The sequence below is a fragment of the Rhizobium sp. BK112 genome (genome assembly GCF_014193215.1).
GTDB classification, from domain to species: Bacteria; Pseudomonadota; Alphaproteobacteria; order Rhizobiales; family Rhizobiaceae; genus Rhizobium; species Rhizobium anhuiense.
In genome coordinates this window covers 147,728-205,398 of record NZ_JACHYZ010000012.1, presented here as the reverse complement: position 1 = coordinate 205,398, position 57,671 = coordinate 147,728, and the positions used below count along the sequence as shown (strand labels likewise).

At 60.9% G+C, this 57,671-nt stretch carries 50 protein-coding genes (2 of these 50 running past the window's edge); 31 read left to right on the top strand and 19 right to left on the bottom strand.

What is annotated here, in order from left to right; translation table 11 throughout:
- On the top strand, window positions 1–305 hold the final stretch of the coding sequence (locus FHT75_RS28365) for a GMC family oxidoreductase (protein ID WP_063473751.1). 1,321 nt of this gene lie to the left of the window's left edge; the window shows 305 of its 1,626 coding nt (coding positions 1,322–1,626); its start codon lies off the left edge, out of view; it ends in the stop codon at window positions 303–305.
- Between the two features lie 82 nt (window positions 306–387).
- Here FHT75_RS28365 and FHT75_RS28360 read toward each other — a convergent pair whose 3' ends face one another.
- Window positions 388–1,311: a LysR family transcriptional regulator gene (locus FHT75_RS28360; RefSeq protein WP_063473750.1), complete on the bottom strand. Its 924-nt coding sequence runs from the start codon at window positions 1,309–1,311 to the stop codon at window positions 388–390.
- A 100-nt stretch (window positions 1,312–1,411) separates the two neighbouring features.
- On the opposite strand from FHT75_RS28360, the gene FHT75_RS28355 reads away from it, so the two are divergent.
- The 14 genes from FHT75_RS28355 (at window position 1,412) to FHT75_RS28290 (ending at window position 15,208) form a co-directional block, all read left to right on the top strand.
- Window positions 1,412–2,437 (top strand): YeiH family protein, encoded by a 1,026-nt coding sequence (locus FHT75_RS28355; RefSeq protein ID WP_063473749.1) that lies wholly within the window; start codon window positions 1,412–1,414, stop codon window positions 2,435–2,437.
- Between the two features lie 99 nt (window positions 2,438–2,536).
- Window positions 2,537–4,087, top strand: a complete 1,551-nt coding sequence (locus FHT75_RS28350) for an acyl CoA:acetate/3-ketoacid CoA transferase (RefSeq protein WP_063473748.1) — start codon at window positions 2,537–2,539, stop codon at window positions 4,085–4,087.
- Complete coding sequence (locus FHT75_RS28345) at window positions 4,084–4,890, top strand: SDR family NAD(P)-dependent oxidoreductase (RefSeq protein ID WP_063473747.1); 807 nt, start codon at window positions 4,084–4,086, stop codon at window positions 4,888–4,890. The genes FHT75_RS28350 and FHT75_RS28345 overlap by 4 nt, the downstream gene beginning before the upstream one ends.
- The gene (locus tag FHT75_RS28340; RefSeq protein ID WP_047619153.1) at window positions 4,887–5,738 is read left to right on the top strand and encodes a MaoC family dehydratase; all 852 of its coding nucleotides are present in this window, start codon (window positions 4,887–4,889) and stop codon (window positions 5,736–5,738) included. Before FHT75_RS28345 ends, FHT75_RS28340 begins: the two co-directional genes overlap by 4 nt.
- On the top strand, window positions 5,735–6,502 hold the full coding sequence (hutC, locus tag FHT75_RS28335) for a histidine utilization repressor (protein WP_063473746.1): 768 nt from the start codon (window positions 5,735–5,737) through the stop codon (window positions 6,500–6,502). Before FHT75_RS28340 ends, hutC begins: the two co-directional genes overlap by 4 nt.
- Complete coding sequence (gene hutH, locus FHT75_RS28330; protein ID WP_063473745.1) at window positions 6,499–8,004, top strand: histidine ammonia-lyase; 1,506 nt, start codon at window positions 6,499–6,501, stop codon at window positions 8,002–8,004. Before hutC ends, hutH begins: the two co-directional genes overlap by 4 nt.
- 115 nt (window positions 8,005–8,119) lie before the next feature.
- Window positions 8,120–9,007 carry a glycine betaine ABC transporter substrate-binding protein gene (locus FHT75_RS28325; protein ID WP_063473744.1) on the top strand — a complete coding sequence of 296 codons (888 nt, stop codon included), beginning with the start codon at window positions 8,120–8,122 and terminating at the stop codon, window positions 9,005–9,007.
- 121 nt (window positions 9,008–9,128) lie between these two features.
- The gene (locus tag FHT75_RS28320) at window positions 9,129–10,133 is read left to right on the top strand and encodes an ornithine cyclodeaminase family protein (RefSeq protein ID WP_063473743.1); all 1,005 of its coding nucleotides are present in this window, start codon (window positions 9,129–9,131) and stop codon (window positions 10,131–10,133) included.
- A gap of 5 nt (window positions 10,134–10,138) precedes the next feature.
- Window positions 10,139–10,957, top strand: a complete 819-nt coding sequence (locus FHT75_RS28315; protein WP_063473742.1) for a phosphate/phosphite/phosphonate ABC transporter substrate-binding protein — start codon at window positions 10,139–10,141, stop codon at window positions 10,955–10,957.
- A gap of 37 nt (window positions 10,958–10,994) precedes the next feature.
- A complete protein-coding gene (locus FHT75_RS28310; RefSeq protein WP_063473741.1) occupies window positions 10,995–11,627 on the top strand; it encodes an ABC transporter permease in 633 nt (210 codons plus the stop codon).
- Entirely contained in the window at window positions 11,624–12,259 is a 636-nt protein-coding gene (locus FHT75_RS28305) for an ABC transporter permease (RefSeq protein ID WP_047619135.1), read from the top strand. The genes FHT75_RS28310 and FHT75_RS28305 overlap by 4 nt, the downstream gene beginning before the upstream one ends.
- A 22-nt stretch (window positions 12,260–12,281) precedes the next feature.
- Window positions 12,282–13,223, top strand: a complete 942-nt coding sequence (locus FHT75_RS28300) for an ABC transporter ATP-binding protein (protein WP_063473740.1) — start codon at window positions 12,282–12,284, stop codon at window positions 13,221–13,223.
- A 281-nt stretch (window positions 13,224–13,504) separates the two neighbouring features.
- Window positions 13,505–14,599 (top strand): hypothetical protein, encoded by a 1,095-nt coding sequence (locus FHT75_RS28295; protein ID WP_063473739.1) that lies wholly within the window; start codon window positions 13,505–13,507, stop codon window positions 14,597–14,599.
- A 162-nt stretch (window positions 14,600–14,761) separates the two neighbouring features.
- The gene (locus FHT75_RS28290) at window positions 14,762–15,208 is read left to right on the top strand and encodes a GNAT family N-acetyltransferase (protein ID WP_063473738.1); all 447 of its coding nucleotides are present in this window, start codon (window positions 14,762–14,764) and stop codon (window positions 15,206–15,208) included.
- 90 nt (window positions 15,209–15,298) lie between these two features.
- Here FHT75_RS28290 and FHT75_RS28285 read toward each other — a convergent pair whose 3' ends face one another.
- The 9 genes from FHT75_RS28285 to FHT75_RS28245 form a co-directional block, all read right to left on the bottom strand.
- On the bottom strand, window positions 15,299–16,042 hold the full coding sequence (locus FHT75_RS28285; RefSeq protein WP_063473737.1) for an ABC transporter ATP-binding protein: 744 nt from the start codon (window positions 16,040–16,042) through the stop codon (window positions 15,299–15,301).
- Window positions 16,039–16,896, bottom strand: a complete 858-nt coding sequence (locus FHT75_RS28280) for an ABC transporter ATP-binding protein (RefSeq protein WP_063473736.1) — start codon at window positions 16,894–16,896, stop codon at window positions 16,039–16,041. Before FHT75_RS28280 ends, FHT75_RS28285 begins: the two co-directional genes overlap by 4 nt.
- Window positions 16,893–17,828 carry an ABC transporter permease gene (locus tag FHT75_RS28275; RefSeq protein WP_063473735.1) on the bottom strand — a complete coding sequence of 312 codons (936 nt, stop codon included), beginning with the start codon at window positions 17,826–17,828 and terminating at the stop codon, window positions 16,893–16,895. Before FHT75_RS28275 ends, FHT75_RS28280 begins: the two co-directional genes overlap by 4 nt.
- A gap of 4 nt (window positions 17,829–17,832) precedes the next feature.
- Entirely contained in the window at window positions 17,833–18,930 is a 1,098-nt protein-coding gene (locus tag FHT75_RS28270) for an ABC transporter permease (RefSeq protein WP_063473734.1), read from the bottom strand.
- A 5-nt stretch (window positions 18,931–18,935) separates the two neighbouring features.
- Complete coding sequence (locus FHT75_RS28265) at window positions 18,936–20,522, bottom strand: ABC transporter substrate-binding protein (RefSeq protein WP_047619113.1); 1,587 nt, start codon at window positions 20,520–20,522, stop codon at window positions 18,936–18,938.
- Window positions 20,523–20,589: 67 nt separating this feature from the next.
- Complete coding sequence (locus tag FHT75_RS28260) at window positions 20,590–21,543, bottom strand: dihydrodipicolinate synthase family protein (RefSeq protein WP_047619110.1); 954 nt, start codon at window positions 21,541–21,543, stop codon at window positions 20,590–20,592.
- Between the two features lie 60 nt (window positions 21,544–21,603).
- Window positions 21,604–22,479, bottom strand: a complete 876-nt coding sequence (locus FHT75_RS28255; protein ID WP_063473733.1) for an SMP-30/gluconolactonase/LRE family protein — start codon at window positions 22,477–22,479, stop codon at window positions 21,604–21,606.
- Window positions 22,476–23,306 (bottom strand): NAD-dependent epimerase/dehydratase family protein, encoded by an 831-nt coding sequence (locus FHT75_RS28250; RefSeq protein WP_063473732.1) that lies wholly within the window; start codon window positions 23,304–23,306, stop codon window positions 22,476–22,478. Before FHT75_RS28250 ends, FHT75_RS28255 begins: the two co-directional genes overlap by 4 nt.
- 21 nt (window positions 23,307–23,327) lie before the next feature.
- Window positions 23,328–24,041: a FadR/GntR family transcriptional regulator gene (locus tag FHT75_RS28245; protein ID WP_047619104.1), complete on the bottom strand. Its 714-nt coding sequence runs from the start codon at window positions 24,039–24,041 to the stop codon at window positions 23,328–23,330.
- A gap of 314 nt (window positions 24,042–24,355) precedes the next feature.
- Between FHT75_RS28245 and FHT75_RS28240 the strand changes: the two genes are divergently transcribed.
- The 6 genes from FHT75_RS28240 (at window position 24,356) to FHT75_RS28215 (ending at window position 32,674) form a co-directional block, all read left to right on the top strand.
- Window positions 24,356–26,293 (top strand): ABC transporter substrate-binding protein, encoded by a 1,938-nt coding sequence (locus FHT75_RS28240; RefSeq protein ID WP_063473731.1) that lies wholly within the window; start codon window positions 24,356–24,358, stop codon window positions 26,291–26,293.
- A 120-nt stretch (window positions 26,294–26,413) separates the two neighbouring features.
- Window positions 26,414–27,400 (top strand): ABC transporter permease, encoded by a 987-nt coding sequence (locus FHT75_RS28235; RefSeq protein WP_063473730.1) that lies wholly within the window; start codon window positions 26,414–26,416, stop codon window positions 27,398–27,400.
- A 9-nt stretch (window positions 27,401–27,409) separates the two neighbouring features.
- Entirely contained in the window at window positions 27,410–28,531 is a 1,122-nt protein-coding gene (locus FHT75_RS28230) for an ABC transporter permease (RefSeq protein ID WP_063473729.1), read from the top strand.
- Between the two features lie 7 nt (window positions 28,532–28,538).
- Window positions 28,539–30,260 (top strand): ABC transporter ATP-binding protein, encoded by a 1,722-nt coding sequence (locus tag FHT75_RS28225; protein ID WP_063473728.1) that lies wholly within the window; start codon window positions 28,539–28,541, stop codon window positions 30,258–30,260.
- Window positions 30,257–31,474, top strand: a complete 1,218-nt coding sequence (locus tag FHT75_RS28220; protein ID WP_063473727.1) for a mandelate racemase/muconate lactonizing enzyme family protein — start codon at window positions 30,257–30,259, stop codon at window positions 31,472–31,474. The genes FHT75_RS28225 and FHT75_RS28220 overlap by 4 nt, the downstream gene beginning before the upstream one ends.
- 12 nt (window positions 31,475–31,486) lie before the next feature.
- On the top strand, window positions 31,487–32,674 hold the full coding sequence (locus FHT75_RS28215) for a galactarate dehydratase (RefSeq protein WP_047619090.1): 1,188 nt from the start codon (window positions 31,487–31,489) through the stop codon (window positions 32,672–32,674).
- A 95-nt stretch (window positions 32,675–32,769) separates the two neighbouring features.
- On the opposite strand, the gene FHT75_RS28210 is transcribed toward FHT75_RS28215, so the two are convergent.
- The 7 genes from FHT75_RS28210 to FHT75_RS28180 form a co-directional block, all read right to left on the bottom strand.
- Window positions 32,770–33,342, bottom strand: coding sequence for an NADPH-dependent FMN reductase (locus FHT75_RS28210; RefSeq protein ID WP_047619086.1), 573 nt, complete (start codon window positions 33,340–33,342; stop codon window positions 32,770–32,772).
- Between the two features lie 34 nt (window positions 33,343–33,376).
- Window positions 33,377–34,042: a nitroreductase gene (locus tag FHT75_RS28205; protein ID WP_063473766.1), complete on the bottom strand. Its 666-nt coding sequence runs from the start codon at window positions 34,040–34,042 to the stop codon at window positions 33,377–33,379.
- Window positions 34,043–34,436: 394 nt separating this feature from the next.
- The gene (locus FHT75_RS28200; RefSeq protein ID WP_047619082.1) at window positions 34,437–34,790 is read right to left on the bottom strand and encodes an ArsR/SmtB family transcription factor; all 354 of its coding nucleotides are present in this window, start codon (window positions 34,788–34,790) and stop codon (window positions 34,437–34,439) included.
- Between the two features lie 263 nt (window positions 34,791–35,053).
- Window positions 35,054–35,746, bottom strand: a complete 693-nt coding sequence (locus FHT75_RS28195; protein WP_063473726.1) for a response regulator transcription factor — start codon at window positions 35,744–35,746, stop codon at window positions 35,054–35,056.
- 1 nt (window position 35,747) lies between these two features.
- A complete protein-coding gene (locus FHT75_RS28190) occupies window positions 35,748–36,125 on the bottom strand; it encodes a response regulator (protein WP_063473725.1) in 378 nt (125 codons plus the stop codon).
- Between the two features lie 2 nt (window positions 36,126–36,127).
- Window positions 36,128–36,769, bottom strand: coding sequence for a response regulator transcription factor (locus tag FHT75_RS28185; RefSeq protein ID WP_063473724.1), 642 nt, complete (start codon window positions 36,767–36,769; stop codon window positions 36,128–36,130).
- The gene (locus FHT75_RS28180) at window positions 36,766–40,401 is read right to left on the bottom strand and encodes a PAS domain-containing protein (protein ID WP_183845299.1); all 3,636 of its coding nucleotides are present in this window, start codon (window positions 40,399–40,401) and stop codon (window positions 36,766–36,768) included. The genes FHT75_RS28185 and FHT75_RS28180 overlap by 4 nt, the downstream gene beginning before the upstream one ends.
- 405 nt (window positions 40,402–40,806) lie before the next feature.
- Here FHT75_RS28180 and FHT75_RS28175 point away from each other — a divergent pair, with 405 nt between their 5' ends.
- From FHT75_RS28175 to repC, 6 genes are all read left to right on the top strand, one after another.
- Window positions 40,807–41,559 carry an SDR family oxidoreductase gene (locus FHT75_RS28175; RefSeq protein ID WP_063473723.1) on the top strand — a complete coding sequence of 251 codons (753 nt, stop codon included), beginning with the start codon at window positions 40,807–40,809 and terminating at the stop codon, window positions 41,557–41,559.
- Between the two features lie 813 nt (window positions 41,560–42,372).
- The gene (locus tag FHT75_RS28170) at window positions 42,373–43,362 is read left to right on the top strand and encodes a potassium channel beta subunit family protein (protein WP_063473722.1); all 990 of its coding nucleotides are present in this window, start codon (window positions 42,373–42,375) and stop codon (window positions 43,360–43,362) included.
- Window positions 43,363–43,693: 331 nt separating this feature from the next.
- On the top strand, window positions 43,694–45,007 hold the full coding sequence (locus FHT75_RS28165; protein ID WP_183845291.1) for a hypothetical protein: 1,314 nt from the start codon (window positions 43,694–43,696) through the stop codon (window positions 45,005–45,007).
- Window positions 45,008–45,280: 273 nt separating this feature from the next.
- The gene (gene repA, locus FHT75_RS28160) at window positions 45,281–46,474 is read left to right on the top strand and encodes a plasmid partitioning protein RepA (RefSeq protein ID WP_047619065.1); all 1,194 of its coding nucleotides are present in this window, start codon (window positions 45,281–45,283) and stop codon (window positions 46,472–46,474) included.
- Window positions 46,475–46,477: 3 nt separating this feature from the next.
- On the top strand, window positions 46,478–47,479 hold the full coding sequence (gene repB / locus FHT75_RS28155) for a plasmid partitioning protein RepB (protein ID WP_063473720.1): 1,002 nt from the start codon (window positions 46,478–46,480) through the stop codon (window positions 47,477–47,479).
- Window positions 47,480–47,633: 154 nt separating this feature from the next.
- Window positions 47,634–48,938, top strand: a complete 1,305-nt coding sequence (gene repC / locus FHT75_RS28150; protein WP_063473719.1) for a plasmid replication protein RepC — start codon at window positions 47,634–47,636, stop codon at window positions 48,936–48,938.
- A gap of 177 nt (window positions 48,939–49,115) precedes the next feature.
- On the opposite strand, the gene FHT75_RS28145 is transcribed toward repC, so the two are convergent.
- Together FHT75_RS28145 and FHT75_RS28140 are read right to left on the bottom strand one after the other, a co-directional pair.
- The gene (locus FHT75_RS28145; RefSeq protein ID WP_047619057.1) at window positions 49,116–51,110 is read right to left on the bottom strand and encodes a glycosyltransferase; all 1,995 of its coding nucleotides are present in this window, start codon (window positions 51,108–51,110) and stop codon (window positions 49,116–49,118) included.
- On the bottom strand, window positions 51,092–52,324 hold the full coding sequence (locus FHT75_RS28140) for an HlyD family secretion protein (protein ID WP_183845292.1): 1,233 nt from the start codon (window positions 52,322–52,324) through the stop codon (window positions 51,092–51,094). Before FHT75_RS28140 ends, FHT75_RS28145 begins: the two co-directional genes overlap by 19 nt.
- A 297-nt stretch (window positions 52,325–52,621) precedes the next feature.
- On the opposite strand from FHT75_RS28140, the gene FHT75_RS28135 reads away from it, so the two are divergent.
- The 4 genes from FHT75_RS28135 to FHT75_RS28120 all read left to right on the top strand — a co-directional run.
- Complete coding sequence (locus FHT75_RS28135; protein WP_063473718.1) at window positions 52,622–54,919, top strand: PBP1A family penicillin-binding protein; 2,298 nt, start codon at window positions 52,622–52,624, stop codon at window positions 54,917–54,919.
- 93 nt (window positions 54,920–55,012) lie between these two features.
- The gene (locus FHT75_RS28130) at window positions 55,013–55,897 is read left to right on the top strand and encodes a dihydrodipicolinate synthase family protein (protein WP_063473717.1); all 885 of its coding nucleotides are present in this window, start codon (window positions 55,013–55,015) and stop codon (window positions 55,895–55,897) included.
- 7 nt (window positions 55,898–55,904) lie between these two features.
- Complete coding sequence (locus tag FHT75_RS28125; protein ID WP_174824481.1) at window positions 55,905–56,582, top strand: GntR family transcriptional regulator; 678 nt, start codon at window positions 55,905–55,907, stop codon at window positions 56,580–56,582.
- Between the two features lie 56 nt (window positions 56,583–56,638).
- Window positions 56,639–57,671, top strand: partial view of an ABC transporter substrate-binding protein gene (locus FHT75_RS28120; protein ID WP_063473716.1) — the 5' portion only. The gene runs 296 nt beyond the window's last position; the window shows 1,033 of its 1,329 coding nt (coding positions 1–1,033); its start codon is at window positions 56,639–56,641; its stop codon lies beyond the right edge, outside the window.

Here is a 57,671-nt window from a genome sequence, read left to right as displayed (position 1 = left end):
TGGAGGCCGATGCCATTCGCAATTACCGGCCGCAGGAGATGCTGCCGGGCACGGAATATCAGAGTGACGAGGACCTGATCCGTCGGGTCGGCGATATCGCCACAACGATTTTCCATCCGGTCGGCACCTGCAAGATGGGCAGCGACACCATGGCGGTTGTCGATCCGCAATTGCGGGTGCATGGGCTTGCGAGACTGCGGGTGGTCGATGCCTCGATCATGCCGACGATCGTCTCGGGCAATACCAACTCGCCAGTAATCATGATTGCCGAAAAGGCCGCGGAAAGCATTCTATCAGAGGCTTAACGCGGTTTTCCCAGGCGAAGCGCGAAGCGGTTTTGCCGGGAATCGGCGTCATAACAGGGGGTTCGGCCGAACCGCTTTCGATCTAAAGCGCCCAGTCATCCCGATTTTGGACCTCGGCAGCTTTGTCCTCGCTGCAAATCGTTTCCAGCGCCAACGAGGCACGACTGGAGTGTCTCTGTTTGTGCCGCAGGATTGCAAATTGGCGGGACGGCAAAGGGAAGCGCGCCTTAACCAGCAGACCCTGCGTCAAGAGCGGCGCGGCCACGGCGCCGGAAACGACCGTTGCGCAGAGGCCTTCTCTTGCTGCCGATATGACTGCTTCATTCGACGGCAGCTCAAGCGCGACTGTCAGATCTGCGGGGCCGATGCCGAGATTGGAAATCGCCGCCTCGAAAGCCGACCGGGTTCCGGACCCTTTTTCCCGCATGACCCATTTCGTGCCCGAAACCAGCTCCGCCGGGGCGATCGGTTTGCCACGCGCCCAGGGATGGCGCGGACCGACGACGATAAGGAGTTCGTCCTCGGCGAGCGGCCGAATATTCAGCGCCGGTTCGTCAACGCTGCCCTCGACGAAACCGACTTCCGCCAATCCATCGAGAACCGCTTTCGCCGCCGTGGTCGTGTTGCCGATCATCAGCTTGAGGTCGATGCCCGGGTAGCGGACCTTGAAACGCATCAGCATCGCCGGCAGCCAATAGCTTGCGATCGTCTGGCTGGCAAAAACAACGAGCTCACCCTTTTGCAAGCCGCCGAGATCGGACAAGACGAGTGCTGCGGCTTTTGCGCGCGCGAGTGTGGCTCGTGCCTCCCCCAGAAACACCCGCCCTTCATATGTCAGCTCTATGCGGCGTCCGACACGGTGAAAAAGCTCGACGCCATAGGAGGCCTCGAGATTGCGGATGGCCGAACTGACGGCCGACGGCGTGAGGCCGATCGCCGCGGCGGCATTGGTCAGGTGCTCGCGTTCCGCAACCGCAACGAAAATGGAGAGCTGTTCGAAAGTCATGATGCAATCGTTCGATTTTACCGAATGAACTATATTAAACTATTCAATGGAAGTCGACAATTGAGTATGGGACAGTGAAGCATTCCGCAAGGTCTTGCCGATGCTCGTTTCCGCCTCCCGTTCCCCGTCGCTTCCTGCCGTCCTGCCGGGACTTGTCCTTTGTGTGGCGGTCACGCTCATTGCGCAGTTGGTTGAGCAGTTGCAGCTGATGATTTTCGGCGCGCACTGGATCGAGAGCCTCGTGCTGGCCATTCTGATCGGCATTGCCATGCGCTCCTCGGTCCGCCTGCCGCAGACCTTCACTCCCGGCATTCACTTCGCCGCCAAGACGCTTCTCGAGATTGCCGTCGTGTTGCTGGGCGCCTCGCTCAGCACGGCCGCCATCCGGCAGGCCGGACTGCCGCTTGTCGGTGGAATTGCCGTCCTGGTTGCGCTGTCCTTGGCCGGCAGCTTTCTGCTTGGCCGGCTCTTCGGGCTGTCGACCAGCCTGGCGACCTTGGTTGCTTGCGGCAACTCGATCTGCGGCAATTCTGCGATCGCCGCGGCAGCACCTGTGATCGGCGCCAAACCGGACGATATCGCCGCCTCGATAGCCTTTACCGCGCTGCTCGGCGTTGGTGCGGTGCTGACTTTGCCGCTTCTGCATCTGTTCCTGGGTCTCAGCGCCGTACAATATGGCGTTTTCGCAGGGCTGACAGCCTATGCCGTGCCGCAGGTATTGGCGGCGACGGCCTCCGCCGGCGCCGTCAGCACCCAGGTGGGCACGCTCGTCAAGTTGATCCGCGTGATGATGCTCGGCCCCGTCATTCTTGTGCTCGGCGCAGTTCATGGTCGCCGTCCCGGCGGCGCCGCAATCAATCTCCGCCATGTTCTGCCATGGTTCATCCTCGGTTTTGCGGCCATGGCGACGCTTCGTTCGCTCGACGCGATCCCGGCGCCGCTGCTGCCCGCGATGTCGGCTGTATCAGCCGCCTTCACCGTTACTGCCATGGCCGCGTTGGGCCTCTCCGTCGATGTCAGATCCATCGCCCATACCGGCGGTCGGGTCCTCGTCGCGGCGGCGCTGTCGCTGCTGGCTCTGGCGGTGCTTGGGCTTTGCTTGATCGGCCTGCTGAATATCGTCTGAGACGGGGTGGTGTGCCCAAAATACTTGCAAAAATTCCCGTTGCCTTCCAAACGATCAGCGGCTAGCCTGTATATACAGGGCGGAGAAGCAAAGATCGTCATGCGGGTCATCTCTTCACAGCAAGCTGCGGATCTCCTCGAAGACGGGATGACGGTCGCTGCCTCGGGTTTTGGAGGATGCTGCCATCCCGAGGCCATCACGGCCGCGGTGGAGGAGCGTTTCCTCGCCACTGGAAAACCGCGCAAGCTGACACTTCTGTTTGCTGCCAGCACGGGCGATCGTCAGACGCGCGGCATGGGGCATTTCGGCTATGAGGGCCTCGTCGCCCGCGTGATCGCCGGGGGATGGCGGGGAACGCCGCGCCTTGGCAGGCTGGCGATCGAGGAAAAGATCGAAGCGCATTGTTGGCCGCAAGGCGTCATCGCCCAGCTCTATCGGGCGATTGCCGCCGGTCAGCCTGGGGTGATCACCCATATCGGGCTCGGTTCTTTCATGGACCCGCTGCATGGCGGCGGCCGCATGAATGCGACGACGCCGCGAGCGCTTGTCGAGCGCGTGTCGTTGCGCGGCAAGGAATGGCTGCTTTATCCCTCGATGCCGCTCGACTGCGTGCTTTTGCGCGGTACGACGGCCGACGAAGACGGCAACGTCACCCTCGAGGACGAAGCCTTTCCGCTCGACGTGCTCGCCATGGCGCAGGCAGGCCGAAATTCCGGCGGTGTCGTCATCGTGCAGGTCAAGCGGATTGCCGAGCGCGGCTCGCTGCCGCCGGGCGATGTTCGCATCCCGGCGGCGCTGGTCGATTATGTCGTCGTCTGCGAAAATCCGGCCCAGCACGGCGTCAGTTTCGCCGAGACAGACAATATCGCCTATACCGGGCGCGTCCGGATGGCGGTGAGCCGCCTGCACCCGGCGCCGCTGTCGGCCGATAAGATAATTCAGCGCCGTGCCTTCCTGGAGTTGGCGCCGCTCCATCGCCCGACGATCAACCTCGGCATCGGCATTGCCGCCGGGATCGGTCGGATCGCCAGCGAAGAGGGATTCGACGATTATACGGTGACGATCGAATCCGGCGTGATCGGCGGCGTGCCGGCCGAGGAACTGTCCTTCGGCGCTGCCGTCAATCCGACCGCCATCGTCCCACAGGCTTCGCAGTTCGACTTTTACGACGGCGGCGGCCTCGATATCGCCTTTCTCGGCATGGCCGAGGTGGATAGGCACGGTGCGGTCAATGTCAGCCGCTTCAACAATTCCATCGTTGGGGTCGGCGGCTTCACCAATATTTCGCAGACGGCGGGGCGTGTTGTCTATCTCGGCGCATTTTCGGCCGGCGGCGCGGAAATTGCGGTTGCCGACGGCAGCCTCGACATCATCCGGGACGGCAGAGTTTGCAAGATCGTCGACCATGTCGACCAGATCAGTTCGAGCCCGGCCTTTGCGCCGGAAGGGCAGTCGCAGCTCGTCGTCACCGAGCGGGCGGTCTTTCGAGTGATCGACGGATGCCTGATGCTGACGGAGTTTGCCCCCGGCATCGATCTCGCCTCCCATGTTCTCGACCGCCTGCCGAAGGGCGTCGCGGTGTCGGGCCAGCTGAAACAGATGGACGCGCGCCTGTTTGCCACCCACGCCATGAAGGACTTTGCCCCATGAAAATCGATGGAGCCGTCATCATCGTCACGGGCTCGGCAACAGGCGTCGGGGCCGCATGCGTGAAGCAGTTCGCCGAGAGCGGTGCCCGGGTGGTCGTCAATTACAACAGCAGCAACAAAGAGGCCGATGAAACGGCCGATATCTGCCGCAGCCTGGGCGCGGAGGTCGAGATCGTCCAGGCCGACGTTGCCGACGATGCGGCCTGCCGCCGGATGGTCGCGACGGCCGTCAACCGGTGGGGGCGGCTCGACGCCCTGGTGAACAATGCCGCAACGACGGTCAAATCGGATCCTTTCGATCTGGAGACATTGTCGGCCGAAGATTTTCAGAGTGTTTTCGGCGTCAATGTCATCGGCGCCTATCAGATGTGCCGGGCGGCGGTGCCTGTGATGCGTGACAGCGGCGGCGGTGCGATCGTCAATGTCTCATCCAACGTTGCCTTTACCGGCGGCGGCAGTTCGCTTGCCTATACGGCCTCCAAGGGTGCGCTCAATGCGTTGACCCTGGCGCTAGCGCGCACCTGCGGTCCCGATATCCGGGTGAACGCGGTTTGCCCCGGCATCATCGATACGCGCTGGATGCGCGACACGCTCGGGCCGGATGCCTATGGCGCCATTGCCAAGCGATTTTCGGAAACCGCGCCGCTCGGCCGGGTCGCGACACCGGAAGACGTTGCCGGCGCCATTGTCTGGCTTGTTCAGGGGGCAGAGTTCGTCACTGGCGAATTGCTTTCCGTCGACGGCGGCATCCGCCTGTCGGGTGGTGTTCGCAAGCCCGTGGCATCCGGCGGAGCCGCATCGTGACGTTGTCGGCCCAATCCATTCTCGATTTCCCGGTGCCGCAAGCGACGCATGTGGTTACTGCAAGAGATGCCATCCTCTACGCCCTGTCTGTCGGCTACGGCACCAACCCGCTCGACGAAAACCTATTGAACTATGTCTATGAACGCGATCTCGTGACCGCGCCGACCCTTGCCAATGTCGTGGCGCATCCAGGCCCGTGGATGCAGCAGACGGGTGTCGACTGGGCGCGTCTCGTGCATTCCGAGCATCGCCTGACCATCCACCGGCCAGTCCCTCTCGATGTGCCGCTGATCTCCCGGTCGCGCGTCTTGTCGGTGGTCGATCGCGGCCTTGAGAAAGGCATGTTCGTCAGCTTCGAGCGCATGATCGCAACCGTGGACGGTGATGAGCCGATCGCGACGATCGTCCAGACGAACGCCTGCCGCGGTGACGGTGGATGCGGTTCGGCGGGATCGGCGCCTGAACCTCTGTCCAAAGTCCCGGACCGAGAGCCGGACTTCGAATTCAATGTCGACCTCCCTGACAACGCCGCGCTGCTTTATCGCCTGAACGGCGATCTCAATCCGCTGCATGCGGATCCACAGGCAGCCGGCCGAAGCGGCTTCGATCGGCCGATCCTGCATGGGCTGTGCAGCTTCGGTTATGCGGGCTACGCCATCATCGCCGCCATCGATCCAGGCATGAAGATCGGCTTGCGGGCGATCGCGGCGCGGTTCAGCGCGCCGATCTTTCCCGGAGAAACGATCACCCTGCAGATGTGGCGCAACGACGCCGAGATTCGCTTCAGGGGGATCGTTGCGTCACGGGGTGTGACCATCCTCGACAATGGCATGGCGAGGCTGTCATGACGAAAGCGGTCAAACCAGCCGCCCGCGAGGCGCGCCATTATATCAGGATCAAGGAGCAGATCCTGGCCGACATCGCCGAAGGCAAGCTGCAGCCGGGAGACCGGGTATCCTCTGAAAGCGAACTGGTGGCGGCATTCGGCGTCAGCCGCATGACGGCGAACCGCGCGCTGCGGGAATTGATGTTCGAGGGTGTCCTCAAGCGATCCGCCGGGATCGGAACCTTCGTGTCGCCAAAGCACCTCGACGTCGATCTGCTTCAAATCCGCAACATAGCCGACGAAATACTGGAGCGGGGTCACACGCATAAGGCGGCGGTCGTTCAGGCCGGCTCGATGAAGGCGGATGCCAACGTTGCCGACGCGCTCGAACTGACGCTCGGCGCTGAGGTGATGCACTCGCTGATCGTGCACCTGGAAAACGACCAGCCCATTCAGGTCGAGGAGCGCTACGTCAATCCGCTGGTCGCGCCCGACTATCTGTCGACCGATTTCAGCAGCATGACGCCGAACGAATATCTGACGAAGGTGGCGCCGATAACGGCGTTCGAACATATCGTCCAGGCCGTCAAACCGGACACGACGATCCGCAAATATCTTGGCCTGAAGAATGATCACCCTTGCCTGCGCGTCTTTCGAAGGACCTGGTCGGGCGAGGCCGTCGTGACCTGTGCGCTGTTATACTATCCGGGCGCGCAATATCGGCTGGAAGCACGGTCCACCAAGGGTCCCTCGAAGCCCGTCGCCATTCTCGGAGAGAAACAGTGAGCGCCACCCATTCTCCATCGATCACCTTCAGCGCGTCGCCGCCGACGATCGAGGACATCGCAGCAATTGCCCGTCGTCACGCCAGGATCGAAATCTCCGCCGAGGTCGAGGCTCGGATTACGGCGGCGCGCGCCGTCGTCGATCGCTATACGGAAAAGGAGCTGCCGGTTTATGGCCTGACGACAGGACTGGGAGCGGGGGTCGATACACGACTTGCAACGGAAGATCTGGTGGCGTTTCAGATGCGTGTGCCGCAAGCCCGCGCGGTCGGCGTCGGAAAGCCGCTTGCCCAGGAATCCGTGCGGGCGATGATGGCCGTTAGGGCTGCAGGCATGGCGGCGGGCGGCTCCGGCATTTCGCTGAACGTGTTCCGTGGTCTGATCGCCGCCATCAATGCAGATATCCATCCGGTCGTCCCGTCATTGGGCTCGATCGGTGCGGCGGATTTGGCTCCGCTTGCCCATATGAGCCGGGCGCTTCTCGGCTTCGGCGAGATCGAGCTTGGCGGCGAAGTGCTGCCGGCCGCCATCGCCCTGGAAAGGGCCGGCCTGAAACAACTCGAATTGGCGCCGAAGGACGGGCATGCGCTTGTCGTGGCCAACAGTCTCTCCATCGGCCTTGCCTGCCTGGCGCTTGAGGATATCGAGCGGCTCTTCGATTGGTCCCTGAAGGCGATTGCCGTTAATTTCGAAGCGTTCCGGGCCAATGTCAGCGTCTTCGACGATCGCGCTCTCGCTGCCAGACCGGCCTTTGGGCAGCGCCGTGTCGCCGCTCAACTGATGGAACTGCTTTCGGGAAGCTCCTTGCTTGCGGCCGATGCCGCAAGACGTCTCCAGGATCCTTTGAGCTACCGCTGCACGCCGCAGGTCTGGGGCGCGATGAGGCATGCGATCGACGAGGCAAGGCAGGCGACGGAGATAGATCTCGTCAGCTCCAGCGACAATCCTGTCGTCATCGCCTCCGAAGGCGTCATTCTTGCACACGGCAATTTCGACATGACCGCTTTTGTGCTCGCCTGGGAAAGGCTGGGGCAGGCGATGGCGCATTGTGCGGCAGGCACCGCCTATCGGATCATGAAGATCATGTCGCCCGGCATGTCAGACCTCCCGCGCTTCCTGACCCCGATGGGCCAGAGCCGGACCGGTTTTGCGACCGTGCAAAAGACCGTCTCGGCCATGGAAGCCGAAATCCGCCATCTCGCCATGCCGGTTTCGCTTTCGCCCTTTCCCGTCGCCGATGGCGTGGAAGACCAAGCGTCGATGGCGCCGAGCGTTTTGGCAAAGACGCAGGCGATCGTCGAGCGCCTGCGTTATCTCGTTGCCATCGAACTGATTGCCTCGGCCCAGGCCGTCGAGCTGCGCGGCGTCTCAGGCGAATTGGGCAAGGGATCGGCTGAGGCCTATGCTTTCGTCCGCAATCACGTCCCGGCGCTTGATGAGGATCGCGCGCAAGGGCCGGATTTTGCGGCGATCGCCGCATTGATCGGGCTTGGCCCGCTGTAAGCCCGGTTCGCCACTGCCCCACCAAGAAGGGCAGGGCGCCGACCGGTCATGCCGACGGCTATTCTGGGGAACGCCGCCGGTTCGTTCATTGAAAAGTCAACAAGAGGGAATGACTATGAAAAATTGGACAAAGGGCATCCTTGCAGCCGGCATCATGGCAACCGCCATGTTCCAGTCTGCATCCGCAGAGACCATCAAGGTCGGCAGCAAGAATTTCACTGAGCAGTTCATCCTCGCTGAAATGTATTCAGCCGTTCTGGAAAATGCCGGCTTCACCGTCGAGCGCAAGATCAACCTCGGCGGCACGCTGATTGCGCACCAGGCATTGGTGGCCGGCGAGATCGATCTTTATCCGGAATATACCGGCACGGCGCTCGCATCCGTCGTCAAGGGCGAGATGTCGACCGACGCCGACAAGGTCTATACGCAGGTCAAGGACTTCTACGCCAAGCAGTTCAATCTCACATGGCTGAAGCCGAGCGGGATCAATAACGGCTATGTCATCGTCGTCCGGCAAGAAACGGCGCAGGCCAACAATCTGAAGAGGCTGTCGGATCTCGCCAAGGTCTCCAAGACACTGGTCTTCGGCGGCGGCGCCGAATTTCCGGATCGCGCCGACGGCCTGCCCGGCCTGAAGCGCGTCTACGACGCCGAGTTCAAGGAGTTCAAGCAGTTCGCCAAGCTTGGTCTTCGTTACGACGCGCTGGAACAAAAGGATATCGACGTTGCCAATGGTGCGGCGACCGACTGGCAGATCGGCTCGAAGAATCTCGTGCCGCTGGCAGACGACAAGGGTCTGTTTCCGCCCTACTACGTGGCGCCTGTTGTCCGCCAGGACGTGCTGAAGGCCAACCCGAAGGTTGCCGAACTGCTCGAAGCGGTCGGCTCCCATCTCGACAACGAAAAGATGCGGGTCCTCAATGCCAAGGTCGAAACCGATCACGAGGAAGCCAAGGACGTGGCGGTCGATTTCCTCAAGGAAAACGGCCTCCTGCCGAAATGATTGTCATGCCTCCGCGGCCGGATATCAATCCGGCTGCGGTCTGGCGCGGCGATCCATTTAAGGGTTTTTGTTCGAAAATCCGTCCGGTCAGCAGCCGGGCAGGAATATGGAGAAGCGGGAAATGCAGGAAATCTGGATCGATTATCTCAACGCCCTCGATGCCAAGGCGCTGGCGCTGACGAATGACGAGATTCTCGATGCGGTGTCGAAGGCGCTGGATGCGCAGGGCAGGGGTGAAACCGTCATCGAGCCGCGTGTTCATCTTGTGCCGGAGAGCTCCGACAAAGGCCATTTCAACGTGCTTCGCGGCTACGTCAAAGCGCTGAATTATGCCGGCGTCAAAGTCGTCGGCGACTTCGTCGACAACTACAAGGTCGATCTGCCTTCGGAGCTTGCGGTCCTCAACCTGTTCGACCCGAACACCGGCGTGCCGAAGGCCATCATCGACGCAACTGATATCACCGACATGCGCACCGGGGCCGTCACCGCTCTTGGCGCAAAATATCTCGCCCGCAAGGACAGCAAGATTCTCGGCCATATCGGTGCGCGCGGAACCTCTTACTGGAATGTCCGGCTTCTCGACCATCTCTTCGACTTCGAGGAAATCCGCGTGCATTCGCGCCGGCCGGAAAGTCGGGATGCCTTCGCCAAGCGTCTTGAGGCGGATCTCGGCAAGAAGATCATCGTCACCGACAATTGGGAGGATTGCCTCAAGGGCGCCGACATCATGGTCGAGGCGAGCCGCCTGCCGGAACCGGCGCCGCTGTTCAAGACGGAATGGGTGAAGAAGGGCGCCTTCGTCGTGCCCTATGGCACGATGAGCGCGCTTGAATTCGATCTCACCGACATCATGGACAAGGTCGTCGTCGACGATTGGGGACAATGCGGCCCCGGCAAGCCGTTCGGAGCGCTTCGCCGTCACGTCGACGAGCGCAAGGTGACGGCCGAGAACCTGCATGCCGAAATCGGCCAGATCGTCTGCGGCATGAAGCCCGGCCGCGAAAGTGACGAGGAGACGATCCTGTTCTGGCACCGCGGCCTCAGCACCACCGACGTGGCGCTCGGCGCCGCCATGGTCGACAAGGCAAGAGAGATGAACATCGGCCAGCGGCTGCGGTTCGCATAGTTGCCATGGTGATGTCCAAGCCGATCGCCTGTTCGAGAATGTATAATCTCAGTCCGCGCATTCGCGGCCTGTGGGATGCGTTGTTTGCGCTGGTCAGCGTGCAGTCCGGCATTGAGCTCGAGATCATCGCTCATGCAGCACCGGCGCCGCTGTCGGAGCTATGGGCGAGGCCGGACATGGGGCTGGTCTTTATGTGCGGCTATCCGTTTTCGCGTATGCCCGAGGGCGCCAGGCCGACTGCCCTTGCTGCACCCGTTTCGAGCGAGGCATGGTCTTTGGACCAGCCGCTCTATGCCAGCCACATTCTCGTCGCCTCCACCGGGGCGGTGAACGAGGTAGCGGATCTCGCTGTGGCCCGCTGGGGCTGGACCGTGCGCGATTCCCAATCGGGCTACCACGCGGCGCGTTCTTTTCTTGCCGACCGGTTTGCCGGGAAAGTGAAGCAGAGCATGACGGTCGGGCCGCTGCTCAACCCGTCAGGCATCGTCGCCGCCCTCAAGGACGGCAGGATCGATGCGGGTGCGATCGATGCTTACGCCTTCCAATTGTTGTCGATGCACGAAACCGATGCGATCGATGGTCTTCGTATTCTGGCGACGACCGATCCGCTTCCCGCGCCGCTATTGGTTGCCGCGCAAACCTTGCCTGCGGACATCGCCACAGCATTACAGCAAAGCCTCGTGACGTTGCATGAAACGCGTGAGGGAGCGGCGGTTTTGGAACGGCTCGGCCTCCGGCGATTTTCGACGGTCGTTCCCCCGGCCTACGATAGTCTGCCGCTAAGAGCCGACGACGCCGATCGCAGATTGGGGATCACATGGTAGACAGCCGAACGAGCGCTCGGATGCGGAGGTTTCGACGATGAAATGGGTCCCCAAACATCTCGACCGGCTCTTCGACGCGCTGTTGGAGCACCTCTATCTCGTTTTTTCCTCGGTCGGCATTGCCCTGGTGATCTCGCTGATCGTCGGGATATGGGCGGCGAGGCGGCCGCGGAGTTTTGCGGCCATCGTCATCTTCACCGGCATCCTGTTCGCCGTGCCGAGCCTGGCGCTGTTTGCGCTTCTGATCCCCATCATGGGCATCGGGGCGGCACCCGCCATAACCGGTCTTGCCGCCTACTCGCTGATGATCCTGATCCGCAATATCGGCATGGGATTTCAGGCTATTCCGCGTGACATATTGGAAGCTGCTGATGGCATGGGCTACGGCACGGCACGGCGGATCTGGGAAGTAGAACTGCCGCTGGCCATGCCCTATATCGTCGGCGGCATCCGCATCGCCATGGTGACGGTCATCGGCATCGCCACCGTTGCCGCCTATATCAATGCCGGCGGGCTCGGCGTCATCATTTTCGAAGGCATCGACCAGCGCTTTCCCGAAAAGATCATCGCCGGCGGGCTGCTGACGTCATGTCTGGCGCTCTTTGCCGACTGCTGTTTTGCCTCCTTCGAAAGGCTGCTGCGCCGGCGCAGCGGGGGGAAGCCGGCATGATCGTGATCGATGCATTCAGCTGGATCTTCAACAATTCCGGCACCTTCTTCAACGCGTTCAATCGCCATCTTCTGATGTGCGCCCTCTCGCTCGGCATCGCCTTCGTCATCGCCGTGCCGCTCGGATTTGTCGTCGCACGGGCACCACGCGCCGCCTTTGCGGTGGTCAATATAGCCGGCGCCTTGCGCTCCATCCCGAGCCTGGCGATCCTGTCGGCGACGATGCCTTTTCTCGGCATCGGATTGCTGCCGTCGGTGATCGCCCTCATCGTCCTGGCCGTGCCGCCGCTATTGTTGAACACGATCATTGGCATCCGCGAGATCGACGCCTCGGTGATCGATGCGGCGGATGGAATGGGCATGAGCGCCGGACAGATGCTGTGGGAGATCGAACTTCCCCTGGCCGTTCCCGCGATTCTGTCGGGCGTCAGGACGAGCGCCATCCAGGTCATCGGCGGGGCGGCGCTGGCCTCTTTCATCGGCGGCGGCGGGCTTGGCGATTTCATCAATGCCGGCATTGCGATCATGAACATGCCGCGCCTTCTTGTCGGAGCGGTGCCGATTGCCCTGCTCGCAATCTTTGCGGAATTGGCCTTCGGCGCCCTGGAGCGCCTCTTCACTCAACGGCGCTGAGCGGCCGAAAGCGGATATCAGGATGATTCATCTCGATCATGTTACCAAGAACTACGACGGAAGCGGCCAGCATGCGGTCGACAACCTCGATCTCCTGATCGAGACTGGTACGACGGTTGCCCTGATCGGTCCTTCGGGCTGCGGCAAAACCACGACCATGCGGATGATCAATCAGTTGGAGACCCCGACGACGGGACGTGTGCTGGTCGACGGCAGGGATATCGCCCGGGTCGACCAGAAGGAGCTGCGCCGCAGCATCGGCTATGTCATCCAGCAGGTCGGTCTGTTTCCGCATATGTCGATCGCACGCAATGTCGCGACCGTCCCGCGGCTTCTCGGCTGGGAAAAGGCGCGCAGCAATCGCCGCGTCGACGAACTCCTGGATCTCGTCGGTCTTGATCCGGCCATCATGCGGCAGCGTCTGCCGCATGAATTGTCAGGCGGGCAGCGCCAGCGCGTCGGTTTCGCGCGTGCACTCGCAGCCGACCCCGCAATCATGCTGATGGACGAACCGTTCGGCGCGATCGATCCGATCACCCGCGTCCGGCTTCAGGACGAATTCCGCGATATTTTGAGGAAGGTGAAGAAAACCGTCGTCATCGTCACGCATGACCTCGATGAGGCTATCAAGATGGGCGATCGCATTGCGATCATGCGGGATGGCCGCCTCCTTCAATATGATAGCCCGCAGGAAATCCTTGCGCGTCCCGTCAACGAATTCGTCGAGAGTTTCCTCGGCCCCGACCGAGCCATAAAGAGGCTCAGCTTGATTGCCGTATCGACGATCATGACCGCGCCGGAACCGTCCAACGGCGATGCCGAGATCGCCGCTGACGCCACGGTTCACGATGCCTTGGCGCTCATCCTCTCCGGTGAGATGCCGGGCCTGCATGTCAGGTCAGCCGATGGGACGCTTGCGGGATATCTGTCGCGAGACACCTTGTTGCGCGCCAATCGGCTGTAGAGCTCACCTGCTAAGCAGATGCGAGCGCAGCGCCGAGGACACGAACCATCGATATTGGAGCGCAACTCACCGACTCGCTCGCGGTGCGCGAAGGGATCAACATGCCAATGCTACCCACGCGCGCTGAAAGGGATTGCCGATCGCCCGCCTCAGGCTGTAGATCGGTATCACACAATGGGATTGTGTGAAGCCGGTCGCAATGGCGTCAACGCCGCTCATTCATCATCGGCTGTCTGAAGCTTTACCAGCGCGCTGCGCTGTCACATAAGGGGTCGACGCCATTGTCTTCGCTTGTTCTTCCTAGTCGCCCGCTTTCGTTGGCGCGCAACGTCATCTCCACGCCAAATGCTTACTTCTGGTCAACGCCTATCATCCTGGCACTGGCTATCTTTCTCTTCGTTTCGGCAGCGCCAGGCGTGATCCGCGATTTCCAGATCAGCCAGAACCCCTTGGTGCTCGAAAACGGCGATGTGCAAAACGGGCGATGCACGACGCGCAAAGCCATCTTCACGGATTGCGAAGCACGCCTTGTCTACAATTACGGCGGACGGGACTACGACACCGAGGTCGAGGTCATGTTCGTCGATTTCCATACCGGCGACTATGAAACTGGCCTTGTGATCTCAGCCGATCATCCGGAACTCGCGACGATGAGCCTCGGTCTGGATATGCTCTGGAACCGGATCATCACGCTGACTGTGTTTGTCATCCTGCTTGGCGGCATGAGCCTGGGTATGATTTTTCTCGGTATCCGCATTTGGCGGGTCAAGGGCCAACTGCGCCGGCCTGCCATGCTGACCCCTGTCCCGGTCGAGGTGACCGCATTCGACCGCAAACGCGGCGTCCTTTCCATCACCTATAATGACAAGATCGCCGCCGACAAAACGGGGCGATCGGCTTACACGCGCATGAAGAATGGAGAAGAGCCGCTCATCGTCGGTGAAGCCAAGGGCAAAGCGATCGGACTGGCTGTCAGGCACGGCAATACTGCTCTTCCGGTGCTTCTGGACGATCGTCTGCAGCGCGTCGAGCTTACGAATGATGAGCGTGCCGCCGCTCTTGCATCTCTTGCGTCTCAGCAAGAAGGCGATCGGAATGCGACGGTCTTGGTCGAAGAGCCCAAAAAGGCGGTATCGATCTGGAAGCGGCTGCAGATTTTCTTCGGTGTGTTGCTCCTGATCGTCGTCGGTGTGGTCGGCTTCTGGCTTTGGTACGTCACGAGCTCCACGACACAATTTCAATCGCCTGGCATGGATATCAACAATCTCATGCCGGCGCCGTTGAACGAGTGGGGATGCCAGCAGCTCAAGAAGCGGTTCGATCAGGATCGTGCGCCGTTTGGTTGCGTCGCTGACGATTACACAAGTTGGAAATAGGGACTTTCAATGGCGGGCTCAGCCGGGAGGACTGGCTCGGCCTGCCTGGCGCCTAGCCATTTTGGGGATAAGCTCGGAAAAAATCTGCGGATGCAGGCAACACACCATTGCGAAACCAACCGCGCTCGGCAAATGTCACCTCACGTAGCGTGAGACAAGTTCATGTCATTTCGGATCGAACGTCTGGTTGAAAAACACGTCAGCGGCGCGGCCGACGTATTGGTAAGAGCCTATGCCCTGCCGCCGTGGAACGAGAGCTGGTCCCTTGAGGCGGCTGCGGAAAATGTGACCTATGTGCTTGAAACCCCTAGATCGGTTGCGCTGGCGGCGGTTGATGAAGGCAAGGTGCTCGGGATTGCGCTGGGCGTACGACAGCGGCGCCACACCGGCCCGGTGATTTACTTGGACGAGCTTTCAGTGCAACCCGACGCACAGGGTAAGGGAATAGGCACTGCTCTGCTTTCTGCAATGTTTGAAACAGCCAAAGCTGAAGGGTGTAATAGCGTCTGGCTGATCTCGCAGCGAGGTGGGGCGCTGTCGGAGTTCTATCAGCGTTGCGGATTTGCTATGAGAGACGAGCTTGGCCTGTACTCCAGATCGAGCGGATAGTGCTGGATTGGGAGTCTCTGATCCGCCATTGACGATCCTGAGGATGGCGGGCCTGCGACGACGTCGAGCCGCCGCGCATCGATCGAGAATTTACGCCTTTCCATACATCTGGCTCGCCCGCAGCAGGCGTTGCGAATAGGGATGCTCGACCGCGCCTCTGCGCAGGGCTGCGATATCGACCTGTTCGACGATCTCGCCGGCTTCCATAATGGCGACGCGGCTGCACATATGGGAGACGACGGCGAGATCATGGCTGACGAGCAGATAGGTGAGGCCGCGTTCCCGACGCAAATCCTGAAGGAGATTGAGGATTTCGGCCTGAACCGACACGTCGAGCGCAGATGTCGGTTCGTCGAGAAGCAGAACATCCGGGTCCAGCATCAGGGCGCGGGCGATCGCCACACGCTGCCGCTGTCCGCCGGACAGCTGGTGCGGAAATCGGTAGCTCAGCGCCGGATCGAGGCCGACCGATCTCAGGACGGCATTCACGTCGACGGAATTCGTATCCAGTCCCTGGTTGCGCAGCGGCTCTTTCAGCTGCGAGCGGATGGTTTTGCGCGGGTGGAGCGACCCGTAGGGGTCCTGGAACACCATCTGCACCCGGCGGAAGAACGGCCGGCTGCGCTGCCGGTCCAGCGTCTCGCCCTGGAGCGAGATCCGGCCGTCATAATTGGCGTTGAGGCCGGAAAGCGCCCTGAGCACGGTGGATTTTCCGCAGCCGGACTCGCCGACCAGGCCGAAGGCCGTGCCGCTCTCGATGGCGAGGCTGATGTCTCTGACGACGGGTCGCTGGCCATGCCCGAAACGGATCGTGAGATTGTCGATCTTGATCACCGCGGCGCCTCCAATACGGGTTCGTCGAGCCAGGCCGGATCGCGTTTGAGGATCGGCAGCCGGGCAGGGGGATTGTCGATCGTCGGCAGGGATGCGAGCAGCCCTTGCGTATAGGGGTGTCTGGCCTTGTCGAGATCGCGCGCCTCGAGCACTTCGACGACCCGCCCCGCATACATGATGAGGACGCGATCGCAGAAATTCCTGATCAGATTGAGGTCGTGACTGATGAAGATCAGGCCGAGATTGCGGCGTAGCACGAGCTCGTCGAGCAGCGCCAGGATTTCGAGCCTTACCGTCACGTCGAGTGCCGACGTCGGCTCGTCGGCGATCAGCACTTCGGGTTCGGCGATCAGCATCATGGCGATCATCGCGCGCTGGCCCATCCCGCCGGAGATTTCGTGCGGATAAAGGCGGGCCACGCGCTCGGGATCGCGAATCTGGACGGCTTCGAGCATATCGAGCGCTTGGCGGGAGGTCTGCTTGGTGCTCGCCTTGGGATGATGGAAACGATAGGTTTCGGCGATCTGTTCGCCGATCCGCATGACAGGATTGAGCGAATATTTCGGGTCCTGCAGGATGAGCCCGATCCGCCGCCCCCTGATCGTCATCATCGTTTTCTCGTTTGCCTTGAGCAGATCCACGTCGCGAAAGCGCATCCGCTCGGCATTGACGATCGCGGTCGGCGGTAAGAGCTTCATGATCGCCCGCCCGACAGTGGATTTTCCCGATCCGGATTCACCGACGATCCCGAGTTTTTCCTGTCCGAGCGCGAAGCTGACGCCGCGCACGGCCCGCACCTGTCCACCGCCGAAGGCGATTTCGAGGTTTCGAATATCGATCAAGGGCTCGGTCATTCTGAACCTCGGGGATCAAGCACATCGCGGAGCGCATCGCCGACGAGGTTGAAGGCGAGGCTGACTAGCGCAATGGCAATGCCGGGTGCGGCGATGACCCAGGGGCTGTCGAGCATGAACTCACGGCCGCTCGCGGCCATCGAGCCCCATTCCGGCCATGGCGGCTGCGCACCGAGGCCGAGGAAGCCGAGACCAGCGGCGGTGATGATGATGCCGGCCATATTGAGGGTGACGCGGACGATCACCGAGGGAATGCACATCGGCAGGATGTGGCGGGTGATGATTGCGATTGAGCTCGCGCCCTGCAGGCGCACGGCGGCGATATAGTCCGCCTTGCGAAGGCTGAGCGTTTCGGCCCGCGCGAGGCGCGCGATCGGCGGCCAGGCCGTCAGCGAAATTGCGATGATTGCGTTGGTGATGCCCGGTCCGAGCGCTGCGGCAAAACCGAGCGCCAGCACCAGCCCGGGGAAAGACAGGAAAATGTCGGTGACGCGCATCAGGATTTCATCGATGATGCCGCCGAAATAACCTGAGACGGTGCCGATCAGCAGGCCGAGCGGGGCGACGATGATCGTGACGAGCATGATGATGTAGAGCGTCGTGCGGGCGCCATAGATCACCCGGGAGAACACATCGCGGCCGAAATTGTCGGTGCCGAGCCAATGGCTTGCCGATGGCGCGGCAAGCCGCCCGGCCATGTCCTGGACGATCGGATCGTAGCTCGTCAGCAAGGGGGCGGCCGTCGCTACCACGATCAGCAGCACGATGATGGCGAGTCCGGCGAGGCCAAGCGGGTGCAGGCTGAATTTCAGCCAGCCCTGATGGATTTGCTGCGCGGACGATTGAAACCAGCCTCGCGGCTCCGGCGCGAGCAGCCATTTGCGAAAGCCGCCGGTGTCAACGCTGTCTGCGTGCTCAGAGGAAATCGTCATGGCGTCACCGTGTCCTCGGATCAAGAATGCGATAGAGGAAGTCCGACAGGATATTGATCGTCAGGAAGACGGCGCCGATCGTCAGCACCGAGCCCATGACGACATTCATGTCATTCATCTGCAGCCCTCGGGTCAGGTACTGGCCGAGCCCCGGCCATCCGAAAACCGTTTCGATCAGCACCGCTCCTTCGAGCAGCCCACCGAAGGTCAGCGCCATGATCGTCAAAAGCTGCACGCGGATGTTCTTGAAGGCATGGCGCCAGACGACCTTGCGGGTGCCGAGCCCCTTTGCCCGCGCAGTGATGATGTATTCCTGGCTGAGCTGCTCCAGCATGAAGCTGCGCGACATGCGGCTGATATAGGCGACGGAATAATAGCCGAGGATCGCCGCCGGCAGGATGATGTGGCCGAGAGCGTTGTGAAACACGTCCCATTGCTGCTGCAGCGCTGCGTCGATCAGGAGAAAGCCGGTCATGGGTGTGACGAGACCTTCGTAGAAGACGTCGATGCGGCCGGATGCGCCGACGAGCTTGAGCTTGGCATAGAAGATGAAGAGCGCCATCAGCCCGGTCCAGAAGATCGGAATGGAATGGCCGGCAAGGGCGACGATGCGGGCGACGTGGTCGATGACAGTTCCGCGTCTGACGGCAGCCGTGATCCCCAGGGGAACGCCGATGATGGCGCCGATGATCATGGCGATGACCGCAAGCTCGATGGTGGCGGGAAAGATCGTCATGAGGTCGGTGAGGATTGGTTGGCCGGTCGTCGCCGAGGTGCCGAGATCGCCTGTCGCGATCTTCCCGACATAGGCGAGGAACTGCATCCAGACGGGTTGCCCGAGCCCCAGCTCATGATAGACGCGATCATAAACCTCCTTGCTGACCTCCGCTCCGGTGATGGCGAGCACCGGGTCGGCAGGCAGCAGACGACCCATCGAAAAGGTCAGGAAGAGAAGGCCGAGCAGCGTCGTCACCACAGCCACGACCCGCCCTGCCAAGCGCCGCAACAGGTTCACCAGAGGGTGCGGGGCCGCCTCGGCGAACCCGCCCTCCGCAGAACGGGTGCCGCTCTCCCGCTTCGATGTCAGATCGGCGCTCGCCACGCGTTCTACTCCTTGGTCACGTCGTGCCAGCGCGTCGACCAGGTCGTGTGCCCGTGATAGTTCTTGACGTTGGCGCGCGTGACATAGGGGTCGGTTCGCTGGAAGAAGATGACGAGCGGCGAGGCCATGCCGGCATAGATGCCGTCCATCTTCTTGAAGATGTCAGTGCGCTTGCCCGTATCGCGCTCCTTCATCGATTGGTCGACGAGTGTGTTGAGCTCGTCCACTTTCATGCCGGCGCGCCAGAGATAATAGCTGCCGAGACGCGCCTCGTCGCTGTTGTCGGGATTGTAGGCATATTGCGTGGCGACAGCGAAAGGATCAGGCAGTCGGGCGCCGGAATTGCCGAGCAGCACCTCGTATTTCCGCTCGCGGAAGGCGGGCGTGAATTCGCCGGGCACGAGATCGAGATCGAGGCCGGCAGCACGGGCGCTCGCCTGCAGCGCTTCGGCGAAGGGCAGTGTCGCCGCGCCCGATGGATTGAGCACCTTCTTCAGGCCATTGGGGTAGCCGGCTTCCGCCAGCAGCTGTTTGGCTTTGGCAGGATCATAGTCGTAGTGGGAGGCAGCTTCCTCGGGCGCGCCGATCATGCCGCGCGGGATCATCGACTGCCAGGGAAAACCGGTATAGCGCATGATGTTGCCGGAGATCGCCTTCCAGTCGAAAGCATGCTGGAAGGCCTCGCGAACCTTCGGCTTCTGCAGATCCGGGTCTTTTTGGTTGAGGGCGATGTAATAGAAGCCCAGACCCGGAACGCTCTCGATCACCACGTCCTTGTTGTTGGACAGGGCATCGAGGTCGCCGCTTGCCAGATACTGGCCGACATCGACATCTCCGGCTTCGAGCTGCAGTCTGAGGTTGCCGGATTCTGGGATATGCCGAGCGACGACGCGGGCCATGGCCGGCTTGCCGCCCCAGTAGTTCGGCTGCGCGTTGAAGATCGCAACATCGTTCGGCCGCCATTGCGCCAGCGCGAACGGGCCGCTGCCGGCAGAATTGGCAGAAAGCCAGGCGCCGCCGAAGTCGCCGTTTGCCTCATGCGAGAGTGCCGTCTTCTTGTCGATGATGCCGATCGACGAGCCGGCTAGCGAATAGAGCACCAGATCGGTGTTCACGGCCTGCGGCAGCTCGATCTCAAGCGTGTGTTCGTCCTTTGCCCGAACGAGCTTTTCGACGTTGTCTGATGTGAAGCCCCAGAGCGCGACATCGGTGGAGCCGACCTGGCCCATCTTGATAACGCGCTGGATCGACCAGGCGGCATCATCGGCTGTTACCTTGTTGCCGCTCTGGAAGACCGCGTCGTCGCGCAATGTCAGCGTGATGATCTTGCCGTCCGCCGAGACGCTCCATTGCGTCGCGAGCATCGGCTTCAGCGTTTTTAGATCGTCCGGTGACAGTTGCACGAGGTTGTCGTAGAGATTGGAGATCAGCTCGGAAACCGTGCGGGCATTGTTCTGGGCCGGATCGAGCGTTCTTATGCCGGTGAGATTCGTGCCGATGACCAGCATGTTTGGCGGCGATGCAGCCCAGCTCGGCTGTGCCGCCGTCAGGGCGCCCGTTATCGCGATCGTTGTCAGTAGCTGTTTCAGCATCTCAAGACCTCCCAATCCTGTGGCGCGGCCATGCCGGCACCTGTTGCTTGCGGAAATAATGTCGGCCTCAGACGGCGGCCTTTGAAGTCTCCTGCCGGTTCGGATCCGTTTGAACATTGCCCTCGGCCTCCCAGCTTCGAAGCAGCCGATGAAGTTCCTCGCGGTCATGCTGGTCGAGCAGCGGCAAGCCCGGCACACGCACCGGGCCGACATCGAGACCGGAATAGCTGACCGCCTCTTTCACGACGGTCACGTTGGCGCCGTTGCGGAATTTGGTCCGCATCCGCTCGAATGGTTCGAGCTTGTTGACGATCGCTCGTGCCGCGGCGAAATCGCCATTTTCAAGCGCATCGTGGACGGCAAGCGAGAGCTTCGGTGCAACATTGACGAGACCGGAAGTGAAGCCGCGCGCACCGGCTGCGGTGAATGTCGGCGCCCAGCTTTCTGCCAGGCCGCAGACGAACAGTGCACCGGCCGGGTCGGCGGCCGGGATCGCTCGCGACAGCAGCATCAGATCGGTCGTCGCAAACTTGATACCGGCAATATTGCCGTGATTTGCGAGCCGAACGATCTCTGCGACACTGAAACCCTCGGCCCTGACATACGCGACCAGCGGCAGGGCGGAAGCATCCGCAAGATTGCAGAAATAGTCGATCTGGGCCGAAGGGGCCGCAAAAGGATCGACGGGCTGATGCGACATCACGGCGGAGGCGCCGATGCGGGCCGCGTCCTTTGCCATGCCGACCGCCTCGCGCAGCGACCGGCCGATCGCCGCCGTCACCGGCGCCTTGCCGTCGACACCTGACACCGCCGCCTCGTGGACGATCCTGATCTCCTCAGGCGTCAACGCATAAAATTCCCCGGTATTGCCGGCGGCAACGATGTTGTGGATGCCTGCTGCCGCCACCCGCTCATAGACCTTCGCCGTGATCCGGGGGTCGACTTCGCCGCTGCCGTCATAGGCGGTGACGGGAACACCCGATACGCCTGTGAGCGCCTTGCGCATGATTGCGATGCTCATCTTTCTTCCCCCTTAGCTTTCCATCAATCCGCCGTCACCCGACGGGTGATCGGCACGCTGTCATCCGAAACGGAAGGGCGCCAAGCCCTCTGCGTCCGCGTCGAAGGCGATGACCGTTCCCGCCTCGAAGCGTCCAGTGCGGTCGGTCGACAGGCTCGTGACGTAGAGGGTGCGCAGATCCGGCCCTCCGAAACACGGCATGGTCGGTGCGGCGACCGGCAGAATGTAGATCTCGACGATTTCGCCGTCGGGCGATATCCGGTTGAGGCGACCGGCGGATACGCCGGCGCTCCAGTAAAAGCCGTCACGATCGATGGCCGCTCCGTCCGGCCGCCCGTCGTCTTCCGTGAAGCTGCGAAGCCGGCGTCCTTCGCCGATTTCGCCCGTCGCCGGATTGAAATCGAATGCCTGCAGGAAACATTGCCGGCTGTCGGAGTGATACATCCGCCGGCCATCCGGCGACCAGGCAAGACCGTTGGAGCTCGTCAGTCCCGTTGCCACCGTCCGCGCGCTGCCGTCGGCGCCAACCCGGAAAAGAGCGGCGTCGTTTACTTGCGGCTTGGCTTCGCTGATCGAGCCGACCCAGAAGTGTCGGTCGGGACCGACCTTGCCATCGTTGAGGCGGCCATTGATGTGGCGCCCGACCGGATCGCACAGGAACTCGAGATCGCCCGAGGCGGGCTCGAAGAGGTGGACGCCTGTCTGGAGGCCCACGACGATCCTGTTGTCACGGCAGAGCCCGAGGCTGCCGACCGGAGCCGGCATGTCGAAGCGGTCGACCTTCCCTTGCGCGGAGATGCGGACAACTGCCGGCGCCAGGATATCGACGAGCCACAGCGTGCCGGTCCGCTCGTCCCATACCGGGGATTCACCGACCGTCAGCGGTTGCTGGATCACGGAACGGACGTCCGGGCGGATGATGCGCGGTGCCGTCATGGAACCATCTCCAGGCTCTCGGCCAAGCCCTCGGCGTCCCGCATGCGGATGGTGCCGTCGTGATTGATCTCACAGAAGCCGCCACCCTGGAACGCAAGCGCCACCGGCCCTTCGGATCCCTGCTCGATGCGGGCATGGTCGCGTGGCCGGTCCTGTGGCTGGTAGCCGAGCCTCGCTGCCAGTTCGTTGTCCCACCATTTCTCGTCGGTGTCAGAAACGCCATAGACCACCGTCGCGGCGATCGACGGGTGCGACAGGCCGATCCTGACCAATTGCGCCAGGTCTCGTGCGCTGATCCAGATCGCGACGGATCGCTCGCTGTTGGGATAGGTGCCGGCATTGCCGATGCGGATCGAAAGGGAGCGAATGCCCGATGTGTCGTAGTAGAGCCCCGCCACCAGTTCGCCCCAGCATTTGGAAAGCCCATAAGGGCTGTCCGGGCGCATCGGATCGAGCGGCGAGACGAGCTGGCCGCGCGGATAAAAGCCGGTGGCATGATTGCTCGAGGCATAGACGACCCTGGGAATTTTGTTGATCCGCGCCGCCTCGTAGAGATTGTAGGTTCCCAGCACATTGGCCTGCAGGATGGCGTTCATATCGATGCCGCTTGCAATGCCCGCCAGGTGGACGATGCCGTCGATATCTTCAAGCGCAGCGGTGGCCTCATCGACATTGGCGAGATCGGCCTTCACGAAATGCTCGTTTTCGCCAAGCCCGGCAGGCTCCTCGAGATCGATCAGGCGCAGATGCTCGACATGCGAGCGAAGCAGCGGGCGCAGCAGCGTTCCGACACGTCCGGCGGCACCCGTCACAGCGACCCGTTTCATCGTTCTTCCTCCCATTCTCGCTCAAACGCCCTGGAACATGCGGGCGCGAGCATTCAGTATGTGTCTCTTCATCGCATCGTGAGCGTCGGTTTCCCGCCGCGCGAAGATCGCCTCCACGATCACCGCATGCTCATCCTGGACGCTGCGAATCTGCTCCAGCGTTCGTTTCAAGCTCAGGCTTCGTGTCACGGAATGCCCGATGGCGAAATGCGGCCTGAACCATTCACGAACGGTGATGTGGAACTGGTTGCCGGTCGCCATGGCGATGGCATCATGCAGTGCCTGGTCTTCCTCAGCGCCAAGCTCCCCGTTGCGAAGGCATTGCTCGATCGCAAGAAGCGCTGCCGTTATCCGCTCCCTGTCATCCGGCTGCCAGTTTCGTGCGGCAAGCTCCGCAGCCTCGGCTTCGAGGCCGGCGCGGAATTCGAAAAAGCGCTGGACATCGGCGAGCGAGCCGACCGGCACCATTTTCAGCATCGACGAATCCGGCCTTTGCCGAACATAGGAACCGGATCCCTTGCGCGAAACGACCAGGCCATCGGCTCTTAAACGTTCGAGCGCCTCACGCACGACGGGCCTCGAGGCGCCGAAATCCGCGGCGAGCTTCGTTTCCGACGGCAGTCGTTCGTTCACCGGAAAGTTGCCGTCGGCGATCATCCCCACGATCTTCTCGTAGATGATGTCGCTGAAGCGCGTTGCGCCTCTGTTGGAAACGGCGTCGACTGCGAAAGTCATTATGGTCCTTTTCTCTCAAGCCACGCGGCGCCCCACGTACTCCCTGTCGCCGATCGTGAGGTCTTCTGTGTGGCCTACAGAATCTGACAGATCTGCCGCCGTTTTTGGTCTGGCGACAGTATTTTCAGCGGCATGACGCCTGCGGTGTCTGGCTGCATCGCTATCGAATTTGTAAATATCTGTCAACTCTTGTAATCATTTGAGAACGTGTCTATGGTTCGGTCCCAGCGCCGAGGAGGGCGCAAGCGGCAGGTCGGGAGCCCGCCGCATCAGCCGGTGCAAAAGCTGTGCCGGCGCAAAAAGGGAGGAACTCGATGCCCAATGAAATTCTGTCGCGTGGTGTCACACGCCGCGCCGTGCTTGGTGGCATGGCTGGCGTCGCAGCGCTGTCCATCGCCGGCCGCGCTTTCGCCGCAGGCGGCGAAGCGCCGGCACTTGCGCAGCTCGTCAAAGACGGAAAACTGCCGCCGCTTGCCGAGCGCCTGCCGAAAAAGCCGATGGTGGTGACGCCGTACGAGAAAGTCGGCACCTATGGCGGCTCGCTGCGGCGCGGCCTTCGCGGTTCATCGGACCATAACGGCATCCTGCGCATGGTCGGCAACCAGAGCCTTGTGCGCTGGAACCTCGATTTTACCGCCGTGCAGCCGAACCTTGCCGAACGCTGGGAAGTTAGCGACGACGCAAAGCAATTCACCTTCCATCTGATCGAAGGTGTTCGCTGGTCCGACGGCCACCCCTTCACGGCCGACGACGTCGTTTTTGCGATCGAAGACTGCGTCAAGAACACCGAGCTCTACAGCTCGACACCGGCGCAGCTTGCGGTCGCCGGCAAGCCGGTCACGGTCGAGAAGATCGACGATTATACGGTGAAGTTCACCTTTGCGGCGGCCAACGCGCTTTATCTCGAAAACCTCGCCACGCCGCTCGGTCAGCATCCGACATTGTTCCCGAAGCATTACTGCAGCCAGTTCCTGCCGAAATACAATCCCAATATCGAGGCCGATGCGAAGAAGGCCGGCGTCACCAGCTGGACGGAGCTGTTCCGCAGCCGTTGCGGCGATATCGAGATCCCGTCGCGGTGGGGCAATGTCGACAAGCCGACGCTCGATCCGTGGGTGGTCAAGGAGCCCTATGCCGGGGGTGCCACGCGCGTCGTCATGACCCGCAATCCCTATTTCTGGCAGGTCGATACCGAGGGCAACCAGCTTCCCTACATCGATGAAATCAACTTCGGCATCTCGCAGGACGTCGAATCGCTGATGCTGAACGTCATCTCCGGAAAGATCGATATCCAGGAACGCCATATCAGCGTTCTGGCCAACAAGCCGACGCTGTCCCAGAACATGGAGAAAGGCGATTATCGTCTGCTGACGCTGGTGCCTTCGGCCTCGCAACAGTGCCAGATCTACTTCAACATCACCCACAAAGATCCTGCCATGCGCAAGATGTTTGCGGATAAGGCGTTCCGGCAAGCGCTGTCGATCGGCATCAATCGCCCAGAACTCATCGACATCGTCTATTTCGGACAGAGCGAACCCTACCAGGCAGGACCGCGTCCGACCCATCCCTGGTATAACGAGAAATACGCGCGCCAGTTCACCGAATATGATGTCGACAAGGCGAGCGCGATGCTCGATGAAGCCGGCTACAAGAAGGGCAGCGACGGTTTCCGGCTGCGGCCCGACGGCCAGAAAGTGTTCTTCTCGATCGACGTCATTCCGACGCTCTATCCCGACCTCGTCGATGCCCTGGAATTGGTCAAGACGCATTGGGCTCAGATCGGTATAGACATGAAGGTCAACACGATCGAGCGGGCGCTCTATTACACTCGCGGCGACGACAACGCCCATGATGCGGCGGTGTGGCCGGGTCCTGGCGGTCTCGATCCGATGCTCGATCCGCGCGATTTCTTCGCCTTCCATCCTCAAGGATCGCGTTACGCCATTCCGTGGACGCTTTGGTACACCTCCAACGGTGCCCGCGGCGAAGAGCCCCCGGAAAGCCAGAAGAAGCGCATGAAGCTCTTCGACGAAGCGCGTTCGACGGCCGATCTCGACAAGCGCGGCGCGATCATGAAGCAGATCTTCGATATCGCTGCGGAGGAGTTCGAGACAGTCGGCCTATGCCTTGCCGTCGGCGGCTTCGGCATCATCCGCAACAATCTGCGCAATGTTCCCGAGAAGGAGCCGGATAGCTGGTCCTGGCCCAATCCAGGGCCTGCGATGCCGCAGCAATTCACCTTTACGAGCTGATTTCGAACTTGGCGCCGTGCCCAACGGTACGGCGCTTTCTTTCAGTTCGCCCTCCGAGATGCCTTGCCGGCTGACGGCCGACAGGGCCCGGAGGGCGGCGTTCAATGCAAGAGGCGCCTCATGCTGATCTTTATCGCCAAACGCTTCCTATGGATGATTCCATCGCTGTTTGCCGTCAGCTTCCTCGCTTTCGTGTTGATCCAGCTGCCGCCGGGCGACTATGTCACGACCTATATTGCGACGCTGGCCGCCTCCAACGAGATCGTCGATCAGAACACGGCGGCACAATTGCGCGAGCGCTTCGGCCTCGGCGATCCGATGCTCGTCCAATATTTCAAATGGATCTGGGGCATCCTCTCGCGCGGCGATTTCGGCATTTCCTTCGAGTGGCAGCAACCGGTCTCCGACCTGATCTGGGAGCGCATGGCGCTGACCCTCGTCCTGGCTCTGTCGACATTGATCGCCACCTGGGCGATCGCCCTGCCGATCGGCGTTTTCTCCGCCGTGCGCAAATATTCCATCGGCGACTATTTCTTCACCGCCTTCACCTTCTTCGGCCTGGCCGTTCCGTCTTTCCTGCTGGCGCTGGTGCTGATGTATATCGCGGCGGTCGAATTCGGCCAGGATGTCGGCGGGTTGTTTTCGGCGGAATACGAGAACGCGTCCTGGAGCTTCGCCAAGATGGTCGACCTGTTTTCGCATCTCTGGCTTCCCGTCATCATCCTGGCCGTCTCTTCGACGGCAAGCCTCATTCGCGTGATGCGCGCGAATATGCTCGACGAACTGCCGAAGCCTTATGTGACCACGGCACGGGCAAAGGGGCTCTCGGAGTTCCGGCTGCTGATGAAATATCCTCTGATGATCGCGCTCAATCCCTTCATCTCGACGATTGCCTGGCTGCTGCCCAACCTCATTTCCGGCTCCGTCGTCGTCGCCATCGTCCTCAATCTGCCGACGGCAGCACCCCTGCTGCTGCAGGCGCTGATGGCCCAGGACATGTATCTCGCCGGCGCCTTCGTTCTGCTGATCTGCGCGCTGACGCTGATAGGCTCTCTGATCAGCGACATCCTGCTTGCGCTGGTCGATCCCCGCATCCGGTTGGAATAGGAGCCTCACGTGGCCGACATCACCGTTACAAATATTCAGCCGGATCGCGCTGCCGTCGCATCGCAGTGGCAGCTCATCTGGTGGGCTTTCCGCCGGCACCGGCTCGCCATGGTCGCGCTCGTCGTCACCGTGATGATGTATATCGTCGCCCTTGTTCCCGGTTTCTTCGCCATCAACGATCCGAACCTGCAAAATGCGCGGGCGACTTTTCACCCGCCGCAGAAATTGCATCTGATCGATACTGCGAACGGTTTCTCCTTCGGCCCGCATTATTACCCGATGAAGCTGACTCGCGATCCGGAAACGCTGGCCGCTATCTTCAAGGAAGACACGACGAAGCGTGTCGACGTCCAGTTTTTCGGGCGCGGCTATGAATATTCCGTGTTCGGCCTGTTCAACACCAACATCCATCTGATCGCCTCGCCCGACAAGACGACGCCGCTGCTTCTCTTCGGTGCCGACAGGCTGGGGCGCGATGTCTTCAGCCGAACGGTACAGGGCTCGCAGATATCGTTGTCGATCGGCCTCGTTGGCGTATTCTTCTCACTGATTCTCGGCATCGTGCTCGGCGGCATCTCGGGATACTACGGCGGCCACATCGATTTCTTCCTGCAGCGGGTGATCGATTTCGTGCTGTCGCTGCCGACGATCCCGATCTGGCTGGCCATGGCCGCGGCCCTGCCGCAGGATTGGCCGGCGACGCTGCAATATATGATGATCACGATCATCCTGTCGCTGACCGGCTGGGCGCAGCTTGCCCGCGTCGTTCGCGGCCGCTTCCTGTCCCTGCGCACCGAAGAATTCGTCGCCGCCGCCAGGCTCGACGGCGTTCGCGAAAGACGCATCATCTTTCGCCACATGCTGCCGAGCTTCGCCAGCCACATCATTGCCTCGATCACGCTTGCGGTGCCGGCGATGATCCTTGCCGAAACCTCACTCTCCTTCCTGGGGCTTGGGCTGCAGCCGCCGACCATCTCCTGGGGCGTGCTGTTGCGCGAGGCCCAGAACATTCGCTCGATCGCCACGGCACCGTGGCTCTTCATGCCGGGCTGCGCCGTCGTCGTTGCCGTGATGGCGCTCAACCTTCTCGGCGATGGCCTGCGCGATGCAGCCGATCCCTACAACAAATGAGGCCGGCATGACCGATATCGTTCCCATTGCCGGCAAGCCGCTGCTGCAGGTGAAAAATCTGACCGTCGAATTCCCGCTGCGCACCGGCGTCTTTCGCGCCGTCAGCGATCTGTCCTTCACGATCGAGCCGGGCAAGACGCTCTGTGTCGTCGGCGAAAGCGGATCGGGAAAGTCGGTGACGGCGCGTTCGATCCTGCAGATCGTCGATGCGCCCGGCCGTATCTCCGGCGGATCGATCATCTTGAACGAACAGAACGGCGGCTCGATCGATCTGACCAGTCTCAATCCGCGTGGGCGCCAGATCCGGGCGATCCGCGGCCGCGACATCGCCATGATTTTCCAGGAGCCGATGTCGTCACTGTCGCCGATCCACACGGTCGGCAACCAGATCGTCGAGGCGCTTCGCCTTCACACCAGGATGAGCAAGGCAGAGGCGCGCGCCGAGGCCATATCGCTGCTCAAGCAGGTCGAGATTCCCTCGCCGGAAAAGGCGCTCGACCGATATGCCTTCCAATATTCCGGCGGCATGCGCCAGCGCGCGATGATAGCCATGGCGCTCGCCTGCAAACCGCAGCTCCTGATCGCCGACGAACCGACCACGGCCCTCGACGTGACGACACAGGCCGAAATTCTCGATCTGATCGCCCGGCTGCAGAAGGCCAAGGGCATGGCCGTTCTGTTCATCACCCATGACATGGGCGTCGTCGCGCAGATCGCCGACGATGTGCTCGTCATGCACAATGGCGTCGCCAAGGAATATGCGCCGGTCGAGCAAATCTTTCATGCACCGAAAGACGACTATACCCGCATGCTGATCGGCTCGGTGCTGAAGCTGGAAGCGAAGGCCGAAATTCGGCTGGAGCGCGCCCCGCTCGACACGACGGCGCCACCGATCCTCGAACTCCGCAATGTATCGATGGATTTCGGTGAAGTGAAAGCGCTGGACGATGTTTCCATTTCGCTTCTGCCGGGCGAGACGCTTGGGATCGTCGGCGAAAGCGGATCCGGGAAGACGACGATGGGCCGCTCGATCATGCGGCTGATTGATCCCACAGCAGGCGAAATCCTCTATCGCCGCGCCGACGGCGACATCATCGATCTGGCAACGGCAAAGGGTCAGACGCTCGCCGCCGCACGGCGGGAATTGCGGATGGTGTTTCAAGATCCTTTCGGCTCCCTCAACCCACGCATGACCGTCTCCCAGATCATCGGCGAGCCGCTGCTCGTCAATGGCGTGGCAAAGGGGCGGGCGCTGGACGAGCGCGTTTGCCACCTCATGGAGCAGGTCGGCCTAGACCCGAGGGCGCGCGAACGCTACCCGCACGCATTCTCCGGCGGCCAGCGCCAGCGCATCGGCATTGCCCGCGCCATCACACTCAATCCGCGTGTCATCGTTGCCGATGAGGCGACCTCGGCGCTCGACGTCTCCGTGCGCTCGCAGGTGCTCGATCTCCTGATGCGCCTGCAGGACGAACTCGGCCTCGCCTATATCTTCATCAGTCATGACATCGGCGTCATCCGCTACATGTGCGACCGTGTCGGCGTCATGTACAAAGGCCAACTCGTCGAAATCGGCGATGCGGAGAAAGTCTGCCGCACGCCCGAGCACGCCTATACGCAGGCGCTCATATCAGCCATCCCGCGCCCCGATCCGCGCGACCGCGATCATTCGCGGCGTTTCCGCTACGTCGCGCCGGAGATTCTGAAGAATGGGAGTTCTCTGCGATGAAAATCACCGGGATCCGCACGTTTCTCATGCATGCCGGTCAGCCCGATCCCTCCAAATGGGCCTCGGACGAGCGCTCCGGACATGGTGCGTCCAGACAGCTCGCCGGCACCCGGAACTGGCTCTTTCTGAAGATCGATACCGACGAGGGCATCACCGGTATTGGTGAATGCTCCGGCTGGCCGCGCGTCATCGAGACGGCGATCCATGATCTTGCACCCCTCCTTATCGGCGAGGATCCGGCCCATATCGAACGGCTGTGGCAGAAGATGCATATCGCCATGATGGGTCACGGCATGCTCGGGACGGTCGGCGGCGGTGCGATGACCGGCATCGACATGGCGCTCTGGGACATCAAGGGCAAGGCGCTCGGCGTGCCAGTCTGGATGCTGCTCGGCGGCAAGGTGCGTGATCGGATCCCGATCTATTCGCATGCGAATACGCCCGAGCGCGCGCTCGCCATCAAGGAGCGCGGCATCAAGGCGATCAAATGCGGCGGGGTTGCCGATCCCGTCCGCAAGGTTGCAGCTCTCCGCGACGCCGTCGGCGACGACATGGACATCGCCATCGATCTGCATGGGCCGCCATGGCTGACGCCAGCCGATGCCTGCCGGCTGGTGCGGGCGCTCGAACCTTACGAGCTGATGTGGGTCGAAGATCCGATCGCACCCGACAATATCGACGGCTACCGGCGCATCCGCGACGCAGCCCATGTGCCGCTCGCGGCTGGCGAGCGCTCGGCAACTATCTTCGGCGAGCGCGAGCTCATCGAGAAGGAACTGGTCGACGTGATCCAGCCGGATACCGGCCGGGCCGGCGGCATCACCCAGATGAAGAAGATCGCCGCCATGGCCGAGGCGCATCATATCCAGATGGCGCCGCATTCGGGCTCGCTCGGGCCGGTGGCCGAATATGCCGCCTTGCATCTGCTTGCGGCGATCCCGAACGCCCTCATTCTCGAGCGCCTTGACGACGACTGGGACGGCCGCCGCCAGACGATCGTGCCGCACCCTGTTCAGGTCGACGGCCTGATTGCGGTTCCCGACGGGCCGGGGCTCGGCTGCGATATCGACGAAGCATTCGTCGCTCGTTTTCCGAGCGGCGGCAATGTCTCCGTTCCCGTGCCGGAAGCTGCCGGCTCCTATAATCCCGGAACCTACAAAGAGCATCTCTACGTGCAGACGCGCGTCGCACGCCGCAGCTATTTCAATCGCTAGAAGGACAGAAAGATGAAGATCGACCGCATGCGGGTTTTCATGACCCGCGACAAGGACCGTCCCCGCGTGATCGTCGCGCTCGACACCGATGACGGGCTGACGGGCTGGGGTGAATGCTACAATCACGGCCCCGACAAGGCGCTGCCGCCGCTCCTGGATTATCTCTACGCATTTCTCTCCGGCCAGGACCCCACACGCGTCGATTATCTCGTCAATCTGTTGATCCAGCAAAGCCGGTTCCCGCCGGGCGCGCTTGGCCTTGCCGCGATCTCTGCGCTCGATCACTGCCTGTGGGATCTTGCGGCCAAGGCAGCAAATGTCCCAGTCTACAAGCTGCTGGGCGGCGAGGTGCGCGACCGCATCAAGGTCTATGCCGGCGTCTACACCGCACCGGACGCGCCGGCCGCCCGCGACGAATTCGATCGTCTGAAGGAAGAATGGGGTTTCACCGCCTTCAAGCTCAGCCCCTGGCGTATCGACATGCACGCCCATCGCTGGGGCAATGTGGTGAAAGCCTCGGCGGATTATTTCCGCTCGCTGCGCGAGACGGTCAACGACGAATACGAGATCGCCTTCGATGCCCATGCCAAGATTTTCGAGCCGGTCGCCGCAAGGCAACTCGGCAACGCGCTGGCCCCCTACGATCCCTTGTTTTTCGAGGAACCGCTGCGCCCTGAGAATATCGAGGCGTGGGGCGATCTGAAACAGGGGCTCAACTGCGTGCTTGCCACCGGCGAGTCGCTCTACAACAGAAACGAGTTCCTGCGGCTGCTGCAGGTCAAGGGCGCCGATCTCATCCAGCCCGATATCTGCGTCGTCGGCGGCATCAGCGAAATGCGCCGCATTGCCACACTCGCCGAAGCCTATTTCGTCGGGGTGGCGCCGCACAACCCGATGGGGCCGCTTGCGACGGCGGTCAACGTTCATTTTTCGGCCGCGGCGCAGAATTTCCGCATCCTCGAATACCGGCTGCCGAAGGGGCAGGCCTATGTCTATGGCGGCCTCGATATCGAGAAACGGCAGGGGGAAACCCGCTATGTCGTCGATCCCTATCTGCCGAAGGACGGCTATCTGGAATTGCGTCCCGACCGGCCGGGCTGGGGCGTCGAAATGGACGAGAAGGCGATGGAAGAGGAAGGCTACATCCACTGGCAGCGGCGCGTGCCGAAGCGACCGGACGGCTCCTACGCCTTCGCCTGAGGCATTGTGCGCTTTAAAAACCGGAGCTGGCCGCCCAGATGGACGTGGCCAGCTCCCGCAGTACAGGATACGCAATCGCTCATTCCAAGCGCCCTCTAGGCATCTCTAGGCAGCACTGAGCGAACCCTTGCGATGAAGACGTGGAAGTCCCGCATGAAAGTGCGAAGGAAATCGGCGGTGCTGTCTTTCGTGACCTCGCCGTCGTCGGTGATCAGCCCTGGTGTGAACTGGATGTAGGCTTCCGGGGCATTCATCTGCGGAGAGTTGCAGAAACTGAGCACACTGCGCAAATTCTGCTGGGCGACGGCTGTGCCGATCGCGCCCGGCGACGTGCCGATCACTGCTGACGGCTTGCGTGTGAACGAGTTGGTGCCGTAGGGGCGGCTCGCCCAGTCGATTGCGTTTTTCAGCCCGCCGGGTATGGATCGATTGTATTCCGGCGTGACGAACAGCACGGCGTCGACGGCCGCGATTGCCGCCTTGAATGCCTTGCCAGCCGGAGGGTAGTCGGCGTCATAGTCGTAGCTGTAGAGCGGCAGATCCTTGAAGGATATCTCCGACATTTCGAGTTCCGGCGGGGCCAACCGCACCAACGCCGTGGCGAGTTTGCGGTTGATCGAGCCCTTGGCGAGGCTGCCGATGAGATAGCCTACTTTATGCGTGGTCATGGCGTTCTCCCTCTTGTCCTTTGATCGCAAGTAACTAATCGCCGAGGAACGTGACCGTCTCGTCGAGCGGCGCGCGGCCCGTACGGGCGTAACTTACCGTGGGGTCCTCGTACCCGATCGACATGCCGCAGAAGAGGATGAGCCCGTCCGGGGGTGACAGGACCTCCGCGACCGTCTCGCGAACCTGCGACCACGCCATCTGCGGGCAACTGTGCAGACCTTCGGCGCGGAGCAGCAGCATGACGGTCTGCAGATACATGCCGACGTCGGCCCATTGGGGTAGGCCCAGGTCGCGATCGATGTAGCAGAACAGGGCGGCGGGCGCGCCGAAACAGTTCCAGTTGGCGATTGCTGCCCGCTGGCGCGCTTCCCAGTCCTCGCGTGCAATGCCGAGCGCGCTGTAGCGCTCCTTGCCGAAGGCGGATCGGCGCTCCCCGTAGGGGGACTTCAGTGCGGCCGGGTACATCTCGTACTGCCGTTTGTCCCAGGCGTCGCCATGGGCCACACGCTCGACGGCGGACGTCTTCAGCTCAGCCAGCGGCGCGCCGGTCATCACGTAGGTGTTCCACGGCTGGATGTTCGATCCTGACGGCGACCAAGCCGCGGCGGACAGCACCCGCTCCAGAACCCCCCTGTCCACAGGCGCGTCTTTGAACCCGCGCACCGACCGTCGGCTTTTGACTGCCTCATATACGTCCATGATCACCTCCGTCTGACCCAAACCCAGCATCGATGAGCATGGTCGGGCTGCCGTTCCGTTCCTGATGCGGTTCATTATCTCCATTCGCAATGGAGGCGTAATCACACCGTGGTCTAGGAGGGGTACATCAAACGTACATCGGGGATCGATGCGTTCGAGGGGCATGTAGGCGAAGCATGACAGGACTCCCGCGCCACGGCATCCCGGCCTTGGAATTGCGGCCCCTGAACGGCGGCTTGGCGCTTGCGCTCAAGCCGCAGTCGTCTTTTTCGAAACTGCGTTCTTCGCCGTGATGCCGCACCTCGATGCGGCGGCGCCGATCCTGAGTTGCCGACAGGATCATCCTCAGCAGAATTGGACACCAATCATGAGCCGCAAGAGCAACGCTTCGTCATCAGGTGCCTACGGCTCGGACACGTTCTACCGGGGAGCGATGGTAGGATCCGAAAATGTCGGCGAGCGTATCGAGCATCGCCTTGGCCGCGCCGGATTGAAGTGAATAATAGATCGTCTGTGCAGCCCTTCGCGTCTGCACGAGTTCCTGTTCTCGAAGAATGGCCAAATGCTGGGACGTCGAAGATTGGCTCAACCCCACCTCGTCGGCCAGGACGCTCACCGACATTTCTCCCTCGGCCAGCAGATGCAGCATATGAAGCCGTTTGGCATTCCCCATGGCCGACAGGAAGTTTGCTTCGTTGTCGAAGGCGGTGGTTTCAGGGGAAGGCGCGGTTGACGAGTGATTGTTCAAAGCGAGATCTCCTTTAGGAACCAAAGCGGGGCACCAGGTCATATCCCCGAGCTTTAATTTAGGAATAACGCATGGGTGCGCGGCCGAAACCCCATTGCCGGCGCAAGATGGTCTTTTTCGGCGCAGATCGGATACGGCGCGCATCAAATGGACAGCGGCGGTATGTAATCTTCGAGGCCGGCATCCCGAGTTTTTGGAGGCGTGCTGCTAAAGCTGGAGCAATTCCAGCAAAACTGTGCAGCAGTGTTGCGTCTGGAATTGCGCTAGCGCGCGCCTGCCTGGCGCATTTGTGCGGGCAGAGTTTCCCAGGCCCGGATCAATTCGCCGATGGAGGCAGCCTCCATCTTGTGCATGACATTGCTGCGATGCAGCTTGACCGTCACTTCGCTGATGCCGAGATCGAAGGCGATCTGCTTGTTGAGGCGGCCGCGTGCCACTTCATGCAGAACCTCGCGCTCGCGCTGCGTCAGGGTCTCCAGGCGCTTGATATTGCGCTCGGCGATCGCGGCTTCCGCTCGCCGCTCGGCATCCGTCGCAATGGCAGCCGTAATGGCGTCGAGCAGCGTCTGGTCCCGCACGGGTTTGGTGAGAAAATCGACAGCGCCGGCCTTCATCGCCTGAACGGTCATCGGGATGTCGCCATGGCCGGTCACGAAGATGATCGGCTTGGCAATGCCGTTTTCGGCCAGATGACGCTGCAGGTGGAGGCCGCTTGCTCCAGGCATGCGCACATCGAGGATCAGGCAACCGGGGCTATCCAATATATCGGCGTCAAGCAATTCGCGGGTCGAGGCAAAACTGGTCGACCGGAAACCCGCCGACAGGATGAGCTCCGACAGCGCCTCACGAACGGACGCGTCGTCATCGACGATGATGACGAGTGGCTCTGTCTCTTCACATCTGCCCTGCAACGATAACGGCGCCGATCTCCGCAGCAACGGCTGGTCAACTCGCATGTCACCCTCCATCTGTCGATTTATGCAAAGCGCTGGCTATGGCTGCCAGCAGCGCCTGGGCATCAAAGGGCTTGCGGAAAAATCCGCCCACGCCTTGAGCGCGGCCCTGATCTGCTATCTCGTGGCGGCCCGTGATCAGGAATACCGGCAGCTCCGGGCGCGACTTCCGCACCAAATCGCGAAGTTCGAAGCCGTCGATGCCAGGCATTCCGATATCGGTGATGAGCAGGTCGAGGTCCGACAGCCCGTTGATGAGCAACGAGCCCGCCGACGAAAAGCTGCGGGCCACATAACCCGCGGATTCCAGAAGGTCGCCCATCGATTCAAGCAACCTTGGATCGTCATCGACAATTGCCACGACGTGTCTTGTCTTGTTCATGTTCAATTCCCTCCCACTCGGCGCGAGTGGGTTATCGGTATTTCCAATCTCTCCGCGATCCGGACGAGATCGGCGAGCGACGCCGCCGCCATTTTCTGCATCACATTTCTTCTATGGATCTGCAGCGTGACTTCGCTGATCCCCAATTCGGCTGCCGCCTGCTTGTTGAGAAGACCGCTGACGACGAGCGGCAGCACCTCGCGCTCTCGCGGCGTCAGGTCGAGGTAGTGTCGTTTGAGCATGTCGAGTTCGGCGCGTTCCGATCTCTTTGTCCGATCCTCGGCGATCGCCGCGTGGACTGCCGCCATGAGGTCCGCATCGCTGAAGGGTTTGGTCAGGAAGTCCACCGCACCATGCTTGATCGCACGCACGGAGGAGGGAATGTCGCCATGTCCTGTGATGAAGACGATCGGCGGATGGTCCCTGTCAGCGATCTGTCTCTGCAGGTCGAGGCCGTTGATGTCAGGCAGTTCGATATCGAGAATAAGGCAGGCGGGCAGGTCGGGCTTGTCCGCTTTCACGTATTCGCAGGCCGATTCGAAGGCGATGGCGCGCATGCCGTGCGACTCCAGCAACTCGCCGAGCGCTTCCCGAATACGTCCATCGTCATCCACGATGAAGACAATATGGTCATCGGCTGTCATGACGCCGCCTTCGTTTCTATGGGCAAGGTAAAGATCAACGTCGCTCCGTGCGGATTGTTCTTCTCGGCCCACAATCGTCCACCATGAAGCTCGACGATCGAACGGCAGATCGCCAGCCCCATGCCCATGCCGTTTTCCTTGGTCGTGAAGAACGGCTCGAACATTTTCTCGGGAAACTCGATACCCTGGCCGCGATCGCTAATCTCGGTCTGGACGGCATTCCCCATATGGCGCGCGCGGATCTCGATCATCCTGTCGTCTGCAACGGCGTCCATCGCTTCCATGCCGTTGCGGATGAGATTGATCAGGACTTGCTGGATCTGGATGCGATCGATTGCAATGAGCGGAAGATTGCCGTCAACGTCGACACCGATGCGAACACGACGTCGCCAGGCCTCGTCGGTCATCAGGCTGCGCGCCTCGTCGATGATGCCGGAGATCGTCGTTTGGATCCTCCTGTCCGCGGACTGTTTGAATAAGGCGCGAATGCGGCTGACGACCTCGGCCGCCGAGTTGGCGTCCCGGATGATGCGCTCGACCGTCTTTTGCGCCCGCTCCATATTCGGCGGCTCAGCCGTGAGCCAGCGCTGGCAGGCATGCGAATTCGCCACGACGGCCGCCAGCGGCTGGTTCACCTCATGCGCGATCGAAGCCGAAAGCTCGGCGAGGCTCGCCGCCTGGCTCGCCCGGGCAAGGCCCTCTTGCGCCAGGCGCAGCTCGTCTTGCGCTCGTACCTCACCGTCGATATCGAGGCATATGACATTCCACTGAATGATCTCGCCTTCAGCGTTGCGCATCGGCGCCGCGCGTGTCTCGACCCAACGATATTCACCATCGAACCGCCGTAGGCGATGCCTGCGTGCATAGGGCTCGCCGGTGGCGAGCGAATGAGCATACTTTTCCTTGACTCCGGCCACCTCGTCGGGATGAACACCGGCGTCGAGTGTGCCGGCCAGCCGGGACTTTCCCGTTCCGTCCAGCTCTTCGAGCTTGTATCCGAGAAAGTCGCGAAGCTGAGGATTGCGATAGACCGGCTCTCCATCCGGAGCGGCGCAATCGATCATGGCCGGCAGCGTCTCGACGATCTGCCAGAGCGAGCGTTCACTCTCTCGCAGCGCTTCTTCAACGCGCAGCTGATCATCGATGTCATGCGAGAGACCGTACCATTGGACGATCCGCCCGTTTTCGTCCCGCAGCGGCTCGGCGCTGCCCTTCACCCAGCGATAGACGCCATCGGCGCGCCGCAGGCGATACTGTTTTGAGAAGCCCTCGCCGGTGACGAGGGAGTGGTTGAGCGCTTCGGCGAGGCTGGCGGCATCGTCGGGATGGACGGCGGCTTCGATGAGGGCTGCCAGCCGACTGACGCCGGGCTTTTCCATATCGGCGATGTCGAGACCGAGAAAATCGATTAGGCGCTGGTTGAAGAAGGTCGGAGTGCCGTCCGAATTGAGCCGCCAGAGCAGGCTGGGAACCATATCCACCAGTTGCGAAAGCTCCCGCTCCCGGTCGCGCAGCGCTTCCTGTGCACGCATCTCATCGTCAATGTCGACTGAGATCACGTACCATTGCATGATTGCGCCGCTTTGGTCCCGCAGCGGTTCGGCGCGGCCGTCGACCCAGCGATAGGCACCGTCGACGCGGCGCATGCGGTATTTTATCGAGAAGGGATCGCCGCTGGCGAGGGAACGATGAACCGTCTCCAGCAACCTCGATGCGTCATCGGGGTGGACGAGGGTGTGAATGACTGACGCGAGGCGGCTCATGCCAGGCCTGTCCATATCGCCCACGTCGAGACCGAAAAAGTCGATCAGACGTTTGTTGAAGAAGACCGGCTCGCCTTCCGGCGTCAAGCGCCTGATCTGTACCGGGACCATGTCGACGAGCTGCGAGAGCTCGCGCTCACGTTCACGTAACGCCTCCAGCGCACGCACCTCGTCGTCGATATCGAGAGAAACGCCATACCATTGCACGACCGTTCCGTCGTCATCGCGGCGGGGCTCGACCCGGCATTCCGCCCAGCGATAGACATCATCCTGTTCGCGCCAGCGAAATCGCATCGCGGAGCCGGAGCCGGTTTCGAAGCAGTTCCCGAGCGTACGCTGGATGTCGGGTGCGTCTTCTGGATGAATCAGCTGTTGCAGCAGATCGTCGATGCGCGGTTCACCGAGAGCGTCGAAATTGGCAATAACGGAGCGGAAATGATCCTGATACCGCTTGTTGAAATAGAACGATCCTCCCGTGGGCTCCACACTCCAGATGCGAACCGGCACGGCGTCTATGATCTGCTGAAGCTGTTGTTGGCTCCGCCGCACAGCCTCTTCGGCATGAACCTGATCGTCGATGTCGTGACACAGGCCGTACCATTGGACAATGCGCCCTGATTGATCCCTCATCGGTTCCGCGCGGCTCGACATCCAGCGATAGAGGCCGTCGGAGCGGCGCAGGCGATACCGCATGGCGAAGCTCGCGCCGGTAGCGAGGCAATGGCGAAGGGCATCTCCGAAACCCGCCGCATCCTCCGGGTGAACGGTGGCGTCCAGGACGGACTCCAGCCGGCTCATGCCGGGTTTGTCGAAATCAGCAACATCGAGACCGAGAAAATCGACCATCCGTTGGTTGAAGAAGGTCGGCTCGCCGTCGGGGGTCAGACGCCAGACGTGGCTCGGAACCATATCCACGAGCTGCGAGAGTTCCCGCTCCCGGTCGCGGAGCGTATCCAGGCTTTGGCGCAATGTGAGCACTGCCAACTGGTGTTGCCGGGATATGGCGGCCACAATGAGCGCCGAAAATGCCGAGATGGCCAGAAAAAGCTGCAGCATGACCTGCTTGTGCTTCTGGGCCTCGGGATCGCCGGCAAACTGGCTGGTGCCTGTTATCGTGAACAATGCCGTGATCAAGGCGAGGAGGACCAAGGATACGGCGGCGCCTTTGAATTCGAAGCGAACGGCGGCCCAAAGAAGAGGCGGCATGATAATGTATGCGAAGGGGAGGTAGCCGCTCAGCGAAAGAGCCGCAACGCCGAGAAAGATCAGCCCCAGGACGAAAGCTTCCACCCATTGCGCGGCTGAGAGCCGGGTCTTGCCGCGCCAGCTGTGAAATACGACCAGCGCCAGCGGCGCCACGATCAGGACGCCGGTGGCGTCTCCGATCCACCAAAGAGGCCAAGCCGTTGCGAAGGATTGCGATTGTATGCCAAACCACGCCAGGGTCGCACTTCCCACGGTCGCGCTTGCGATGGGCGCAATCCCGGCGCCCAGTACGACGAACGCGAAAACTTCCTGCAAGGTTTCCAGCCGAACTGGCCGCTTCAAGATTCGGTTGACGAGCCATGCCCCGGCAACCGCTTCCAGGGCGTTCCCGATGTAGATCAGAAAAGCCGCAGGCAGCGGACTGTGGAACCACAGCAAATTGCTGAACAGTTCGGCCAGGCAGCCCCCCACCACCCACCACGGCCAGCTGTAGGGAGAGGCGGCTACAAGTGTCGCAATGAAAAGGCCACTCGCCGGCCAGATGGAAATTCCGGTTCCAGGGACGATTGCGAGCGACTGGGCGAATCCGCAGGCCAGCACATAGGCCACGATGAAAAGGCCCAGGTGCAGGAATTGAGGGCGGTGCGACCAGACGCTCATTATCAGTTGCTCCTGCCGGACAGACAAAGCCACGGGATCGTCGGCGTTTCGTATTGTCGTTCTTCTCGATTTCGGGGCTGGCGAGCGCATGCTCAGACCGTAACCCCGCCCCATTACAACCGCAACTCATGGAAACCCATGCATTGCGCGGGGATGTAGCCGCCGTGCCCGGAATCGGTGTTCGTCGCGAACGAGCAATTGGAGACCTGTCCTGCCTTCTGGTGGGGCATGCTAAACCTTGGGGTGGTTTCGCTAGACGTACGGCTAAGGCGACCGGACCCCACGGACGATGGAGAGCGCCCGGCTTTCCAGTCATTGTCGGTCCGGTCGATCCCGAGACGTTGAAGACAATCCCTATCCGCGATCTCGTCGCCATTCGCGCGGTGCAATGCAACAAAGGATGCTGAGATGAAAATCACGGTAGCGGGAGCAACCGGTGTTGTCGGAACACGCCTCAGTGAAATCATGCGCCAGTCCGGCCACCAAGTCAGCGCCGCGTCGTTGTCGCTCGGCGTCGACACGGTCAGCGGGAAAGGCCTTGAAGCGGCCTTGGTGGGAACTGAAGTCATCGTTGACGTTACCAACGCCGCATCTTTCGGCGACAGTGCGGCGCTGGATTTTTTCAGGGCTTCGACCAGGAATTTGCTTGCCGCAGCGGCCGAGGCCGGTGTCAGGCACTATCTTGCACTTTCGGTCGTCGGCACGCCAAGTCTGGTCGAAAGCGACTATTTCCGCGCGAAAATGGTGCAGGAAAATCTCATCAGGGCTTCAAATCGACCCTTTACGCTTCTCCGTTCCACACAGTTCTACGAGTTCATCAGCGGATTGATCGACACCGGTGCTGATGGTGATGTTTTCCGATTGTCTCCGGCGTTCATGAGGCCGGTGGCGGCCGGTGACGTCGCCGCATTGCTGGCGGAATTGTCAGTCGGAGCGCCGTTGAACGATATTGTTGAAATCGGCGGTCCGGATCAATTCGGTATCGATGAAATCGCCCGGATCTATCTCGCCGCGAATGAGGACGAGCGGCAGGTGGTGACAGACCCATCCGCCTCGTATTTCGGCGTCGAATTGACCGCCGGCGCGCTGCTTCCTGGCGCCGGCGCGCGCGTGGCGACCGAGAAGCTCTCCGACTGGCTCTACCAAGCGATGGCGGACTAGCGAGTCGATCATTTGATCGCGCGGCGGCACCCGGTTCATATCCACGACGCATTCCGTTGCGTGCAGGTCGGGTATCGGTCGAGGCCCTGGCGGCCAAGGGAATTGTCAAACTCGACGTGTGAGATGGCCGACCCCAGGGGGCGCTTAAAAGAAGGCGGTGGACCCTCATGTTGCCCACCGCCCACCTCCTCCCGGCGTCCGCCGCGACGGTCGGGAAGAGAACCAAATCTATCCGAACCAGGCCTTGGTTTGTATCTAAGCCGGCAAACAAAAGGGCAGTGTCGTTCACCAGTCACATAAGCATTTGTGAGGTGTGATTTGCTGCCAGGCGAATGTCATTGAAGTTGCTGCGGTCGCGGTCGCCGTTCCTGTGGATAAGCTGTGGATATCCAGTGGATGACACGATCGATCGGCGGCCGACAAAGCCCCCTATTCTAATCATATGTTGCCTATCCGTTCCGAATCTCTTCATCTTGCGTTGCTGCCGTCGACCTCCGCCGCAAACGTCGTCGACCGCACGCTACGGGCGCTCCGACATAAGTCGCGGAGCGCCCTTTCTCTTGCCGGAGGCTGGAACGCAGGCTAGAACCGTGGCGGCGGTTCCACCGCACCCGTGCTTCAGTCCGGGCAGGCCAACGCGGATCGTTTCACTGGATCGGTCGTCTCGTCACAAAAGAGGCGATGCGAACCGATAGCTAAGCCTCGCATATCGTTGCTCATGCCATAGATTACGCGAATTGGCAGTCGATCAATCGTGCGACGCCGACGCCGGTGACAGGCCGGCACATGTTCATAACTTGCGGGAGCTGCATGATGGAATATCGACGTTTGGGAAAGTCGGGTCTGAAAGTGAGCGAGTTCTCTTTCGGTTCATGGGTCACTTTCGGCAAGCAGGTAAATGGAGGCGACGCCGTCGATCTCATGAAGCTTGCCTATGACAACGGGGTGAACTTCTTCGACAATGCCGAGGGATACGAAAGCGGCAAGTCCGAAATCGTCATGGGCGAGGCGCTCAGATCGCTTGGCTGGAGCCGTGACAGCTTCGTCGTCTCCAGCAAGGTCTTCTGGGGAGGGCAGAAACCGACACAGCGCGGCCTGTCGCGCAAGCATGTGACCGACGCCTGCCATGCCGCGCTCAAGCGGCTTCAGGTCGACTATCTCGACCTCTACTTCTGTCATCGCCCGGATATCGACACGCCCATCGAGGAAACAGTCCGGGCGATGCACGATCTCGTCGCCCAGGGCAAAGTGCTCTACTGGGGTACGTCGGAATGGTCGGCGCAACAATTGACTGAAGCCTATGCCGTCGCTCGGGACTTGCGCATCACTCCGCCGACGATGGAGCAGCCGCAATACAACATCTTCGAGCGCCAGAAGGTCGAGTCGGACTACCTCCCGCTCTACGAGCTGATCGGGCTTGGCACCACGATCTGGTCGCCGCTCGCCTCGGGCGTCCTTACCGGCAAATACAATGACGGTGTGCCCGCCGACAGTCGTATGAACCTGCCTGGCTACGAATGGCTGAAGGAAAAATGGTCCAGCGATGCCGGCCGCGCCCAGCTCCGACAAGTCGGCGAGCTCGCAAAGCTCGCGGACGAGATCGGAATATCGATCACGCATCTCGCCCTTTTGTGGTGCCTCGCCAACCGGAACGTCTCGACCGTCATTCTTGGCGCATCGCGCGCCAGCCAGCTGCAGGACAATCTCGCGGCCCTCTCACACAGGCAAAAGATGACGTCTGACGTGCTGGACCGGATCGACGTGATCGCCGGCAACAAACCCGAAGAACCCCGTCGCTTCTAGGCGAAACAAATTTCTCTCGACGAGCCAAACCAAAACTCGTCGAGGGAAACTGCGGTTGGCCTACCGCAGCAGCACCGTGGTGGCCCCTCGGCGGTTGGCGTGCTTTCCGATTTTTGATCGGCGCTGAGCTGCGATAGAGCAACTGCCGCTATTGAGCGGCAATGTCGGCCGTTATCGCCCTGTTTCTCCTGATAGCGCCCACTTCTTCGTAGGCTCACGAATATGATGTGGGTCGAAGCGTTCAAGAAACCTTCATGAAGCTCAGGGTTGAAATGGCCTCCCCCGGCTCCAAATCTCGTCGGCGGTCTTCGAAGCACGAGGGGAGGGGCACATGGGCAATGCGTATGTCGATCGGATAGGGCGGGCCAGGTCAGGTTTGGGCTTCATTGTCGTTCTTGCCTGCCTCCTGTCCTGCCTTCCGGCATTTGCCGCGCCCGCCGATATCGGCGGTTTGACGGTGACCCTGCCCGACGCCGCTTCCGGCTGGAGGAAGGCCGCCAAAGGCAATCTCTTCATGCTGCAGAAGGATTTTCCTGAAACGGATGACGACAAGCGCGGCAGTGCTCTGATCCAGATCACCAAGCCGCTCCCGGCCGCGCGCAATTCCCTGCAGGCCGGGATGAAGACCTTCGTCGCCACGCTGCCCGACATGGCGAAGGAAGATATCCTGATCAAACATTACGGGGTGACGGTGAACGGCCACGACATCCGCGTGGAAGAACGCTGCTGCGTCCATCAGAACAATGTCAGCATCAACCAGATCGTGGTCGGCATCGCCGGCGACAAGCGGCAGGCCTATCTGCAGCTCGTGCTGCTGAATGTAACCGGCGACAGAAGCAAAGGGGCGGAGGCTGATTTCGCGGCCCTCGTGCGCTCGGTGAAGCTCGATCCTTCCGACAGGGATTTCGACCTTGTTCAGGCGAGCGGCGATGGCGGGCTGGACGGCGTCTTCACCCATCTCGATACCGGCATCCGGCCGAATGTCTTCGGCGGCATGGATTTCTACTCGGACAGCACGATCAGCATGTTCGACCGGGAGGGCCGGTTCAGCACGGAGCTGCCGAAGGGCGGCCGGAGCATTGGCGAACATTGCAAGGAGACCCCGACTGATTGCGGTCTCTACAAGCTTGCCGGCGGCGGCTTCTTCTCCTCGGCCGGGTCGATCGAAATGCGCAGCGTCACCTCAGCCTACGGCACGATCGAAATCGAGACGAAACCATTCTCGAAAAAGGGTGAGGACCTGGTGATTTCAGACGCGGATTATCGCGCCGTGCCGCCATTTGATGAGGGCACGACGCTCGACGGCGAATGGGTTTCCACCTTTGCCTCGAGCGGCATGACTGCGACCTCATCGGGATCGGTGGCCTCCAGCCATACGCTGACGCTTCGTCGAAACGGCACCTTCGAACGCACGGGCTGGTCCGGCGCCTCGATGATGAACGAAATCGGCGGATCCCGATCGGGCGTCACCACATCCGGAAACCGGCCGGGCGCAAGCGGCCGCTATAAGCTTTCCGGCTATCGCCTCGACTTGACCGACGCCGACGGCAGGACGGAAAGCATGAGCATATTCGAACCGGACAAAGCATCCGACGGGCTTCTGGTGATCAACGGCAACAACTACCTCAAGGACGACGGGAGATAGCCAGGTAGCATCCAAGGTATTGAATAAATTAGATTTATAAGGCTAATGCCTAAACTTCCCGGTCGGTTTGAAAGCCGCCAGGGTTGTCAGCCGTTTCGAGCCGTCGCCATGGCGCCAGCCGCCCGAAACCTGCCTGACCTGGCCAGCCGTCTCGATGGGTGAAATGAGCAGCTTGGTTAAGCATTTGTAAATTGGTAACGAATCGAGGCATATAGTAACTGCGCAACTGAAGCGCTTTCGTTCAAAATTGCGCAGTTACGTGGGAAAAAGATCATGCAGCCGAGTCTTGCTCTTCAGGACGATCAAGAGCATCTCCCGTCGCTTCTGGCAACAGATGCGAAGGAGTTATCCTATCAACTTCAGCAGCATCAGGCAAAAATCTTCCCCCCGCTGTCGCAAAAGACCATCAGAACATTTTCGCCGGCGGAAGCTGCGGCCTTCATCGGCATTGGCGAAGGCTATCTCCGCCAGGTGGCTGCCGATGGCCATGGCCCCGATCCGCTCGCAAACGGACGGCGGCTTTACAGTGCCCTGGATATGGATCGGATTCGCCGGGTCCTCGACGAGCGAAACGGCACGCCGAAATATGTGCCGGCCCGCAGGCCGGGCGAAAAGCTCCAGATCGTCTCCGTCATGAATTTCAAGGGCGGCTCGGGCAAGACCACCACGGCGGCCCACCTGGCGCAGTTCATGGCGCTCAGGGGCTACCGCGTGCTCGCCGTCGACCTCGATCCGCAGGCTTCCTTGTCCGCCTTGTTCGGCCATCAGCCGGAGTTCGACGTCGGAGAGGGCGAAACCATATATGGCGCGATCCGATATGAGGAGCCGCGTCCGATCGCCGACATCGTGCGCGCCACCTACACGCCCAATCTGCATCTGATTCCGGGCAATCTCGAGCTGATGGAATTCGAGCACGAGACACCGAAGGCGATGGCCTCGGGAACGGCGGAGACGATGTTCTTTGCCCGCATCGGCGAGGTCCTGACGGAGATCGAAAGCCTTTACGACATCGTCGTCATCGACTGCCCGCCACAGTTGGGATTCCTGACGATGTCGGCGCTCTGCGCGGCAACCTCGGTCCTGATCACGGTTCACCCGCAGATGCTGGATGTCATGTCGATGTCGCAGTTCCTGACGATGACGAGTGAGCTGATGTCGGTCGTGGAAAAGGCGGGTGGTCGCACCAGCTATGACTGGATGCGCTATCTCGTGACCCGTTTCGAGCCGAACGACGGGCCGCAAAGTCAGATGACCGGCTTCATGCGGGCGATCTTCGGCAATCGAATGCTTCACAATGCCATGGTGAAGTCGACGGCGGTCGCCGACGCCGGCGTCACCAAGCAGACTCTCTACGAGGTCGAGCGGTCGCAGTTCACACGCGGAACCTATGACCGGGCTCTGGAGTCCCTCAACCTCGTGAATGGCGAGATCGAAGCGCATATTCGCTCGACCTGGGGAAGGAAATAGGAGATGGCGCGCAAGAACCTCATCGAAATCTCCGCTCCGAACCCGGCAAGGGTGGAGGCAGTCGCGCCGCGCGACAATCGTCCGATCGCCGGATTCGTGCCGCAGGAGCGCAGTGCGGTGCCGGTCGGCGGCATCACCAAGACGCTCGGCAACATTACCGAGAAAATGGAGCGGGCGAGTGAACTGGAACGGCAGCTTGCCGCCGGCCAGACCATCGTCGAGCTCGATCCCGGCCTGATCGACGCTTCCTTCGTTAGCGATCGGTTGGCGATCGATGCGGCCGAACTCGCCCAGCTTGTCGAGCAGATCCGCGAGCATGGGCAGCAGGTTCCGATCCTTGTTCGTCCGCATCCCGAAACTAGGGGACGCTATCAGGTTGCCTACGGCCATCGTCGCCTGGCTGCCGCCCGAGAAATCGGCATCAGGGTGCGCGCGGTCGTCCGCGATCTTACTGACGGTCAGTTGGTCGTCAGCCAGGGTCAGGAAAACAGCGCTCGAACCAATCTCTCCTATATCGAGCGTGCGCTCTTCGCATCGCGGCTGGAGGAACGCAGCTTTGGCCGCGATGTCATCATGGCGGCTCTCGGCGTCGATAAGGCGGCGCTGTCGAGAATGCTGATCGTCATCCGGCAGGTCCCCCTGGCGCTCGTCAACGCCATCGGCGCGGCCCCCGATATCGGCCGTCGACGCTGGTTGGAGCTGGGCGAGCGGCTGGAAGGCGCCGACATCGAGAAGATCATCGCGGAGTTGTCCGCGGACGACGCTCGCAAAATCTCAAGCGACGAGCGGTTTCATCGGGCACTCGTTCTGGCAACGAAGAGGACGGCAGCGCCGAAGCCGGCGATCGCCAAAACCCTAGTCAGCGGCGTGCCGGTGGTGATCAAAAAGACAGCATCCGGTGCAACCTTCGTCTTCGACGGCAAGACCGCACCCGGTTTCGATCAATTCGTCCAGGAAAGGCTGAAGGGCCTGTTCCAGGAATTCAACAAGGACAGAGGAGCGTAACGCGCAAAAGAAAAAGGCCCCCAACGACGCCGTCGTGGAAGCCCTTCTCAGATCTTAAGCACATCGAGAATCGCATTTCCACGAATCACAGTCAAGCGTCTTAGGCACCAAATTGGTGGATGGTTTTCTTTTGCCTGAACGAAGGTGAAGGCAAATGGAGAGTGGATATGTGACGACGCCCTTTGGGCGGCGGCCGATGTCGCTTGGCATGCTGGCAAGCCAGCAACTGGCCGAGACCATCGAGCCGGGAATGAAGCGCAGCAAGTGGAAGCTGTTCAGGGCAATCTGCGAGGCGCGGCCGGCGCTCGGCGTGACCGATCGGGCGCTGACGGTGCTCGATGCGCTTCTGACTTTCTACCCTGACGACGAGATTTCCGAAGAAAAGGGCCTGATCGTCTTCCCGTCGAATGCGCAGCTTTCGCTGCGTGCCCGCGGCATGACGGCAGCCACCCTCAGGCGGCATCTTGCCGTCCTGGTCGAGGCCGGCCTGATCCTGCGCAAGGACAGTCCGAATGGAAAGCGCTATGCGCGCCGCGACAAAGCAGGTGCCGTCGGGGAGGCCTTCGGCTTCAGCGTCGCGCCGCTGCTCGCGCGTGCGGTTGAAATCGAAAACCTGGCCGCCCAGGCGGTCGCCGACCGGGAATTGCTCAGGGTGACCAGGGAACGCCTGACGGTGTGCCGGCGCGATATCTCCAAGCTGATCGCGACAGCCATCGAAGAGGAGGTCTCCGGTGACTGGGAGGGAATTTCGGCGATGTTCCGCACGCTCCTTGCCCGAATTCCGCGCGTTGCGACGGCCGAAGCACTGGCGCCGCTGCTCGACGAGATGGGACTACTGCGCGATGAGATCATCAACGCATTGGAAAGACGGATAAAAACACAAAATATAGGCGCCAATGAGTCTCAGATTGAGCGTCACAAACAGAATTCAAATCCCGACTCTATTTATGAACTTGAACCACGCTTCGACACGAAGCAGGGCGAAAGGGCGGTGGCCGATAATGAGCCGAACGCCGAAGCGCCGGACGAGCGAAGATTGAAACAACCGAAGCCTTCCGGCGGGATGGGCAACAAGGCGAAAGACACGGCAGATCCAGGGGCCGGGCATAGCCTGAAATCCTTCCCGCTTGGCCTCGTCCTCCAGGCCTGCCCTCAAATTCTCGACTACGGGCCGGGTGGAACGATCGGCAACTGGCGGGATCTGATGTCGGCTGCCGTCATCGTGCGCTCGATGCTCGGCGTCAGCCCCTCGGCCTATGAGGAAGCCTGCTCGGGCATGGGGCCGGAAAATGCCGCAACCGTGATCGCCTGCATCCTGGAAAGGGGAGGGCATATCAACTCGCCTGGCGGTTATCTCCGCGATCTGACCCGAAGAACCGAGAGGGGCGAATTTGCTATCGGCCCGATGCTGATGGCGCTGGTGCGGGCAAACAGTGGAGTGCGGCGACATGCCGGTTGATCGTAAGGAAGTTGCGGCTACGACAATGATCCGCAACGCTGACAAAGCGGCAACAAGGCAAAGAAAAACCCGCCGCTGAGGGCGGGTTTGGTTGGCGCCCCTTCGATGGAATAATCCGGCTCTGTTGCGGCAACGCTCGAGAGGACGCCGGCCGGACGATCCGAGGTTGACCGTCGACTACAACGTGCGCGTTCGCCCGAACGAACGCAGAAGAAGATTAAGAGAGACCGCGACTTTATCGATGTCGCGAATGTCCTGCGAATATTGACCAGTGTAGAGCTTCACGATCATGCTGTCGCGAGCAGAGCCAATGAGTTCGAAATACAGGTGGAGGTAGTAAGATTGCTTGTCACCGCCGCGACTTATGCTCCTGCGTCGTTGGGTGACCAGTCTGAGCTCAGATTTGAACGGAGCAAAGCCGGGCAGTTTAAGCACGACGGATTTGGATTGAAATCGGGACATGGTGGGGACCGCAACGACCGCCTTGTCCAAGGCCAAACTTACGATTTGGCCAGGGACATCGTCTACGATCGCGGGTTCATCGAGTTTGAAGGCATGAAACAAGCGTCGGGGTTTCTCAAAGCAGATGAGCGATGCGATGAGCAGCACGACGATATTGATACCTGACCACCAGGCCGCGACCGGCGAAAACTGGCCTTGTACATGCGCCGTTTCCGGGACGATGTTGACCAGCAGACCAAGGACGGTGATCATGATGATGCTTGCGATCCAGGCGAAGCTGTAGCGGTCGAACTGGTTCGACTCGTTGCCACTGCCCTTCGGCGTCACCCTGAACGGCTTGCCAAATGGTCTCACGAGACTGGAGACCACGGTAGGCAACATGCGGAATGTCGCAAAGGTCCCGACGGCGCTTGATATCACAGGCAGATAGCGCGTCGGCGTGATCCATAGCATAAGCAGAAAATACGCTGCCAGCAGCGGCACCTGATGAGACACATAATCGGCTATGTCAGTGAAATAGAGGGGGAGCAGGCCGAACCAGAGATAGACGATGGGGACGAGCAATATCATGAAGCGGACCAGATACTGCACCAGCCAGGACGCCGGCAGGAACATGATCCGTTGAAAGAGCGTCAATCCGGGGCCACGCAGCGGGCCATTATGCAGGTAAAGGGTTTGAATACCTCCCTGACACCACCGTTCGCGCTGCACAAAATAACCGGTTAGGTTTTCGGCAGCCAATCCCATCGACAGCCGCTCGTTCAGGTAGCGCGTTTTGTAGCCTTTGTTGAGCATTGAAAGAGTTGTCAGCAGGTCTTCTGTGATCGACTCCGTCGGGAATCCTCCTATTGCGTCAATGGACTTGCGGCGGGCAATCGAGCATGACCCGCAGCAGAAACTGACGTCCCAGGCGTCTCTGCTGGGCGCGATCTCGTCGAAGAACAAACGCTGCTCGTCCGGCCAGATATTCTCCAGGCCGAGGTTTGATTGCACCGGATCGGCGTTGAAGAAATGTTGAGGCGTCTGGACGATGCCGATGCTTTCGTCGCAAAAGAAGGGCAGCGTTCGGCGAAGGAAATGTCGATAGGGAACAAAATCGGCGTCGAAGACCGCAATAAACTCGCCCGAGCTGACCTTCAGCCCATTGTTCATATTGCCCGCTTTGGCGTGGTTGTTGTCGCCGCGCATGACGTGGATGACGTTCTTTTCTTCGCAATAGGCCTTCAGCCAGTCCCGGCGTTGATCGTCAAGCACGTACACATTCAATTTGTCGGGAGGATAATCCAGCGAGCGGGCGCCGATGATGGTTCGCTCGAGCACGTCGAGTGGCTCGTTATAGGTTGGAATGAAAACATCGACAGTCGGCAGCTCACGCTTGTCGCGCGCAAAGAAACCACGAGCCAGCCTGTCCGCTTCCGCGCTCCGGTCGACGTAGCGGCTCATCAATACCAGAAAAAGGATGACTTCGACGCACGCCAGAATCTCGACGACGAAGAGGATCCAAACCCAGTAGAAACTCGCACCGTTGTTGGGATAGGGAAGCACTGTCTCCGTCAAGCGCCAGAACATGTATCGCAATGCGACTGCAGCGACAAACGCGCAGGTCACCGCCCGTGTCCAGGTGTGACGGCGCGACCAATTGAACGGCCCCAGGCAAAAGAAGGCCAAAACGAGAAAGGTCGGAACCAGCGCTACAAGATACTGAACCACAGGCTTTTGACCCAGTTGGACACGTCGATGCCGTGCTTGGAAAACCTTACCTGCACTGTGCGCCCCACTTGGCAGGAGTTCGCAAAGTCGTCGTTCATGAAGGATGGATCAAGGCGAACCCGAATGCGGGCATTGCGCTGAGTCGACGGCGGCAAAGTGGCGGCAAAGGAATCGGTCTCGACCGAAGCCGAACTGCCTCTGACAGAAATGACCGTGCCCTTGAAGACATCGCTACGGCCGAACAAACGCACCTGCGCGACAAGTCCCGGATAGATCTCGTCATAATTGACCTCGGGAACAAGGATATCCACAAACAGCTCTCGACAGTCGAGGAGGCGCATCAACTCGTCATTCAGCACAACGTTCGAACCGCTGACGATACTCCTCGCCCAAACAACGCCGTCAAAGGGCGCTATCGCGGTTGCGGATTCAAGGCTGCTGACGCGATTTGCCTCTTTGACCAGCTGCTTTTGAACTTCGGTGGCTCGTGTTTCATTTTCCGCTATGCGCGAGTTCAAGTCGTTGATGCGAACGACTACCTCGTCTTCGCGCTGTCGCGAATAAGGCACGTCATTCTGCCCGTCGCCGAAGACAAAGATACCCTGGCGGACCGCATTGAGCCTTTGTTGCAATTGATCGACAGTCAGGTTGCTGATTTCGACCTCGCCGCCGGTCGCAGCGCCCGCGGCACGCGCGGCCTCAACCAGCTTCTGCGTGAGAATGCCTTTTGACTCGAGCTGCATCCGGCGGCTCAAGTCGACCTGGGCGACCAGATCCTGAGCTTGCGACACTTCGACTTTCTTCCGCAGGATTTCGACTTCGCGTTCGAGATTGGCAATGGTGGTCTGGTTGTAGACTTCCAATCTGGTAGACAATTCCTCGCGAAGCGCGGAGAGTTCCTCCCGTTCCTTTTTCAGTGCCGCGACGCGGTCGAGCGCCGTGTTGTGATCTGCCTCGAGCGACGCGAGGATTGCGCGATTGACGCGCGTATTTCTGATTTCTGCGAGGGATTGTCCCGCTTTGACCGGGCTGCCGACCTTGAGGGATTCTTCCGCAATTGTGCCATCGATTGGGGCATTAACGACCGCAAACCGCGCATTGACCGTGCCATCAAGGCTCGTAAAGCCGGTAATCGTCGGCAATGAAACGAGTGTCACCAGTGCCAGCAGCAGCAGGCCGACAACAATGCGTGTGATGCGATGGTTCCAGATCATGTTGGCATCCGAAGGTATCGCTTCTGCAGCATCCGCCCCAATCGAGCGGGGACAAACCGATGCAACTAATTCTTGTAATTTAGCGCATTGAAAAAAATAGACAAGTGATGGTCGTAAGCCTGAGGCAGAAGCAGGTCGGCTGTGGACGAAGTGCCGCATTGAAAGTCTACGGCGGCTGTTCGATCAGGGGCTTATTCCGGCCAAAACGCCTCGGAGCGATTGGGGCCTTTTGCGGTAGAACACGCAGCATCGCTCGGCTATAAAGTTCACGCCACTTTGGCCTTTTGGCGGTAACCGATGCCCAATCCTCCCGAATCCTCAGGCGAAAGCGTTGGCAAATCGAGCACGGGTGGCAATCAGCAAGCAGTTTCGGCAACGCAAGTGACCGCCTCGGATTCGCCGAGAACCACCCAGGCCGACAGTCCGCAACTCCCTCACCGACCCTTCGTCCAAACTCGCCAGGCCGCGAGCAATCTGTTAGGTGCGCTGCGTCACGATTTGCAGGCAAGTCCTGTGCTGGCGAAGATCAAGTCGATGGCTTTGTTTTTGATAACGAGGCTGACGAGGTCGATGCGGCTGGGAAGCACATCGGCTCTCACCAAATGGATGACGACTGCTCCGATCAAAGCCGGGCGCGGCATTCGCCATTGGCATAGCAAGCCGCGCGAAAGTCGCCGGCGCCGATGGCTTCCGGCGAACTGGTGGAAATTCGCTATGGGCTGGGCCTTGCTTGTGTGCCTCCTCATAGGCAGCGTGCTGGTGTGGGCACTAAAAGACGTGCCCTGGAGCGAGATTCGTGACGGAACGTTGAAGCCGATTGTTGTGCTGGAAACCGCTGACGGTGCGCCGCTCGTAAGGCAGGGACCTTATCAAGGGCCATATACGCAATACGACCAGTTCCCGTCCCATCTGATCGATGCCGTCCTTTCGATTGAGGACCGCCGGTTCATGGACCATTTCGGCGTCGATCCGAGAGGGATCGGGAGGGCGTTTCTCCGGAATTTGGAGGCTGGCTCGGTGGTGGAGGGGGGCAGCACCATCACCCAGCAACTCATCAAGCTGCAATATCTGGACAGCGATCGAACGATAAAGCGAAAGATACAGGAGGTTGTGATCGCAGTCTGGCTGGAGTGGAAGCTCGGCAAGCGGGAAATCCTGACGCGCTATCTCAACAGCGTCTATCTTGGCGCTGGCGCGACAGGCATGCCTGCCGCCGCGCGGATCTATTTCAACAAGGATATCGACGCCCTTAACTTGCCGGAATCGGCGATGCTGGCGGGGTTGCTGCGGGCTCCAAGTCAATGGAATCCCATCGACAATTTCGAAGGCGCCCGGCAGCGTAGCATGGTCGTTCTCGATGCGATGGCGACCAATGAAAAAATCACCGCGCCAGAGGCGGCGGAGGCCAAGGCGAGCTTTGCCAAGCTGCATCCAACGACGCCGACGCCGCGCTCGGGAAGCTGGTTTGCGGACTGGATTTCGCCGCAAGCGAGCGAAATCGCCGGCTCCTCGCCAGGTTCGACGTCGGTGCGAACCACGATGGTGCCGCAATTGCAGCAAATCGCCGAAAGGGTCGTGAAAGGAGCCTTGGACGGTGAAGGGAAGGCAGTCGGAGCATCGCAGGCCGCGTTGGTTGCGATGACGCCCGATGGCGCGGTCGTCGCGATGGTTGGCGGGCGCGACTACAAGGCAAGCCAGTTCAACCGCGCCGTCACAGCGATGCGCCAGCCGGGTTCCACCTTCAAGCTATTCGTCTATTACGCAGCATTGAAGGCCGGGTTCACCTTGTCTGACCAGGTTCTGGACGCGCCAATTGACATCGATGGCTGGTCGCCAGAAAATTCCGGCGGCAACTATCGCGGTTGGGTAACGCTTGCCGAGGCGTTCGCGCGATCGCTCAATGCCGCTTCAGTCGCGCTTGCCGAAGAGGTTGGTTTAGACAATGTGATTGCCGCAGCGCGTGAACTCGGCATCGATGCACCACTCGCCAACACGCCGTCTTTGGCGCTTGGGACATCCGAAGTAAATCTGCTTAACCTCACCAGCGCCTATGCGTCCGTCCAACTCGGTAGGGCACCTGTCAAGCCCTGGGGCATCATCGACTTTCAAGCGGCAGGGCAGCCCAAGACATTTCGAGTTGGCTCACAATCAAATCCGAACGTCGATCTTTCGCCCTACCAGTCCGATCTCCTCGGCCTCCTGCAGTTGGTGGTCGAGCGCGGTACTGGGCGTGGAGCGGACCCCGGCACGTTTGCGGCCGGCAAGACCGGCACGAGCCAGAACAATCGTGACGCCTGGTTCGTTGGCTTCACGGAAGCGCTTGTCGTCGGTGTCTGGGTTGGCAATGATGATGACGCGCCGATGAAGGGGGTGACGGGCGGCGCCCTGCCAGCGCATATTTGGCGGGATTTCATGCGCCAGGCGACGGCCGAACCTCCGCTGAATGGCGTGCGATCGACAGAAGCGGCAAGCGATGGTCAAGGCGCACCGCAGTCCTGTAACATCACCGCCTGCTCGCGCAGTTACCGCTCCTTCCGGCCTTCCGACTGTACCTATCAGCCATATTCCGGCGGCCGGCGGCTCTGCGAAAAGTGACGTGGCGCGCGTAACGAGGAGTCTGCAATCACCTCTTTACAGCTAACATGTCAGTCTGCTACATCTAATCTCAACAATCGGGAGGAAGCATATTTGACCCAGAAATTCGGCCTGTCAGTCGCCCTTGCCACGCCGTTTGACAGCAATGGCGATATTGCGATCGATGCGATGATCGTGCAGGCAAGGCGAAGCCTCGCTGCAGGATGTTCCAGCGTAACCCTGTTCGGAACGACGGGTGAAGGCTCCTCCATCGGAAGCCGGGAACGTGACCGCGTCCTCGCGTCTTTCCTCGATGCGGGGATCGCGGCAAAAAACATCATCGTCGGTGTGCTGGTCGATGCCGCCGAGGATGCGGCGATCCAGGCAGATCATGCTCTTTCCCAGGGCGTTCGTAATATTCTTCTTGCCCCGCCGTCCTATTTCAAGAATGTCAGCGACGACGGTGTCTTCCAGTGGTTTTCGGCCGTCTTCGCCATTCTGGGAGACAAGGCGCGGGACATCATCGTCTACAATCTTCCCTCGCTCACCATGGTCCCGCTGACCGTGTCGCTGATCGGACGGCTGCGGACCGCCTTCCCCAATATCGTGACAGGCGTCAAGGATTCTTCCGGCGACTGGCCGTATACCGAAAGCCTGCTCAAGGCGCATGGCGATCTCATTATCCTGGTGGGCGATGAACGGCATCTTGCCAGGGGCGTGCGGATCGGCGGCCAGGGGGCGATCTCCGGCATGGCGAATTTTGTGCCCCGCGACGTCAAGCTGATGGCCGAAGAAGGCAAGGACGATCCCCGCATCGAGGGTTTTGTGGCCGAGCTGCTCAAATATCCTGTTGTCCCGGCCGTGAAAGCCATGATGGCGCACGTGGCGTCCGAAGAGATCTGGCTTGCGGTGCGCCCGCCGCTCGCTTCAATATCCGCCGAAGGGCAGGCGCAGCTCGCTCTTGCTTTCGATCGTCTTTTCCAGTCGAAAGCGGCATAGGTCAGACATGTTTCGGGAAGAGGCGATGGACGAAACGGACGAGCAGCCAACGCTGCGGGAAAAGGCGTATGCGAGCTTCACGCGCCATCTTCTTGCGCGTGACGTGCGTCCCGGCCAGTTCGTCTCCCAGCGCCGTCTCGTCGAGCTGACGGGACTGACGCTCGGCGCCATCCGTGAGCTCATCCCGAGGCTCGAAGCCGAAGGGCTGATCAAGACGGTCCCCCAGCGGGGTTTGCAGATTGCTCATATCGACCTCAACCTCATTCGCGAGGCCTTCCAGCTGCGCGTGTTCCTGGAGAAGGAGGCCGTCGCGCTTTTCACCCGCTCTGCGTCTGACGAGACGATCGCCGGGCTTTTGAAGCAGCATCGGGATATCGCCGATGCCATTCGAAGCGGCGATACATCGCACGAATTGGAAGTGCACGCGCAGGCCGTCGATTGGGGTATGCACGACGCCTTTATCGATGCCCTGGGAAATTCCATCATTTCGAACGCCTATCGGGTGAACTCGATCAAGATGCGCCTGATCAGTCAGGATCGTTTTCGCATCGAAGGTCACGTCGGACCTGTCATGGGCGAGCACCTGAAAGTGCTCGAGGCGATCGAACGACGATCGGCGGAGGACGCCGTCAACAGCCTTGTCGCACACATCAATCATGCAAGAGATCGTGCGCTCAGGATATAATCGGAAATAAACAGCCGGGGGTGAGGAGATCGCCGGCAATAAGGAGGAGGAATCACATGTCATCGTTTTTGAATCCGACGAGACGCGGCTTTCTGGCGGGCACAGCCGCTTTTGGGGCGAGCAGCATGCTCGGCATGCGGCTCGCATCGGCCGCCGTCGACTGGAAGCGTTTTGCCGGCACGACGCTCGAAGTCAACCTGGTCAAGAGCCCGCGCAGCGAAATACTGCTGAAGTACCTGTCCGAGTTCGAGGCGCTCACCGGCATCAAGGTCAATGCCGAAGCGACGCCCGAACAGCAGCAGCGCCAGAAGACGACGATCGAGCTGAGCTCCGGCAAGCCGAGTTTCGACGTCGTGCATATGAGCTACCATGTCCAGAAGCGGCAGTTCGAAAAGGGCGGCTGGCTTGCCGATATCAGCGGTTTCCTCAAGGACCCTTCGCTGACCGACCCGTCCCTGACGGAGGGCGATTTCGCCGAAGCCGGCCTCGCCTTCGCCAAGGACGCCGGAGGTGTTCTGCGCTCTCTTCCCTTTTCAGTCGATTACTGGATCATCTACTGGAACAAGGCGCTGTTCGAGAAGAAGGGGCTTGCTTACCCCTCGAGCTTCGAAGAGCTGGCAAGTGCTGCGGAGGCACTGACCGACGCTTCGACCAACACCTACGGCTTCGTCGCCCGCGGCCTGAAGAACGCCAATACGCCGGTCTGGACGTCGCTGCTGCTCGGCTATGGTTCGAGCCCGCTCGGCCCTGACGGCAAGCTGCGCACGACATCGCCGGAAGCGATCGATGCGGCCAAGCTTTACCAGAGACTGATGACCAAAACCGCCCCTCCCGGCGTCTCCGGCTTCAACTGGGCGGAGGCGCAGTCGGCCTTCCTGCAGGGCAAGATCGGCATGTGGCTTGATGGCGTCGGTTTTGCACCGCCGATCGAAAATCCGGAAAAGTCGCGCGTCGTCGGCCAGGTCGGTTACGGCATCATGCCGAAAGGCCCGAAGGCACAGGCCGCAGGCACCTTCGGCGACGGCCTTGGCGTCGTCGCAGCAAGCCAGAAAAAGGAAGCAGCCTACCTCTTCTGCCAATGGGCGATTT

Excerpts from the sequence above, each read along its gene's own strand:
- FHT75_RS28360 (WP_063473750.1), bottom strand. The coding sequence starts at position 1,311 with ATGACTTTCGAACAGCTCTCCATTTTCGTTGCGGTTGCGGAACGCGAG.
- FHT75_RS28355 (WP_063473749.1), top strand. The coding sequence starts at position 1,412 with ATGCTCGTTTCCGCCTCCCGTTCCCCGTCGCTTCCTGCCGTCCTGCCG.
- FHT75_RS28350 (WP_063473748.1), top strand. The coding sequence starts at position 2,537 with ATGCGGGTCATCTCTTCACAGCAAGCTGCGGATCTCCTCGAAGACGGG.
- FHT75_RS28345 (WP_063473747.1), top strand. The coding sequence starts at position 4,084 with ATGAAAATCGATGGAGCCGTCATCATCGTCACGGGCTCGGCAACAGGC.
- hutC (WP_063473746.1), top strand. The coding sequence starts at position 5,735 with ATGACGAAAGCGGTCAAACCAGCCGCCCGCGAGGCGCGCCATTATATC.
- FHT75_RS28325 (WP_063473744.1), top strand. The coding sequence starts at position 8,120 with ATGAAAAATTGGACAAAGGGCATCCTTGCAGCCGGCATCATGGCAACC.
- FHT75_RS28320 (WP_063473743.1), top strand. The coding sequence starts at position 9,129 with ATGCAGGAAATCTGGATCGATTATCTCAACGCCCTCGATGCCAAGGCG.
- FHT75_RS28315 (WP_063473742.1), top strand. The coding sequence starts at position 10,139 with ATGGTGATGTCCAAGCCGATCGCCTGTTCGAGAATGTATAATCTCAGT.
- FHT75_RS28310 (WP_063473741.1), top strand. The coding sequence starts at position 10,995 with ATGAAATGGGTCCCCAAACATCTCGACCGGCTCTTCGACGCGCTGTTG.
- FHT75_RS28305 (WP_047619135.1), top strand. The coding sequence starts at position 11,624 with ATGATCGTGATCGATGCATTCAGCTGGATCTTCAACAATTCCGGCACC.
- FHT75_RS28300 (WP_063473740.1), top strand. The coding sequence starts at position 12,282 with ATGATTCATCTCGATCATGTTACCAAGAACTACGACGGAAGCGGCCAG.
- FHT75_RS28290 (WP_063473738.1), top strand. The coding sequence starts at position 14,762 with ATGTCATTTCGGATCGAACGTCTGGTTGAAAAACACGTCAGCGGCGCG.
- FHT75_RS28280 (WP_063473736.1), bottom strand. The coding sequence starts at position 16,896 with ATGACCGAGCCCTTGATCGATATTCGAAACCTCGAAATCGCCTTCGGC.
- FHT75_RS28275 (WP_063473735.1), bottom strand. The coding sequence starts at position 17,828 with ATGACGATTTCCTCTGAGCACGCAGACAGCGTTGACACCGGCGGCTTT.
- FHT75_RS28265 (WP_047619113.1), bottom strand. The coding sequence starts at position 20,522 with ATGCTGAAACAGCTACTGACAACGATCGCGATAACGGGCGCCCTGACG.
- FHT75_RS28260 (WP_047619110.1), bottom strand. The coding sequence starts at position 21,543 with ATGAGCATCGCAATCATGCGCAAGGCGCTCACAGGCGTATCGGGTGTT.
- FHT75_RS28255 (WP_063473733.1), bottom strand. The coding sequence starts at position 22,479 with ATGACGGCACCGCGCATCATCCGCCCGGACGTCCGTTCCGTGATCCAG.
- FHT75_RS28250 (WP_063473732.1), bottom strand. The coding sequence starts at position 23,306 with ATGAAACGGGTCGCTGTGACGGGTGCCGCCGGACGTGTCGGAACGCTG.
- FHT75_RS28245 (WP_047619104.1), bottom strand. The coding sequence starts at position 24,041 with ATGACTTTCGCAGTCGACGCCGTTTCCAACAGAGGCGCAACGCGCTTC.
- FHT75_RS28240 (WP_063473731.1), top strand. The coding sequence starts at position 24,356 with ATGCCCAATGAAATTCTGTCGCGTGGTGTCACACGCCGCGCCGTGCTT.
- FHT75_RS28235 (WP_063473730.1), top strand. The coding sequence starts at position 26,414 with ATGCTGATCTTTATCGCCAAACGCTTCCTATGGATGATTCCATCGCTG.
- FHT75_RS28225 (WP_063473728.1), top strand. The coding sequence starts at position 28,539 with ATGACCGATATCGTTCCCATTGCCGGCAAGCCGCTGCTGCAGGTGAAA.
- FHT75_RS28220 (WP_063473727.1), top strand. The coding sequence starts at position 30,257 with ATGAAAATCACCGGGATCCGCACGTTTCTCATGCATGCCGGTCAGCCC.
- FHT75_RS28215 (WP_047619090.1), top strand. The coding sequence starts at position 31,487 with ATGAAGATCGACCGCATGCGGGTTTTCATGACCCGCGACAAGGACCGT.
- FHT75_RS28210 (WP_047619086.1), bottom strand. The coding sequence starts at position 33,342 with ATGACCACGCATAAAGTAGGCTATCTCATCGGCAGCCTCGCCAAGGGC.
- FHT75_RS28205 (WP_063473766.1), bottom strand. The coding sequence starts at position 34,042 with ATGGACGTATATGAGGCAGTCAAAAGCCGACGGTCGGTGCGCGGGTTC.
- FHT75_RS28195 (WP_063473726.1), bottom strand. The coding sequence starts at position 35,746 with ATGCGAGTTGACCAGCCGTTGCTGCGGAGATCGGCGCCGTTATCGTTG.
- FHT75_RS28190 (WP_063473725.1), bottom strand. The coding sequence starts at position 36,125 with ATGAACAAGACAAGACACGTCGTGGCAATTGTCGATGACGATCCAAGG.
- FHT75_RS28185 (WP_063473724.1), bottom strand. The coding sequence starts at position 36,769 with ATGACAGCCGATGACCATATTGTCTTCATCGTGGATGACGATGGACGT.
- FHT75_RS28175 (WP_063473723.1), top strand. The coding sequence starts at position 40,807 with ATGAAAATCACGGTAGCGGGAGCAACCGGTGTTGTCGGAACACGCCTC.
- FHT75_RS28170 (WP_063473722.1), top strand. The coding sequence starts at position 42,373 with ATGGAATATCGACGTTTGGGAAAGTCGGGTCTGAAAGTGAGCGAGTTC.
- FHT75_RS28165 (WP_183845291.1), top strand. The coding sequence starts at position 43,694 with ATGGGCAATGCGTATGTCGATCGGATAGGGCGGGCCAGGTCAGGTTTG.
- repA (WP_047619065.1), top strand. The coding sequence starts at position 45,281 with ATGCAGCCGAGTCTTGCTCTTCAGGACGATCAAGAGCATCTCCCGTCG.
- repB (WP_063473720.1), top strand. The coding sequence starts at position 46,478 with ATGGCGCGCAAGAACCTCATCGAAATCTCCGCTCCGAACCCGGCAAGG.
- repC (WP_063473719.1), top strand. The coding sequence starts at position 47,634 with ATGGAGAGTGGATATGTGACGACGCCCTTTGGGCGGCGGCCGATGTCG.
- FHT75_RS28140 (WP_183845292.1), bottom strand. The coding sequence starts at position 52,324 with ATGATCTGGAACCATCGCATCACACGCATTGTTGTCGGCCTGCTGCTG.
- FHT75_RS28135 (WP_063473718.1), top strand. The coding sequence starts at position 52,622 with ATGCCCAATCCTCCCGAATCCTCAGGCGAAAGCGTTGGCAAATCGAGC.
- FHT75_RS28125 (WP_174824481.1), top strand. The coding sequence starts at position 55,905 with ATGTTTCGGGAAGAGGCGATGGACGAAACGGACGAGCAGCCAACGCTG.